The 52,190-nt window shown below is 41.9% G+C and carries 44 protein-coding genes; 12 read left to right on the top strand and 32 right to left on the bottom strand.

The window, feature by feature from the left end:
* The first annotated feature begins 179 nt into the window (after positions 1-179).
* From ASN18_RS16275 to ASN18_RS16250, 6 genes are read left to right on the top strand one after another with little or no spacing between them, the layout of a single operon-like run.
* Positions 180-1,943 carry an HD family phosphohydrolase gene (locus ASN18_RS16275; RefSeq protein WP_085053842.1) on the top strand — a complete coding sequence of 588 codons (1,764 nt, stop codon included), beginning with the start codon at positions 180-182 and terminating at the stop codon, positions 1,941-1,943.
* A 30-nt stretch (positions 1,944-1,973) separates the two neighbouring features.
* Complete coding sequence (locus tag ASN18_RS16270) at positions 1,974-2,591, top strand: class I SAM-dependent methyltransferase (RefSeq protein ID WP_085053841.1); 618 nt, start codon at positions 1,974-1,976, stop codon at positions 2,589-2,591.
* 13 nt (positions 2,592-2,604) lie between these two features.
* On the top strand, positions 2,605-3,327 hold the full coding sequence (gene pgeF, locus ASN18_RS16265) for a peptidoglycan editing factor PgeF (protein WP_085053840.1): 723 nt from the start codon (positions 2,605-2,607) through the stop codon (positions 3,325-3,327).
* Entirely contained in the window at positions 3,324-3,770 is a 447-nt protein-coding gene (gene tsaE, locus ASN18_RS16260) for a tRNA (adenosine(37)-N6)-threonylcarbamoyltransferase complex ATPase subunit type 1 TsaE (protein WP_085053839.1), read from the top strand. The genes pgeF and tsaE overlap by 4 nt, the downstream gene beginning before the upstream one ends.
* Positions 3,736-4,602, top strand: a complete 867-nt coding sequence (locus ASN18_RS16255; protein ID WP_085053838.1) for an NAD(+)/NADH kinase — start codon at positions 3,736-3,738, stop codon at positions 4,600-4,602. The genes tsaE and ASN18_RS16255 overlap by 35 nt, the downstream gene beginning before the upstream one ends.
* On the top strand, positions 4,587-5,288 hold the full coding sequence (locus tag ASN18_RS16250; protein ID WP_157073062.1) for a uracil-DNA glycosylase: 702 nt from the start codon (positions 4,587-4,589) through the stop codon (positions 5,286-5,288). Before ASN18_RS16255 ends, ASN18_RS16250 begins: the two co-directional genes overlap by 16 nt.
* A 354-nt stretch (positions 5,289-5,642) precedes the next feature.
* Here the strand turns inward: ASN18_RS16250 and brxL are convergent, their stop codons facing one another.
* From brxL to ASN18_RS16220, 5 genes are read right to left on the bottom strand one after another with little or no spacing between them, the layout of a single operon-like run.
* Positions 5,643-7,085, bottom strand: coding sequence for a BREX system Lon protease-like protein BrxL (brxL, locus tag ASN18_RS16240; RefSeq protein ID WP_085053837.1), 1,443 nt, complete (start codon positions 7,083-7,085; stop codon positions 5,643-5,645).
* Positions 7,086-7,115: 30 nt separating this feature from the next.
* Positions 7,116-9,377: a BREX-4 system phosphatase PglZ gene (gene pglZ, locus ASN18_RS16235; RefSeq protein WP_157073061.1), complete on the bottom strand. Its 2,262-nt coding sequence runs from the start codon at positions 9,375-9,377 to the stop codon at positions 7,116-7,118.
* Positions 9,374-13,531, bottom strand: coding sequence for a hypothetical protein (locus ASN18_RS16230; RefSeq protein ID WP_085053835.1), 4,158 nt, complete (start codon positions 13,529-13,531; stop codon positions 9,374-9,376). Before ASN18_RS16230 ends, pglZ begins: the two co-directional genes overlap by 4 nt.
* Before the next feature lie 20 nt (positions 13,532-13,551).
* Entirely contained in the window at positions 13,552-15,870 is a 2,319-nt protein-coding gene (locus ASN18_RS16225; protein WP_085053834.1) for a phosphoadenosine phosphosulfate reductase domain-containing protein, read from the bottom strand.
* Complete coding sequence (locus ASN18_RS16220; protein WP_085053833.1) at positions 15,863-16,732, bottom strand: polyprenol monophosphomannose synthase; 870 nt, start codon at positions 16,730-16,732, stop codon at positions 15,863-15,865. Before ASN18_RS16220 ends, ASN18_RS16225 begins: the two co-directional genes overlap by 8 nt.
* A 241-nt stretch (positions 16,733-16,973) precedes the next feature.
* On the opposite strand from ASN18_RS16220, the gene ASN18_RS16215 reads away from it, so the two are divergent.
* Complete coding sequence (locus ASN18_RS16215) at positions 16,974-18,875, top strand: glycosyltransferase family protein (protein WP_085053832.1); 1,902 nt, start codon at positions 16,974-16,976, stop codon at positions 18,873-18,875.
* A 591-nt stretch (positions 18,876-19,466) separates the two neighbouring features.
* A complete protein-coding gene (locus tag ASN18_RS16210; RefSeq protein WP_157073060.1) occupies positions 19,467-20,774 on the top strand; it encodes a hypothetical protein in 1,308 nt (435 codons plus the stop codon).
* Positions 20,775-20,794: 20 nt separating this feature from the next.
* Here ASN18_RS16210 and ASN18_RS16205 read toward each other — a convergent pair whose 3' ends face one another.
* The 21 genes from ASN18_RS16205 to ASN18_RS16105 all read right to left on the bottom strand — a co-directional run bounded on the left by ASN18_RS16205 (position 20,795) and on the right by ASN18_RS16105 (position 43,229).
* Positions 20,795-22,894 carry a tetratricopeptide repeat protein gene (locus tag ASN18_RS16205; RefSeq protein WP_085053830.1) on the bottom strand — a complete coding sequence of 700 codons (2,100 nt, stop codon included), beginning with the start codon at positions 22,892-22,894 and terminating at the stop codon, positions 20,795-20,797.
* Between the two features lie 49 nt (positions 22,895-22,943).
* A complete protein-coding gene (locus ASN18_RS16200) occupies positions 22,944-24,350 on the bottom strand; it encodes a hypothetical protein (RefSeq protein WP_085053829.1) in 1,407 nt (468 codons plus the stop codon).
* 14 nt (positions 24,351-24,364) lie between these two features.
* Entirely contained in the window at positions 24,365-24,874 is a 510-nt protein-coding gene (locus tag ASN18_RS16195; RefSeq protein WP_085053828.1) for a PulJ/GspJ family protein, read from the bottom strand.
* Positions 24,875-24,880: 6 nt separating this feature from the next.
* Complete coding sequence (locus ASN18_RS16190; protein WP_157073059.1) at positions 24,881-25,282, bottom strand: hypothetical protein; 402 nt, start codon at positions 25,280-25,282, stop codon at positions 24,881-24,883.
* A 41-nt stretch (positions 25,283-25,323) separates the two neighbouring features.
* Entirely contained in the window at positions 25,324-25,767 is a 444-nt protein-coding gene (locus ASN18_RS16185; protein ID WP_085053826.1) for a pilus assembly FimT family protein, read from the bottom strand.
* A gap of 172 nt (positions 25,768-25,939) precedes the next feature.
* A complete protein-coding gene (locus ASN18_RS16180) occupies positions 25,940-26,413 on the bottom strand; it encodes a type II secretion system protein (protein ID WP_085053825.1) in 474 nt (157 codons plus the stop codon).
* A gap of 104 nt (positions 26,414-26,517) precedes the next feature.
* Positions 26,518-26,961: a type II secretion system protein gene (locus ASN18_RS16175; RefSeq protein WP_157073058.1), complete on the bottom strand. Its 444-nt coding sequence runs from the start codon at positions 26,959-26,961 to the stop codon at positions 26,518-26,520.
* Positions 26,962-26,993: 32 nt separating this feature from the next.
* Positions 26,994-27,263: a hypothetical protein gene (locus tag ASN18_RS16170; RefSeq protein ID WP_085053823.1), complete on the bottom strand. Its 270-nt coding sequence runs from the start codon at positions 27,261-27,263 to the stop codon at positions 26,994-26,996.
* Positions 27,264-27,298: 35 nt separating this feature from the next.
* Complete coding sequence (locus tag ASN18_RS16165) at positions 27,299-28,537, bottom strand: type II secretion system F family protein (RefSeq protein WP_085053822.1); 1,239 nt, start codon at positions 28,535-28,537, stop codon at positions 27,299-27,301.
* 4 nt (positions 28,538-28,541) lie between these two features.
* A complete protein-coding gene (locus tag ASN18_RS16160; RefSeq protein WP_085053821.1) occupies positions 28,542-30,236 on the bottom strand; it encodes a GspE/PulE family protein in 1,695 nt (564 codons plus the stop codon).
* Positions 30,233-31,951 (bottom strand): ExeA family protein, encoded by a 1,719-nt coding sequence (locus ASN18_RS16155; protein WP_085053820.1) that lies wholly within the window; start codon positions 31,949-31,951, stop codon positions 30,233-30,235. The genes ASN18_RS16160 and ASN18_RS16155 overlap by 4 nt, the downstream gene beginning before the upstream one ends.
* Positions 31,952-31,953: 2 nt before the next feature.
* Positions 31,954-33,627: a type IV pilus secretin PilQ gene (pilQ, locus tag ASN18_RS16150; RefSeq protein WP_085053819.1), complete on the bottom strand. Its 1,674-nt coding sequence runs from the start codon at positions 33,625-33,627 to the stop codon at positions 31,954-31,956.
* Positions 33,628-33,633: 6 nt separating this feature from the next.
* Positions 33,634-34,170, bottom strand: coding sequence for a hypothetical protein (locus tag ASN18_RS16145; protein ID WP_085053818.1), 537 nt, complete (start codon positions 34,168-34,170; stop codon positions 33,634-33,636).
* A 3-nt stretch (positions 34,171-34,173) separates the two neighbouring features.
* Positions 34,174-34,713 carry a type 4a pilus biogenesis protein PilO gene (locus ASN18_RS16140; RefSeq protein WP_085053817.1) on the bottom strand — a complete coding sequence of 180 codons (540 nt, stop codon included), beginning with the start codon at positions 34,711-34,713 and terminating at the stop codon, positions 34,174-34,176.
* Positions 34,710-36,512, bottom strand: a complete 1,803-nt coding sequence (locus ASN18_RS16135; protein WP_085053816.1) for a PilN domain-containing protein — start codon at positions 36,510-36,512, stop codon at positions 34,710-34,712. Before ASN18_RS16135 ends, ASN18_RS16140 begins: the two co-directional genes overlap by 4 nt.
* A 103-nt stretch (positions 36,513-36,615) precedes the next feature.
* Positions 36,616-36,801, bottom strand: a complete 186-nt coding sequence (locus tag ASN18_RS16130) for a hypothetical protein (RefSeq protein WP_085053815.1) — start codon at positions 36,799-36,801, stop codon at positions 36,616-36,618.
* Complete coding sequence (locus ASN18_RS16125) at positions 36,798-37,097, bottom strand: putative quinol monooxygenase (protein ID WP_085053814.1); 300 nt, start codon at positions 37,095-37,097, stop codon at positions 36,798-36,800. Before ASN18_RS16125 ends, ASN18_RS16130 begins: the two co-directional genes overlap by 4 nt.
* A 110-nt stretch (positions 37,098-37,207) precedes the next feature.
* Positions 37,208-39,676 carry an endonuclease MutS2 gene (locus ASN18_RS16120; RefSeq protein ID WP_085053813.1) on the bottom strand — a complete coding sequence of 823 codons (2,469 nt, stop codon included), beginning with the start codon at positions 39,674-39,676 and terminating at the stop codon, positions 37,208-37,210.
* Complete coding sequence (locus ASN18_RS16115; RefSeq protein WP_085053812.1) at positions 39,673-40,599, bottom strand: J domain-containing protein; 927 nt, start codon at positions 40,597-40,599, stop codon at positions 39,673-39,675. Before ASN18_RS16115 ends, ASN18_RS16120 begins: the two co-directional genes overlap by 4 nt.
* A gap of 66 nt (positions 40,600-40,665) precedes the next feature.
* Positions 40,666-41,055 (bottom strand): response regulator, encoded by a 390-nt coding sequence (locus tag ASN18_RS16110; RefSeq protein ID WP_085053811.1) that lies wholly within the window; start codon positions 41,053-41,055, stop codon positions 40,666-40,668.
* Positions 41,052-43,229, bottom strand: coding sequence for a PAS domain S-box protein (locus ASN18_RS16105; protein WP_085053810.1), 2,178 nt, complete (start codon positions 43,227-43,229; stop codon positions 41,052-41,054). Before ASN18_RS16105 ends, ASN18_RS16110 begins: the two co-directional genes overlap by 4 nt.
* Before the next feature lie 160 nt (positions 43,230-43,389).
* Here ASN18_RS16105 and ASN18_RS16100 point away from each other — a divergent pair, with 160 nt between their 5' ends.
* Complete coding sequence (locus tag ASN18_RS16100) at positions 43,390-44,802, top strand: mechanosensitive ion channel family protein (protein WP_236861836.1); 1,413 nt, start codon at positions 43,390-43,392, stop codon at positions 44,800-44,802.
* On the opposite strand, the gene aspS is transcribed toward ASN18_RS16100, so the two are convergent.
* Both aspS and ASN18_RS16090 read right to left on the bottom strand, forming a co-directional pair.
* On the bottom strand, positions 44,797-46,608 hold the full coding sequence (aspS, locus tag ASN18_RS16095) for an aspartate--tRNA ligase (RefSeq protein ID WP_085053808.1): 1,812 nt from the start codon (positions 46,606-46,608) through the stop codon (positions 44,797-44,799). The two genes, ASN18_RS16100 and aspS, sit on opposite strands and share 6 nt — an antisense overlap.
* The gene (locus ASN18_RS16090) at positions 46,586-47,344 is read right to left on the bottom strand and encodes a pseudouridine synthase (protein WP_085053807.1); all 759 of its coding nucleotides are present in this window, start codon (positions 47,342-47,344) and stop codon (positions 46,586-46,588) included. Before ASN18_RS16090 ends, aspS begins: the two co-directional genes overlap by 23 nt.
* A 142-nt stretch (positions 47,345-47,486) precedes the next feature.
* On the opposite strand from ASN18_RS16090, the gene ASN18_RS16085 reads away from it, so the two are divergent.
* Genes ASN18_RS16085 through ASN18_RS16075 form a run of 3 tightly spaced genes read left to right on the top strand, consistent with a single transcriptional unit; the run spans position 47,487 to position 50,805 of the window.
* A complete protein-coding gene (locus ASN18_RS16085; RefSeq protein WP_236861835.1) occupies positions 47,487-49,136 on the top strand; it encodes a B12-binding domain-containing radical SAM protein in 1,650 nt (549 codons plus the stop codon).
* Positions 49,137-49,186: 50 nt separating this feature from the next.
* On the top strand, positions 49,187-49,918 hold the full coding sequence (locus ASN18_RS16080; RefSeq protein WP_085053805.1) for an RNA methyltransferase: 732 nt from the start codon (positions 49,187-49,189) through the stop codon (positions 49,916-49,918).
* Positions 49,915-50,805 carry a L,D-transpeptidase family protein gene (locus ASN18_RS16075; RefSeq protein WP_085053804.1) on the top strand — a complete coding sequence of 297 codons (891 nt, stop codon included), beginning with the start codon at positions 49,915-49,917 and terminating at the stop codon, positions 50,803-50,805. Before ASN18_RS16080 ends, ASN18_RS16075 begins: the two co-directional genes overlap by 4 nt.
* Positions 50,806-50,834: 29 nt before the next feature.
* Here the strand turns inward: ASN18_RS16075 and ASN18_RS16070 are convergent, their stop codons facing one another.
* The 4 genes from ASN18_RS16070 to ASN18_RS17660 all read right to left on the bottom strand — a co-directional run.
* The gene (locus tag ASN18_RS16070) at positions 50,835-51,194 is read right to left on the bottom strand and encodes a hypothetical protein (RefSeq protein ID WP_085053803.1); all 360 of its coding nucleotides are present in this window, start codon (positions 51,192-51,194) and stop codon (positions 50,835-50,837) included.
* Positions 51,195-51,370: 176 nt separating this feature from the next.
* Positions 51,371-51,634, bottom strand: coding sequence for a ParE family toxin-like protein (locus ASN18_RS16065; RefSeq protein ID WP_085053802.1), 264 nt, complete (start codon positions 51,632-51,634; stop codon positions 51,371-51,373).
* Entirely contained in the window at positions 51,631-51,897 is a 267-nt protein-coding gene (locus ASN18_RS16060; RefSeq protein WP_085053801.1) for a hypothetical protein, read from the bottom strand. Before ASN18_RS16060 ends, ASN18_RS16065 begins: the two co-directional genes overlap by 4 nt.
* A 49-nt stretch (positions 51,898-51,946) precedes the next feature.
* The coding region (locus ASN18_RS17660) for a hypothetical protein (protein ID WP_236861834.1) at positions 51,947-52,190 on the bottom strand (244 nt) is incomplete at its 5' end.

Raw genomic sequence — 52,190 nt, 5'->3', positions numbered from 1 at the left:
AATCATGGGTTGATAATACTATAAATGACAAATAATGCTCTCAAAAACCCTTTATAGCGATAGGTGCAAATTCCTATGTCGGAGCTTGGGGGAAAAGTTTGACTTGCAGACAGGGGGCATATTATGTTACTATCACATATCAAACGTGTGTGCAGAGGGTGTCAAGAGGGTGTCAAATTATGGATTATTCAAAGGCTACTGAGTTTGAAGATTTTAACATTATACTCAAAGGTATAATAAACTATCTCAAAGAACAATGCGGCGGCGATGCGGCATTGGATGATGACCAGGAGGCCCTAATCTCCGAGGTGGTGAGCTATGTTGACTTACAGGCACGGCTCAAAAGAAAACTCCTGCAAATCGGCATCGCCCTATCGGCGGAGAGAAATATCGATGCCCTGCTTGAGATGATCGTGACTGAGGCGATGAACTTCACTAGCGCCGACGGCGGAACGCTTTATATTACGTCACCTGACGCCAAAAGTCTGACATTTAAGATAATCCACAATAATTCATTAAATGTAAAAAAAGGCGGCATAAGCGGCGAGCCTCTCAAATTTCCACCGGTGCCGCTCTTCAAGGATGACGGCACAAAAAACATGCACAATGTCTCCACGTATGTGGCCTTAACCGGTGAAACAATCAACTTTCCAGACGTATATGAAATAGAAGGGTTTGACTTTAAGGGGACAAAGGAATACGACAAAAAAAACAACTACCGCTCCCGTTCAATGCTTGTTACCCCCATGAAAAATCACGAAGGCGAGATAATCGGCGTCTTGCAACTGATTAATGCCGGTGATGGTACCGGCACTGTGATACAGTTCTCCCCTGACTATCAATTTTTAATCGAGTCTCTGGCCTCACAAGCGGCCATTGCCATTACAAACACAACACTTATAAGAGAGTTAAAAGAGCTGTTGGATTCCTTTGTCAAGGTAATAGCGTCCGCAATTGACGAAAAATCCCCATATACGGGTGGACATATAAGACGTGTCGCAGAGCTGACGATGGATATTGCCACCGAACTTGGCAAATCGCAAGAGGACAGATGGAAGAATTTTACACTTACCCCGGAAGAGCAGATGGAGCTAAAAACAGCAGCGTTGATGCACGACGTTGGAAAAATCACCACGCCTGAATACGTAGTGGATAAGTCCACGAAACTAGAGACTATTACTGATCGTATAGAGACTGTAATTATGGGGATTGAGGTATTAAAAAGGGACATTGAAATCAGATATTTAAAGAAGAAGTCCGAACTTGAGGCCGAACATGGCGGAAACGGTCAGAGTGCCCTGCAAAGACTCGCTGAGGATTTCACGCAGCGAATTGCAGAGCTTGATGACGACATAGAGTTTCTGAAGAAGGCAAACATAGGAGGGGAGTTTATCTCTGACGCCCATATCGAAAGGATAAACAAGATAGCCTCATATAGTATTACCGTCAAAGGAAAGGCAGAGCCAATCTTGTGTGATGATGAGCTAGCAAATCTGTGCATTCGCAGAGGAACGCTCAACGACGAGGAACGTAAAGTAATAATGAATCACGTCACGATGTCAATTAAGATGTTAAGCCAGTTACCCTGGCCTAAAAGCATGAAAAATGTACCCATTTACGCAGGGCAGCACCACGAAAAACTTGACGGCACAGGGTACCCCTACGGTCTCTCAGCAGATAAGCTCTCAACTAAGTCAAGGATAATGGCAATAGCAGATATATTTGAAGCCCTGACAGCAGCAGACAGGCCATACAGACCGGGTAAAAAGCTCTCCGAGTGTGTTAGAATACTAGGTTTCATGGTAAAAGATAAGCATGTCGATAAGGAACTGGTCGATTTCCTTATAACCTCAGGGATAATAGTTAATTATGCGAAAAAGGAAATGAAGGATTACCAGTTAGATAATTTCACCTATGACGGCAAAGAATACAAGGTCATGTAATCATATGCCGCAAATATTCAGGAGGTACTAATGAAAAATGTAGTTAAGCTCTTGTCATTTAATACGTTCATACCAGTATTTTATCCTGCTCTGATGCTGCCAATAAAGCCATGGCGCACGAAGGCAATAAAAATGCTGGATTTTCACACCGGAGACCGTGTGATTGTCCCCGGCGTGGGAAGCGGTCACGACCTTTCCTCCCTGCCTAACGATGTCCATGTCGATGGTGTTGACATAAGCGACGTTATGCTAGGGTTAGGAAGATTAAAACTCAAGCTCTTCGGCAGGGAAAAGCACGTAACCCTTAACAAGATGGACGCTGAAAAACTGTTTTTCGACGATAATACGTTTGACAAGGCGATATTAAGCCTGTTTCTTACTGTTGTGTTCGACGCGAAAAAGGCATTTAAAGAGATCGTCAGGGTGGTAAAACCCGGTGGGCAGATACTCATATTTGACCATCTGTTTAGAAAAGGGGATGTCCCCACAGTGCTTGCCAAACCGATTGACGCGGTCTTAAGCTACGGCTTTGCGAGTGTAGCCAGGGTGCTTGATGACATAATTGAAGGACATCCTGTCACGGTGGAAAAAATTGTAAAAGGCGATCCGGTAGGGTTCATTAAAGGGTTCTTACTGGTCAAACACTAAGCCCCCTACCCTCTTGAACAACGCACTGATATATCCTGAGATATTTAACAGCTCAGGGATTACCGCATTTTTTACGGGCAGGACAGTGGGAATTGATAAGACAAAATTCCCGCTTCCTCAAAACCCGGAGCCAATGCTCTACATGCCCGTTCAAAGACACACAAATACTGTGATAATTATCAGGAAAGGCTCTAACCTTGCGGAGTTAGATTTAGGGCGCATAGGCGATGCCGTTGTCACAGACAGAGCAGATGTTGTAGCCGGTGTACGTACTGCGGACTGCGTTCCAATATTACTATACGACAGTGTGATGGCTGTGGCCGGGGCGGTTCACGCTGGGTGGCGCGGTACAGGTAAGGGCATATTGAAGGCCGTGATTAATATATTTATTGAAGACTTCGGCACTAAGCCAAAAGATATATTGATTGCCTTCGGGCCGTCCATACGCGGGTGCTGTTACGTCGTAGGGGAAGAGGTAGTGGAGGCCGTCACATTAGAAAGCGGGAAAGGGGATTATATCACAGAAAAAGACGGTCGTCCATACGTTGACCTCGTTGGGGCAAATACTGCCCAGGCGTTATCGTTAGGTGTAAGACGGGAAAATATCTGGACATCCGGCAGTTGTACTTTTTGTGATTCAGAATATTTTTTTTCATTCCGTAAAGAGGGCACTCTAAGGGGAAGCCAGGGGGCATTCATATCTGCGTCACCCCATAAACGAGAATACAAGGAATGACCATCATCAGCCATTCCCCCCAGGAGACAATAGAAATAGGCAGGCACATCGGCAGACACCTAATCAAGGGACTGAGCGCATTCATGTACGGTGAGCTTGGGGCAGGGAAGACAATGCTTATTAAAGGCGTCGGCTCTGTATTTGGGATACCGGAGCGCGACATCACAAGCGCCACTTATACAATAATTGCCGAATACGAGGGGGCTGTTCCATTCTACCACATAGACCTCTACCGGCTTGATGATATTAAGTCAATAGAGGAGGCAGGTGTTTTTGAGTGCATTGGGCATGGGAAGGCTTCGGCAGTTGAATGGGCTGAGAAACTTGACGGCGTTATCAGCGGGGCCATCAGAGTTGATATTTCATACGTCGATAATGACACAAGGCAAATAACAATACAAGGGATAGATGAAAAAGATTGGGATTATAACCAGACCGGGTAAGGGCGAGGCGCTTGAGATATTAACGGGATTGATTCCCTGGCTAAACGGTCATGACTGCGAGGTGTATGTTGATAAAGACACTGCGCGCCAGCTTGGAAATATAAATGTTGATTTCAAGGAATGCCTCCGTAGTGAGATGCCGCTGTATGTGGGGCTGATAATTGCACTTGGCGGGGATGGGACAATGCTTGCCGCCTCAAGGATTGCTGCCCGGAGGGGAATTCCGCTCTTTGGAATTAATCTTGGAGGTCTTGGGTTTATCACCGAGGTAAACAAATCGGAGACCTATGCCGTCATAGAAAAAGTGGTATCGGGGGAATGTGACATAGAAGAAAGATTAATGCTTGACGCCTCTGTGATAAGGGCCGGGAACGTGGCCGCCAGATACACTGTATTAAATGATATAGTGGTAAACAAGGGGGCGCTTGCAAGAATATTTGACATAGAGGTATCCATTGACGGCAGATATGTGACTACATACAAGGCCGATGGGCTGATATTTGCAACACCAACCGGCTCAACAGCATACAACCTGTCTGCCGGGGGCCCAATCCTCTACCCAACGATGCACTGTATCGTGCTGACCCCGATATGTTCCCATACACTTACTAACAGGCCGATAGTAGTCCCGGACGACGCCAGTATCGAGGCCGTAGTTAAGACCGGGACTGAGGATATTTGCCTGACACTTGATGGACAAATGGGCTTTCACCTCAAGCAAAACGACGTAATAGAAGTAAGGAAGTCGGCATACAAGACTAGTCTGGTTATACCATATGAAAGGGACTATTTTCAGATATTAAGGGAAAAGCTCAAATGGGGGCAGAGATAACGACGATGACAGACAAACTAATCAAAGAAAAATTAACTGATTTATTAAAGATATACGATAAGCTGGGTTTTGAGGCCTTGCCTGAAACAGTGCTTACAGTTCCAAAATCTAATCCATCTGAAGCGCTCTTAAAGGCCATAAGAGACGACATAGGAAACTGCACAAGATGCAAACTCCACACTGGCAGAAAGAACATAGTCTTTGGCGAAGGGGACCCGGGCACAAGGCTGATGTTTGTGGGCGAGGGTCCCGGGGCAGATGAGGACGAATCAGGAAGGCCGTTTGTCGGGCGGGCAGGCAAGGTATTAGAAAGCCTGATAAATAAGATGGGCTTCCAGCGTGAGGCAGTATATATTGCAAACATAGTAAAGTGCAGGCCCCCGGGCAACAGAGAACCGGAGGAGGATGAAATAGCCGCTTGCCGTGGATTCGTAGAAAGACAGATAGAGGTAGTAGCCCCTGATGCTATAATGACCCTCGGCAACGTATCGACAAAGACGCTGCTGTCGACAGATAAGACGATAGGTCAGATGAGGGGCGAGTTCCATGATTACAACGGTATCAAGGTGATGCCGACATATCACCCGTCGTATTTTCTAAGAAACCCAAGCAAGAAGATATTTACGTGGAATGACGCGGTAAAGGTGCTGAACTATCTGGGCATTGAAGTAATAAGCTCTAAGTGAGAGACTACAGAGGGTCGATGTCACCTGACTATTCTACTTATTATGGGTCTCAACTTGAAGAATGAGGGCTCTGCCCTCAAACTCCCGGCAGGGAACTTGTCCCCTGCACCCCATCTAACGGGGCTTCGCCCCTTTGAATCTATATTATTATGAGTTAGAATAATTGACATCCCTGCTCTTTAAATTCCTCAATTTTAACCAACAAATCCTCCTCCGTGCAATCCAGGTATACAGCCAAACATTTAATGCAAAATAGATTTTTTGTGCGTCTGCCGAGGAGTTTCCTGTTCAGCGCGAAATGGTCTTTCGGCAGCGCACAATTACACTGAAGACATACTGGTTTCATATTCGTCATCAGCCGCTTTTCAGCACTATATCTGGAATATCCCTGCCGCGATATTCCGTGTCTATAATCCCAAGCTGAGTCTTTATAATCCTTCTCATCGATTTCGCCGGCTCAAGACAGTATTGACTAAACTGCTGCGAATCAATATCCTCAGATTTTCTGATATGAGGAAACAGTAATTTCATAAAACCTGTACAAATCTTTTTTATCGCCTCAGTGTCTCGTGTATCTGCAGTGGTTGGGACATCAAGGACCTCATCGACAATTACCCTGTAGATTGGCTCATCCCTAAACATATGAAGGATTTCAGAGAAATATTCTACGTTGAGCGCCCATGCGTTGACTTTCAGGTCTTCTTTCATTCGGGGGATTGCCCATCCCTTGATAAACCCGTGGAAGCGGTCGATTAGGGCGGATTCGTGGAAGACCTCAGGCAGATTCATAAACATATTGACGTTTACATTCATATGCTGTTCGTCGATATTCCCAAGAAGAATAACGCCTGCGTGCCCTGTACCTCTGTAGTCGCCTACGCGGTACTCGCCGCTTTCCATATAGCCCTTGAGTATGCCCTGCATCTCGTTCTTATCGGGGAATGTTATGCTCTGTACCTCGTCAAGCGCAACATAATCATATCTGGAGGCCAGACCGCCCGCACCCTTACTAATATCGTAGAACATCTTTGCCCGTGAGATACTGCCGCCGCTGATGAGCCATCCATACTTACTGAGCTGTGAAAACAGATATGACTTACCGGTACCCTTTGGCGCAAGTTCAATAAGATTCAGACGTTTTTCGATAAAAGGCAATAACCGGCTGAGCATAGTGAGTTTTTGAGAGCTGCCGCTGTATCCTGCTGGATTGTAATCTATTGCGCTGAGTATTATATCTATCCACTCTGCCAGCGTAAACTCGGCTCTTGCCCCGATGTAGTAGTCCATATCTATGGTATAGGGACAAAATGGTTTGAAATCCACCATCTTTATTACGGTTTCCTCGCGTGTGCCATGATTCGTACAGACCAGCTCCACCACACCCCAGACCTCATTCGGTGAAAATAGATAATCCTTGTTCAACTCAACAGTGTCCCAGTCGGCAATGGCCTCTCCTTTTCTCTTTGGCACGGCAAAATCAGGCAGACTAAAAAATGCTGTACGACTTGATATATCTATCTCAACCTTTACCTTTGCAAGAAACCTGACGGACTGATAATTTCTTGCCATCTCAAATTTCAGATGTTCCCATTGTTCCTTTTTCGGGATGACCTTCCTGACGTAAGCAGAGACCTCTTCTTTGTCTATAACGCCGTTTTCATCGGCGAACTTCATAAGAATCCAGTCTCTCATAAAAGAAGGCAGGCTCAATACAGAAAAAAACTTCCCCTGATCGGGAGACTTATAAACCAGCATATCTGAAAAATATTTTTTTAACTTATCCTGTTCAGCCGCCATGTATTATCCTCTCACATATTATACATCAAGTTATATATCAAGCGTCGATGTTATGCCCTTTTGTATTTTATATTGAATACTCCCTAATAGCCTGCCCTCATGTAAAATTTTGGCCTTGTAATTATCTATTTTTCTGTCCACATCAGGCTCAAAATACCAGCAGTCAATGTCTCTGGCGCAGTCATATCTTTTGCTTTGAACCTCTGCATATAACTTATCGAAATCCCTGTCAATCTGAAATTTAACGACAGCTTTTTGCCCTGCCCGCAGCCGGATTTCAGGCGTGACAACGGTAATAGTCACCGCCGCATCAAACGGCCGTTTCGACAATTCTATAACGGGAACCAGCACCTCCTCCAGGGTCGCCCCGCCGTGTATTTCTCCGGTAATATTCCCTTGTATGCTAAATCTGTCATAACCTGCAAACACATGATATTTGTCTTTATCCACACATCCGGCAATTTCGCCTTCGTAGTTATTGCTGCTGTCTTCGCAGTAGCGCCCGTGTCTTTTAACCGCCGCACCTTCTTTTGCCTTGTGTGCGTGCGCCTGTGCAATTACGGCCAACCTGCTTGCACCGTGGTCGGCGGTAATAATAACTTTTTCATATTCTGATAACTTTTCAACTGCCTGCCTTAACGCCTTCTCAATCAGAGTGAATTCTTGTACTATATATTCGGGATATTCCCCTTTGTGTTTCAGTTCGTCTAATTCGCGAAACTTAATTGGATTTCGCCCCTGTAAAAAATCATTATTTAATTCCGTGATGGTTGGAATATTCGCGTAACCGATTTCGATTTTATAATAAACGCCATGGTGATGCTCCCTAAGCAGGTAAACAATAAGGCTTAAATACTCAACGCCAAGCGCGTCTATCCAGAAGATAAGGGTGCCGTTACCTTTACCATATGCGTCGTCAAAGAGCTTATTCCGTGAGCTTAACTCCCACCAGAGACCCTTCGACGCATATTCACTGACTTTATCAATAAATTCGGTGTTTACCGTATTCGTAATCTTTTGCCGCTTATACTGCCCAAAGTACTCAGTAAATTTTTCGCTCTTAAAGACATACGGCTCAATATATGCCCTCAGCACTGGGTCGGCAGTCTCTAATAAGCACATAATTTTTTCTGTTAATCCCTCGCTCTCTATCGTCCTGAGTATTTCACATCTTTCTTTTGATGTGTAATCGGTGAGATAATGCAGCCTTTGCGTGGGTTTCTTTTTATTGATCTCATCCCAAAAAGACTGCGTCAATGTTTCAATTGACAGACATTTCAGGTATTCCTTCCGTTCACGATAAAAGCCATCATACTGGTTATGCTTAAAATCTATCTTACAAATTAACTCAATTATGTTATCTCTAATGTTATCTCTATATGTGTCGCAGCCCTGAGTATCTAATGCCATGCGCAGATACCCGTCTGCAGACTCCAGCTTTGACCATAACCATATAGCCCATTTCTCAAATTCGGTACACCCGCCCCATTTCTCAAACAAATATTTGGCATTATATCCTGGAATGTTAAATATACGGGCAAAGACCCCGCCTAATGTCCTGTCAGAGTTCATTCGGTTAAGAAGTTCGCTCCAGTGCAAATTAGTACCCATCGATTCGCTTATTGCATTGATATTGCAATGATACTTTAATACATCAAATGCTGTTATCAATACCGTTACTTTATCAGCGCTGATGATATCTTTATAGAACAGTATATCACTTACGCGCAGCACTATAGGCTTATCTGGATTTTCCTCCCAATAACTATAATACCTTTTGATTCCTGTTATGTTATAGCCCGTCAAATCAACATTATTCAGGTCGCTTGGGAGTATGATAAGTGAGTAGTCGTCATCTTCTGTAGTTTCAAGGAATAATATATTTTTCTCATATCGAATATCCCTTTTGATAAATTCAGAAAGAACGTTTTTCATTCGATACAGCGGGATAAAAATGGCGATCTGTTCGTTGTTAAATCCAAGGTTAATGATTCTGGACAAGATATCGTTAGTCTTGTCATTGTTTATACGCAGGTATTCAGATAGGGGGATTAACAATGTGCGTACTCTTGTTTTTCTTAATTCATTAATCATCCTGTTGATATTAGGGGTTAAATCATTCTCTGCGCAGAAGTCTGACAGCCGCAGTGATTTCTGGCAAATATCAGTAAGCCATGATTTCACAGTAATCCACATATTGAGACTCTCCACATTGATAAAACAAATCGGTACAGTCAGCTCTAAATCGCTGACTACATGGCCTTTAAGTTCATCTAATGTCGCGAAGTTCATGTTTTTGTCTTAGTTGATTTCATTATTCGAATTCCGACAAGCGGGTCGTTTTTTATAAGTTCCTTTAAATAATCTTTGGCGTTGACTGGCGTGAGGCGGTCTATTTCATCAAATACTGTTTTATAATAACCGCCATTATATTTTTCATTTCCAAATTTCTTAATCTTATCTGCAAATTTATCTCTGTCATGATACCAGTTGTAGATATTAGGCGATTCAGATTGCAGGATATTTTTTAATTCACCGAGATCTGCCTCTGTAAATATTATTTCATATTCACCGGAGATAAACTCCTTAAATGTCTTATTACATAGGTCAATATCGTTTAGTGCGGCGATATTCCGGCTCTGTTTCAGGAATTTAATCGCGTTTTCTATAACTTTTCTGTCTGTGGTAGTCAATTCCTTGTTGATTATACCAAATACGCGCATTGCCTCTTGTATTTCGCTGCCAAATAAGCACAATACCGGTATCTTTCTGCTTTCTGACCACTTCTTTGGCGTCTCTGTTGCCGTCAACTCTTTCCATTTTTCAAGCAATGCATTAAAGCTTTTATTTTTTTGATGCTCATAATGGCATTGTTTTAATTCCTGAAGATATTGCTCCAGTGATTTTAAAATAGAATCAGATTCCATTTTTTTATAGATATGTGCGCACTCATCGTCCGAGAGCGGTTCGTTTAGGATATCCGGCAGCATGTCGATGAATATTTTATATTGATCACTATAAAATTTATTAAACATGTCTGAATTTTGTTCTAATTCCGTGATAAGCGCTGCGGCGTTTGTGTTTCTTAAGCTGTCTGTCTTATAAATATCGATTAAATAAAAGAACAGTTGGTTAATTGGTTTACAGGTGTCTTTAAAGAAATCAAAGGGCATTTTAAAAGCGCCTATTTTTGCCTTAATTTTATGTGCTGCAACGCCCAAATCAGAGGCGGGGCTGGCCAAAATCCTGTTTATAGCGTCGATTAGTCTATAATCCTCATAGACCTCTTCAATCTTATTATCTATGTCGCTTTTGTCCCAGAGCCACGATGCGTCGGCAGATAATTTCTCTTTAAGAGCAAGTATATACCCCATATTGCCAATGCCTAATTTGTCAGCAATCGCTTTAATCTCCGGTTTTTGCCGTCCGATATAAATATCCATGCCAATCTTCATATTCTCCTGGGTCGCTGCCTTTATCAGATTGTCCTTAATCCCCGCTTGATAAAGCCGCGCAATTTCCTCTGCGATTTTCGTATGATCACGACCTTCACTTCTTTTTGATGAGACAAACTCACAAAGCAGATCGACTATTTCTATTATCGTGTCTTTTAATCCCGAAGTGTCACTGTCTGTCACATAGTCTCTTATCGCCCACAGGGGGAAATTTATTTTAGATATATGAGTATTTAAGCCATGCAGTATGTCCTGGATAGAGTTTTTCGGGTTTATCGTAAAGATATCGGCCGTAACGCTGCAAAATAGTTCATGTTCCGGGGTCATTCTAACAATACGTAAGTTCTTGTTCATTGATGTTTTTTTGACAATGGTATAAATCATATCTGCCAAACCGTCATGAGTCAGTGGAACTGTGTTTGTCCCATCATGTCTGTAATACTTGCTGTCAGCATATTCTTTTAGTAGAAAGCCCAAAAGAAACACTGACCCAACGCAGTTCATTAATCCAAATGGTTTTAGTTGCAGAGTTTGCCAAATATCTGTTATCTCTATATAATTGTTTTTATCAAATTCTGCCTTAATTAACGACTCAATGGCTGTTTTCATTTTAGATACCGAATGAGATGGATTTATTTTCTCGTAGTCGTGGCTCTTCCACAGGCTTGCCTTTATAAGTTGATTCCTGATAGCGTCAAGGTATTTATAAGTTGAAGAAATATCCTTCTTGTCCATACCCATTACGGCCGTAATTTCACTATATCCATCCCCTTTAAATAATGTATCCATGTCAGCTGCTGTCTCAAGCCCATTAGGATATAATTTATTATTGATCTCTTTAATCTTCTCTCTAAAATTAGCTGGACCTCTTAACTGAACCGGCGGCTCACCTTTAGTATATAGTGAAACGATGGTTACATCTAATTTTTGTATCCACTCGGTGATGATGCCCTTAGCATTTGTGTCATAAAATTTCACCTGTTGATGGTCTGTTTTAGAAAAATATTCTGCCCTCGCTTTTTGGTCAATGTAATTATCATAACTGTGCTGACCAAGCGGCTGTGACGACATATCGGCGATAATGATGTCGTATTTATACTCTTGCAAAATTTTTGTGATTATATCGTGATTTTTTGAGGCGTCCTCATCATTTTTAGCATATAAGAAAACAATAATGATTTTGTTTAGCAGCAATTTTCCAGCAGTCTCGTTAAGTCTGTTTCTAATATCAACATTTGTGGCAGACTCAACATAGCAGCGTGTTTTTAAGTATCCTGATAAATCATAGCGGCTATTTATGCCACAATCCTTAACAATTCTTTCAAACGTGAGGGAGCCCTTCTTGTTATTTATTATGTCGCGAAGCCTCTCTTCATCTATTGTGCGTACCTGCGTAACGTATAAAATATCGTTACCATCAGGGATACTTCCCAAAACACCCTTCTTGACTAACTTGTCCATGACAGTACGCACCTTATCATTTATGTGTGTACCCTCAAAGGCCGCCGATATATTTAAAAGCGTAGGTCTAATGCCTCCACGCATCGCACTCAGGAGGAGAGTTGTCTTAAGCACCCTTTTATCATCTTCATCATCGCATTGATTTTCAAAGGTCATATAATGGCTTATTGTATTTCTGTTTGCCTCGTCGAAGTCGGGATTGTCGGGAGTAAAAAAATAATCCCAGAGATAATCAGTGGTTAGATAACACCAATCATCTATTGAGTGATTCTCGATGTACCAGCGGAAGTTACGCTTGCTCTGTGCACCCTGCAATATCTCACCGCACAGGAATTGAAACATTGTGCGCTGGTTAGAGCTGATGACTGCAGAGATTACCTTTAACATATATGCGGCATACGGGTGAATCGGTAATATTGCCCTTAATTCCTCCCTTTTAATCTCTTCTTTTTTGGTTGTGGAGGCAAATCTCTGCACTCCACTCCATAAATACCGAGAGATTTCTCCCCACTCTTCTTTAAGCTCAGGAAGCTCAGGGTTTGATTGTATCACATTTTTCATAAGCATAAAAGCCGTCGTATCGGGCATTTCTATTGTCTGCAGTTTAAAGCGCGCCTCTATTTTTTTCCTTGAGTCAGCCGCAGGGATAACCTGCGAATGCGTTAAATGTGTTATCAGCAAAAAGTAAAATGGTACAGTAAACGACGCCTGCGCCAACTCCTGAAGGCCAGTCAGGGCGTTTTGATTATTCTTAAAAAACTCGGTAAACTCATCCCAAATAAACACAATAGTGTAGAGATTGTTTCCTTCAATGATGTCTTTAATCCAGGCGATGACGTCATCAGGGTCTTGCGAAAAATTAAAGCCTGACCTGTCGGCAACCTCAATTATTCGCTGTAATAAGTCAAGAGAACCGTCGATATCCAGCTCTTGGAGGTCCTTTATAACATCAGATGGAGCCGCGTATTCGGTGAACTTTTCTCTGTACTGGTTAAACACACCTGAAAAATTAAACGGGGAATCGGGGTTTGTAAGTTTATCTACTATATTGCTGTAAAGACTCTTGCCTCCCCAATATTGATAGCCCTTACCCTTCAGCGCTTGTTTTATGGATTCCTGTATGGCGCCGAACAGCTTGTTATCACCGGTAATGCCCGCTGTTGAGGACCTGTGAACGACTAATATATTGCCTTTTTGCTTTATGCTTTTAAGCCGGTTCGAGATAGTTTGACCAATCCCCTGTTTTTGAAAATAGTCGGTTACATCCCCGATATCGTCCTCTAAAATATGCTTTACTGCAAATGATGCATAGGTCTTACCGGTGCCGTAAGCGCCAGAAATCCATAGAGAACGTCTGCTTTGAGTTGATGCCATCTCAAGAGAACCGGCCAGGTCATCCAGTATACGTTTAAATGTGTCGTGCGGTACAAATGCCTTCCAATGCTCTGGATACTCAGCGTCCAGATTCTTGCTGAACACGGGGAAGAAATGCTTATTCACTGAAATATAATCTTTGTATAACCTTGCCATTTACAGTATATCCCCCCGCGTTATAGTAATTTTAAGACATCGGGCAGCGTCTTTTCTTTTCTCAGGTTTATGTTATCAAGGTCTTTATTGAAGGCCGCCCCAATGAAGTCAGGATAATCGATAGCGAGGCCCTGAACGATTTGTTTTAACTGATCTTTTCCTATGCCAAAAATCCGGGCGGGACTAATCCCCGCGCGCTGCCTGTTATCGTTTATAAGCTCCGTTAATGTAAAACTGTAGTAACCATCGCCTGCCTCAGCAAATTTATACAGGCTGTATAAAATAACGACTGGGTCAGGCTCTCTCCAAGCGGTGCGTGTAACTGCCATAATCGCCTTTCCCTTCAATTCATAGACGCCCACTCCAAGTTCAATCCCGATTGGTGAGGTCTTAAAGGTCTCTTTTAATGACATAACGGCATTTTCCCTCGTCGAGATCGAATGGTTGTCACCAAGCATTGTTATAATATCAATGATTTTATATTCAATACCAAAATCGATGCTTTGAACATACCATCTAACTATTGTCGAGCTATAGACAAGATTATTAAAAATAATCGCCCAACCCCGAATATCATTTGCCCCAAGACGAACAATTTCAGTACCTAAGGGAGTTATCGAATTGCTGGAAGTAATTCCAGACTCTTTCAACCACACCTTGAATCCATCAAACTGATATTTCCCTAACTTGCCGCAGCTCCAAAATTTATCGTTTCCAAGATCAATAAAATACTCCAGCCACTCTTTGCGAAAACCAAAGTGCCTATATCTATCAATTCCTTTTAGGCTCATATTCCCACGTCCCTCAGATACATGTAACGACTTTGCCGCCAAACATCCCTTTTTTTTATCAAGACAACTCTCACAATGTTTACAAGTATCATGTACAGAAACTCTATCACTATCGATATTTAACGCCCCATGCTTGCATTCAACCATACAAACCTTACAGCGCACACAATAAGCAGCCTTATTATAAACATTTTTGAATAAATAAATAAAGCGAATAGAATCTTTCGTAATTAAATAGTTTTCAATTGATACCTTCAGTACATTATTTACCTCTTCAACGTTAAATATATAAACATAATTTTTATATTTTATAGAATAGTTATTATTACCTTCTGAAACGACATCTCCTATTGTTTTTATCCATTCCCTCCAGTCAGCGTGTTTTCCAAGAATGTACATTGTCAACATTTTACCGTCGTACTGTTCGATCACCCCATTATCTCCAATGTTTAAATACCTACCTGCTACCCGCCCTTTCCATCCGCCTGTGTTTAAGTATTTTATTCTATCGGCAGTTACTGAAAACTTCTGTTTAGCGTTGTTGTCTATAATATCAACGAAAGAATGCGTACACTCATGGTAAACACTGTTTGCAATGTATTCCCACCAGGACGAGGCCATCGGACACATCGAACACCCAACCCTGATTGCCCCATATCTGTAGGCATTATTCAATAATAGATCGTTTTCTAAGATATACAGGTATAATTCAGCGGTATTCCAATCCAACAATGTGTGGCAGTTTACCTGTGTCACGTGTTTATCACCATCTGACACTAAGGAGTAACCAGAACGGGAATCGCTTTCCTCAGCACGCACGCCGTCAAACACAAGTGCCTTTAAGTCGGCCTTGCCAACAAGCTGCCGTAGCAGCAGTATCGCGGGGGCTGATTTATGTACGCCGCAGCACCAGCGCTGGGTCCTGCTTGGAGGGCCGAACAGCTCCCACGTTTCCTTGGCATCCATGTGTGATTTTGACGTATGAAACTCCAGCGTTGGCCACCGCTTTTTAGCCAACTCGACGGCCACATAAGTATCAGGCACCTCCATCGTCGTGTCACTAAATACTACTTTAAACTCATTGTGCGGCAGCGCCCTTTGCACCAAATCAAGCAGCACGAGGGAATCCTTGCCACCGCTGAAGGCAACATAAAATACGTCTATTTTTTTCGCCTTATACTCTTTGAAAATCCTGTATATAGTTTCAAGCGTACTCTGTACAACGCCATCATGCAGGGGCTTATTTTTAGCTATCATCGCGGTAACGTCAACAGGTTGAAGCTCCAAATCATTCTCATGCACTTTAACATCGGGCGATGTGTATAATCCTCCGCTATTTACCTCTGCAACAAGTCGTCCTTTATAGATATACCGCCTTGTCTGCGCCCACAACAGCGGCTTGTCTGTCTTTGTATAGCGCCAGTATTTATTAAACCCTAAAAGCTCCAATTCTTCATAGAACACAGGACGCAGCTGCCTCGTAATCCCAGACATTATAGTTGTAAGCACATACCCACCCGTCTCTGAGTCCCATTCATAGTTATACATCTATTATTTCCCTATCAGCTGCTGCCGTGAAGGACAAACCACATAAAAGGCAATGCCAGGCACAAGAATTCATTCTATCTCCCTGCCCAATCAAATATGGACTAGCACATAAGGGACATGTTCTGTATATGGGGGTAATTTCTTTAATGTGAGAAATACGTTTATTTGCAAAAAGACGAAATAAGGTGTATATTCCTCTCAATATTTCATATTTTGGTATCTTTGATTCACCGAGTGTTCTATCATTGAAAACGATTGGTACTTCAGCTATGCTAAAGCCTTGCTGGTAAAGCCGAAACAGACTTTCCATAAAAAAGGCATACCCCTGTGACTTAATAGAGGCAAGACTAAGTTTCTCAAGTTTTGACACTCTAAACACACGAAATGATGTTGTAAACTCGTGCAGAGGTATCTTTAAGAGCAATTTTGCCAAAAGATTTGCACAACGGCTCAAATACTTGCGGTACCCGGAATAGCTACAGTTGCCGCCCTTTACATACCTTGAGCCTATTACAAAATCATAACCTTCCATCTGCTTTAGCAATCTGGGAATATCATCAGGATTATGTGAGTAGTCTGCATCCATGGTAACTACATATCTGTATTTATTTATGACAGCATAGAGGATACCAAGTTTATGGGCACTGCCCAATCCTAGTTTTCTTGGGCGATGGATAACCTTCAGTCTGCTGTTATCTTCCCTAAGTTTATCAAGTAACTCACCAGTGCCGTCGGGTGAGTTATCATCAACAACAAGAATATCATAATCCGGTGATACACTATATATTTGTTCACATAATGCCTTTATATTGTATTTTTCATTATAAGTTGCTGTAAAGATTAAAACTTCGTTTTTTTCCATACTATTTAATTATCTCTTTTCATTTTTGCTTATTATGGCGATCACTTTTTTCTCCCTGATTTAGCGGCAATCGGTTTAAAGTTCTGGTAGAGTACAAATCTCGTAATCAGAGTATCTTCTGTCAAATTCATTTGTCTTCATTTTTTCAAGTTGCTTTCTGTAATATACATGGTATATCATATGATTGTCAAGAACATTTAATCTGAGAAGACTGTGCAGACAGCGGCGCTAAGGAGGGATAGTGAGCATAAACAGCATTATTGATAATCCAAAAAAATACCGATATATTTATTATCTTTCAATAGTGCTTTGTTTTTTGTATCTTCTAAATTTAAGTTGGTTGAAATGGGGAGATATTCTTATAGACACTTTTGACACTTTATTCTACGTGCCAATACAGATATTAAACGGAGCAGTCTTATATAAGGACATATATGCACATTATGGATTCTTTGGTAGTTATTTACTTGCTTTTGCGTTTAAATTGCTCGGGGTAAATAATTATACTGTAATTTATCTTGGCATAATAATTACTTTAACATGTACATTTATGTTATATAAATTAGCCAGATTCTTTTTAAATAGATTCTTTTCTACCTTAATTGCAATTAATTTTCTTATTGTCTTTGCTTTTAGTAACTTTTTATTAAATTTCAGTACTGATGGACTAACTAATTATATTATGCCTTATGCCATTGACGCAACACTCTTTTTTATGTTTATATTGTCTGCTACTTTATTTTACATATTTTTTATATATTCAGATAATTTTAAGTATCTTTTGTATTGGTCACTTAGTTTATGGTGTGCCTTTATGTGCAGACCTGATATTTCAATATCTATATGGATTGGATTTATTTTTTTAGGTTTTTGTCAACTAAAAAGACTTTTTAAGCTTCATCTGGTTTATTTTATATCTCCTATATTTTTAACAATCTTATCGTATGGTTCTTTCCTTTATTTTAATGATGCCTTTTATGGGTTTAAGTTTAGCATTATTGATTATATATTTACGCTTACAAAAATCAAACCTGAGATTACCAAACGCGTAGCTGGTTATGATCAGCCTGTTGGAAATATTTTGTTAATACTAAAAAGCACTATATTACAGATAGCAGCACTTTGTTTACTACTTTTAATAACTGCTAAAATAGCATCTAACTACGATAACAAGCCGACACGTAGCGTTATAATACGTATAATCCCGTATATACTTATATTTATTTATACTATGTTTATAGGATTTTTATTGATACATTTTATTGGATTTAATCAGTATAGGCTTCTTAATTTTGTATTTATTGGTGGAATATTATATTATGCATATATATTAATAAAGAATACGAAATATAATAAAGACGATTTAATGTTGCTTACTGTATTTATGATATCATTTATACTAACAAGCAGGATATTATTGAAATATATTACAATTGGTACATATGGTTTTTATCTACTGCCTATGGGATTGATATGTTATTATGTATTTTATATTAAAATATTTCCTTCTCTTTATAATAAAATATTTCCCTCCGCTGTTTTAAATTTACGTTATTATTATATATCTATAGCAATGTTATTACTACAGCTTTTAGCTCCATACTATTATCAGCTTCACCTATCCTATATTAATAGAAATATTAATGTAAATACAGCAGTTGGAAAGTTTATATTTCGCAGCGATGAAAGGCTGTATAAAACTCTTGATCTTTCGAAATATTTAACTGATGAGACACCGGCGAAATCTACATTAGCAGTATTTCCGGAAGGGATGTCTATCAATATACTTTCCCAGAGATATACTCCCTTACCATATCGTAACTTATTGCCAACGGATGTCACTACAATTGGAGAACAGAACCTGATTAATATTATTGATAAAAAAAAGATTGATTATATTGCAATATTAAATACTTCAATGGTAGACTTCGGGGCTGATGAGTTTAAATCTTACACTAAAAACCTTTATAAATGGATTCTCGAAAACTATACGCTCAATTATGTTGTGGCTACCCCATTAGAGAATAAGGAATTAGAAAATATTACATTACATACATTCAATGACGTTGAATCTTTAGATAGAGCTCTGCAAAATAATTATAAACATAAAAAATTAATAATTTTACTGTTTAAACGCAGATAATCACAGAGGTGCTGATTGATGATAAATAATAGCAGTACAGATACGATAGCTACACGGTATTTATATTACCTGTCAATAATACTATCTTTCATATATCTGCTAAATATGAGTTGGTTAAAGTGGGGTGATATTCTTGTCGATACCTTTACTTGGACCTTCTTCGTCCCATTGAAATTAGCAAACGGTGCTGTATTATATAAGGATATATACAATAATGTCGGTATTCTGCCGCCATACTTATGCGCTTTTTTATTCAAGGCGCTTGGCAAAAATAACTATACTATAATATATCTCAGTTCAATTATCACATTAACTGGCAGTTTTATGTTATACAAGTTATCAAGATTCTTTTTAAACAGGTTATTTTCAACTTTACTTTCTATAAATTTCCTCTTTATATTTGCATTTAACAATCTGTTTCAATCAGGAATAGCTAATTTCATTATGCCTTACCGCATAAGCGCAACACTATTTTTTCTATTTGTTTTAGCGTCAACCCTGTTCTTCATGTTTTTTTTATACTCAGATAAGGCTAAGTACATCATATACTGGTCTCTTGCTTTATGGTGTGCATTTTTATGCAGAGTAGAAATGGCAGTCACCGTTTGGGGTGCTTTCCTATTTATAGGTATTTGCCTTTTATACAAAAAAAGAATAACTGCCAGTTATTTACTATATTTTATCATGCCTATATTATTAACAATATTATCTTATGGCTCTTTTCTATATTTTAACAACGCATTTGCAGGCTTTAAAACTGGTATTATAGATTTTGTTATAAATAGTATGTACAGCAATACTGCGTATGCAAAATGGGTATCTGGCTATGACAAACCCTGGAAGAATATTTTTGAGATACTAATCAGCACACTATCCCAAGTAACTGCACTAGGCATTGTGATTGCCATAAGCGATAGGCTCTCGAAATATTATGAGAAGATTAAAGATAACAGCCTAAAACGAAAACTGCTATTTATATCTGTAACTATATATACTATACTCATCGGACAGTTATTAACAATTGCTGCTGCTCCTATACGCTACAAGATTCTTAATGTCATATTTATCTGCACAATATTAACATACTTATATAAACTATTGAAAACCCCTTCATATAATAATAAACAGTTAATGCTGCTTTCAATATTTATTGTGTCATTTACTCTGACAATCAGAATATTTTTAGACTATACGCCGCTTAAACACGGATTTTTCCTGTTACCTATGAGCTTGATATGTTATTATATATTTTATATAAAGATATTTCCATCTCTGTATAATAAAACATTTGGTACAACAGATTTACGTTACTATTACATCTCCGCAGCAATTCTGATTGTACAGCTATCACTTCCATCTTATTTCGTTAGTTATTTAAACTATACTAACAGAGAAATCACAGTAAATACTATCGTTGGCCAATTTAATTTTATTAACAATGATAGAACACACAAGGTTATGCAGGCAGCTAGATATTTAGTCGATAAGACGCCAAAGAATTCTACCTTGGTTGTTTTTCCAGAGGGTATCAGCATAAATGTCTTAGCCCAAAGAGATAACCCATTGCCATATACTTCTTTTCTACCATTAGATGTAGAGACGATTGGCGAAGATAAACTTATTAAGAGCATAGCAGATAAAAAAATTGATTATATTGCTGTATTAAATTCTTCAACAGAAGAATGCGGCTATGACAGATTTCAATCCTATGCAAAAGATTTATACAGATGGATAATAGAAAACTACACCCTTGATTATGTAGCCGCTACACCATTAAAGAATAATAATGTTCAGGATATAACAACATATAATTACACCTATTCCGGCTCGGTAGATATAGCTGTGCGGCAAAATTATAAAGTTACTGATCTTACCGTATTGGTGTTTAAGCGCAAGTAACCTTTGACTCGTGTACCGCACTATTTCTTTATAGCATTTAATGCTGTCTCTATTTTTACCTTTAAATCATCTCTTTCTGGGGGCAGCTTTAACAGCGCAATATTAAAAAGGGTTACAGGGTCAGAAGGTTTACCATACATTATAGACAGAGCGGCCAAATTATATATATCCTCATATGATGACTTCGGAGAATACACATCCACAGACTTTTTTAGCGCATCATAGGCCTTTTTATTGTCTCCCAGATTAAAGTAACATATGTATAATTGGTGGTATATTCCCTTTTTTTCTATATCGTTTGCTTTATCAAGGGCAGCTTCCAATATTTTAGCAGCCTCTCCATATTTACGCAGTCCGCTCAGTATCTCTGCCTTTATAGTATAGGCGCCAGTGACTTCGGGATAGTTTTTGATAGTAATGTCTGTATATGGCAGCGCACGCTCATATTGTCCTTTTAAATTGTATATTTGTACCAATGCCTGAGTGACGAGCATATTAGGATAGACGTCGAATATCCTGTTTAATTCCGTAGTATAATTGTCATTTTTGTCAAACTTAATCTGCTCCATTAGCTCAACACCAAGCGCAAATGGATCAATCTCTTTAAGTTCATATTGATTGGCAATTTTGGGATAACTACGATTATTTACAAATAATACCTCAATATCGTCAAAAAATATGGCCTTATAGTTTGGATATCTTTTTATGAGCTTAGTAAACCCTCTATAACCAATTGGTACTGATAAAAAGGCCGGATCATATTTTTCAAGAGTCTTCTTCAAAACTATATCCTCAAGGAATACATTTACTGAAACATACATATCAATATCCGTAAATAGGTGCGGAACTTCCATATCCATAAATATTTTATATTTTGGATACAGCATCCATTGCGTATACCCGCCACAGTTGGGGACAGTCAGCAGATTTCCACCGGCATCTAATCCAGCAAGAAACTGAGTAACCCCGCGTGGAATTGGGGTCAGCCCTCTTTTTAATTCTGACAAAACATTATTTGACATAAAAAATGTCATCAATAAAAAAGCAGTATTGAGCATTAAATAAGATATCTTGCCCTTAATTTCATCAGACTTAGAACTCCCAAATAAATTGGCCGAAGCTATAACAGGCAAGGCAAGCAAAACAAATTCATTGGTAAAGCGTACCCCTCTTAATAATAAAAATGTCCCTCCTATAAACAACATCGCATGATGTATTTTTATACTTCTCTGTAACAGCCCCTTAAGAAATGACAGGAATGCCATAATCAATATAATACTGCTAAACATTGTTAAGTTTGGATTAAGCGGTGACAGTGACAGCGAAAATAGGCCCTTAATTGAAGGCTGCCTGAGTTCGGCAATATATTGGGATGCAAAATCTGTTGAGATAAAAGGCACCTCAAGCAGGCCAAGCCCGTTTGGGGTCACATATATCATCGCCATTGATATAACAAGCGGCAGTGTAAATATCGAACTGCTTTCACTTTTTTCTGACTTTCTCAGGGCAGTCCGTATTCTCAATATAATTGGCTCAACATAGTATGATACCAATATTAACAACATAACTGGAAATTCAATGCCATGTACATTAACCCAAAGCAGTGCCAAAGCTGGCAAAATAATTGTTTTTTTCGGGTAAAACTCAAGTATGCATATAAATGCCGCTATCAGCGCATAGCTAAACACGTGCGGTCTCAGGACAGCATATCTGGGCATCAGCACAACGGCATAGACAATGATTATAAATGTAATATAATTAATATTTTCCTTTTGCCGTTTATAAAGAAAAAAAAGAATGAGCAGTAACATTACCATAAACGACAGCGTCCGAAATGCAATAAGCCCCCGTTCGCCTGTAAATGAATATATCTTATAGACTATTACCTGAAACAGCCAATAGTAGTTACTGCGGAGCCTCTCCGGTTGTATGAATGAAAAATAGCTGTTGTACGCCGGGCTTCCATGTGTTGAAAAATACCTTCCACCGCTTAAATGGTACCAGATATCTGTGTCTCCTACTTGCAGCGGCAGGGACATGAACACATAGGCTATAGACAACAACAATAGCAGTATGAGGACAGCATAGTAATAGTTCGTGATTTTTGATTTAAGATTCATTGTTTTTTCGCAGCCCTATGTTTACCTGCCCTGTCATCATGAGCGGCGCTTAATAGTACGCAATCACGTTTTGTGACGACCCGCCTGGAAAGCGCATCGCATAGTCGGCAAAGTACTGATAGGTTGTAGCACTGGTGTTATAGTAGGAGTGAAGACCAATCTCAGGCGGTAATATTGCAGCGAAATTCTCAGTAGTAATAGCCGGAGGCGTATATGTGGAACTATCAATAATATATGGTTGGCTCGCTAAAGCTGTAAAATTATAGGCATAGGATGACCACGTCCCCGAAGATGTTACATAAGAAGGATTTATCGTATCCCACACAACCCCTTTAAAGTAATGAGTCCAGTTTATTGTGCCGCCGGTGTACATAGTGAGCGCAGGGATTACAATTGATGTAGATGACCCGGTGTATACATAAATATGATTCTCTCTATTGGCTCCATTGAATTTTTCGAGAACCGTTACAAGGATTGTTGACCAGGGGTTAAGTGTCGCCCCGCTGCTGTTGCTTGATACAAGTCCATCGGCAGTCGTTAATCTTTTATAAGCAAGTAAATAATAAGTGCCTTGTATCTCCTTCCACAACACAATGTACACATAATCGTTAGTCAGCGCAGTAAAATCAGCCGCGGTTACCCAGCCCGGACACCCTGAGGTACAGTTCTTTCTGTAAAAAGACACACCATAAGTGGTGTCGTAAGTGTTGTCGCCTGCCTTATGGTTGTCCTCGCCAAGCCTGAAGGACAGCCCTGCCATGTGATCCTGTGCAGTTTCGCTGTCAATATAAACTTTGCACTGCAGCTCATAGCTCAACAGTTGCCCCCCGATATACCATTGGCTGAGCAGGTCTGGTACGCTTGACAGAGGGTTGTTGTTCCAATTCATAGTGGCTTGACTTTGGGTCTGACTGCCTCCAATAGTGCCAAGCTGAAGCACATTGCTGCCTGAGGGCATTTGACCTGTTGGGTCAGAAACAACTGCCGCATCTGTGCCGCTCCAATTATTTTTATTGTCAAAATTATCAATAATCGGTTTGTTCAGCCTAAACGTTACAAGCCTTTGGGCAGTAAAAATAGAGTTCTTGTTCACTGTGCTGGTTGATTTAAGATACAAGTAGGCCTTTTGGGTATTGTCAACTTCCAGCAGGTAGGAGGCATTGCCCAACGGGAATGTTTGATTATCAAGAGCGTAAATATTTGTAGTCACACCAGTGTCAATATCGGAAGCAAGCCGGGGAACGGCATAATTACCGCCTGCCTCAGCAACATAGAGCGCCTTCGTGTGGTAAGTCTTATATGCAGCATTATAGGTCGAGCCTGTAGCAATATACGCAATCCCAGTGCCTATGACCGACATACCAAGCAGTACACCAATCAACCATATAAACGACATACCGTGCTGATTTCTGTGATAGTTATTCGTCAGCCTTACTGTTGCTGCATTATTCTTCATCAGTTTCTCCCATTTTATAAACCACGCGGCACAACTCTATTGGTAAATGATGTAGTATTCCCGTTTTTATCCTTTAATGATATGGTGTATTGAATGACTTTGCTGGTCGAAGTCCACGTTTGTGAGGGCGATGCATCGTCGTAAGTATTTAAATACGACAGGGTAAAACTATCGACAAGGTCAACCAGAGTATCACCGTCAAGAGTAATAGTTGTTCCCAAGATCGCCAATATATGTGACGTTGATGTTGCACTTTGCTTGTATGAAGTATAGGTTATTGATGTGGGTGATGAGGAAGTAGTCGTAACAGACGACAGAATTATCAGCTCCCTTTCTATCCTGTTCATTGCCAACAGCGCCTTTTGCTGTGTCTCTGCGTTGACTTTTGCATACACATATCCCGATGTCACCTGAGTAATGCCGTAACCTGCGAATACGGACACAATGCCCATGATTACAATTGTTACAACAATCTCTATCAGTGTGAAGGCTTTCTCATCGGCTATATATGTTTTATTTTTCATAACCGGTCATTTATACCTTGAAAATATCGTGGTCAAGCTATTGCCGTCATCATCCGCAATTGTCACTTTAAGGGCAGCCCCTATTGTCACAGAGGAAAGGTTTTGACTCGTGTCTATTGTCTCCACACTACCGACGTATTTGATGAAATGTTTATCTTTCAAAATATAGCTGCCGTAAACGTTCGCCTGAACAACAGATATACCCTCTACACCTATGTCATTATCAAACTGATACCAATCGCTGTTATTTTTATAGTTTTTCTTGTAATCTGCAATTATATTTTCCATCACAACCTCCAGCTTAAAGGCATTGCTTGTTTTCCTGTTGACATCAGCGGCGTTTGTGAATGGTGAATTTGCGATTGTAAACATCATTGTCCCGGCAACCGCTACAAGCGTAATTATCAATATGCTCTCTAAAAGTGTAAATCCTCTCTGCCCTAAATGCCTCATGATATGAATCCAGTATTTTTTATTACTGTAATGGACTGTGAATACCCGCCCTTAGTTAAGGTAACTGTTATATCCACAGTTCCGGGGCTGCCCCAGTCGTCAAAGGTTATTGTCGTTGTCGTTGCTGTGACCCCGGATGGGAATGTATGTGTCGCAGTGGTATCCCCGGGAAGCGGAATGGATGATGCAGCCCCATTGTTATAGAGTTGGTAGGATGAGCCGCCCACACTTATGCCCCATGTAGTGCCGTTTAAATGACTCATAGCCTTCAACTGTGCATACCGCAGATGTGTCCTTAAGGTCTCCAACTCAGAATCAACTTGATATGTCTCCGGCGTCGATGAGTAGGATATTACTACCGCTGCAAGCACCCCCACTACCACCAAAAGTGCAACCACTTCTATGAGTGTAAAACCTTTCTCATTTGCACGCGCTAACATTTAGTTCCCCTCTAATGTACTGGTGACCACCTGACTATTACTGCTAAGTTACATTAATCTGTGAGCTGGACTGGATTATTTTCCACCCATAACCCAGTCACTGCTCAACCATGATATATCTCTCTCAGGGAGATGACATTACAAGCAGTCAGCTACTAAACTACATCCATGATTATTCTTCTGTTGCTGCTGCTCCAGTAGAGGTTGCATTAAAGTTGTATGTCCTCGTTCCCCAGTTTGTACCTATTGTATCGACACAATTAACAGTACTTCCCCATGCAGCCGGCCAATTTACTACAGAAACTACCAGCGCATCTGGATTTCCAGCATAACTAACATTGAAATCACCTACACCAGTTGGCACATTAACACTATTTGCACTTACACTTGTATTTGTCCATGCATTAGATGAAAAGCCATTTGGCGTTATACTGTTAAGAATTAAAAATCTGGAATAAGCAAGCGCCAGGTTTGTTGCACCAGAGGAAATTGCCCCCTGACATGCCTTTGCCTTAGCATCCTGATCCAGATTTTGATACTTCGGCAGCGCTATAGCGGCAAGCACACCAAGCACAACCAACACTGCAATGATTTCAATAAGGGTAAAACCCTCTTGTCCTCGCAACAGCTTCAACTGCTTTCTCATATTAACCTCCAACATATTTGTTTATCTCAATAAGGGTAAAACCCTCTTATCCTCTCAACAGCTTCAACTGCTTTCTCATATTAATCCCCAACATATTTGTTTATTTAGGTTGCATTAAAGTTGTATGTCTTGTTTGTATAGTTTCCACCACCTGTGTCTTGACAATTAATAGAACCCCACGCCTGCGGCCAATTTACAACAGAAACCACAAGTGCATCCGTGCTACCACTATATGAAACATTGAAATCGCCTACCACAGTTGGTACGTTAACTGCCCTATTACTATCTGAAGAATGTTGCCAAGCATTAGCACTAAAACTACTTGGCGTTACACTGTTAAGAATTAAAAACTTTGAATAAGCAAGTGATAAGTTAGTCGCTCCAGCGGAAATTGCCCCCTGACATGCCCTTGCCTTAGCATCCTGATCCAAATTTTGATACTTCGGCAGCGCTATAGCGGCAAGTACACCAAGCACTACCAACACTGCGATGATTTCAATAAGGGTAAAACCCTCTTGTCCCCGCAACAGCTTCAATGACTTTCTCATATTACCCCCAATATTGTAGTTTATTAACTGCATTAAATGCAGCCCTCTGAGCCAATTGCAAAATGCTGTAGTGTGCTGCACCTATAACATCCTGGATTCCCGTTTTCACGGGAATGACAGACAGGGAAAAACGTCTTTCTGCTGTCATTACTGCCTTCCCATGTATTGCCCCATAACCTACGCGGCCTCTTTTGGAAAAAACGTCTTTCTGCTGTCATTACTGCCTTCCCTCTGCTGTCATTCCCGCGAAAGCGGGAATCCATATCTTTAAGGGTATGCAGAAACGGGTCACATTTATTCATTTTATAATTAGCTCCTCTGTTATATCTTAAACTAACTAACTGCGATTTGCAACCTTTGTTAAATCCCACATGGGTAAGAATATCGCAAGCGCAAAAAACAGTACTACCACAGCTAAACATACTATTAAAAACGGGCCAATCAGTTCAGTAAGCCTGCTGATAGTATAACGCACCTCATCGTCATAATGTATAGATATCTCATTGAGCATTTCATCAAGATTTCCAGTTTCTTCACCTATCGAGACCATTGTAACTACCATAGGGGTGAAGTATTTTGCATCTCCCAGAGGGCTTGATATACCCTTACCCTCTTCTATTTTCTCTCTCAAGGCCTTAAAAATTCTGCTTATGGCGGCATTGCCAAATGTTTCTGCCAGTATTGTAAGTGACTCCAGAAGCGGCACCCCGCTTGCGTGTAAAATAGAAAATATGCTCGCAAATCGAGACATAGACGCCTTGACAAACAGTGGGCCAAACACTGGGATGCTAAGCAAAAAGGAATCTCTGACAAATTTGCCATTGTCTGTTTTAAAATATGTATAAAGAAAAAACACCAGGCCAATTGCTGATAAAAGAAAAATCGCCCAATAGTGCGACAAGCCATCATGCATCACTATAGCAATGCGGGTTGGCAGAGGAAGCGTAATTTCATATTTTGCGAATATAGCAACAAACTTCGGAATAACAAAAGTAAGTAAAAATATAAACGCCCCTAATAGCGCTATAACTACAATGATTGGATATGTCATCGCAGATTTTATCTCTGATTTTACCTTAGTTTCGTGGCTGATTATATATATTAATCTATCCATAACCTCTGGCACATTGCCGCTTGCCTCACCTGCCTTAATCATAGAGCAGTACAGTGGGAGAAACACAGAAGGGTACTTACCCATCGCTTCTGACAGTGCCAGACCATCGCTTATATCAGCCATCATATTGCCTGAGATATCCTTAAGCGCCCTGTTTTCGGTCTGGGTCTTCATAATTTCCAGCAGCCGCATAAGAGGTATACCTGCCCTGTACATCGTCCTGAACTGTTTAAGAAACATGATAAGATCAGGAGGACTTACACGACCAACCTGCCGTGTAGAAGTCTTAAAAGAAAACGCCGAAAAACCCCTCACAGAAAATCCCTTGGGCTGATAAACTTTTAAGGGAATCAAACCACTGGAATAGAGCATGTCCTCAGCTATATCAAGTGCGGCAGCATCTATAGTGCCAGCAACTGTGGCGCCCAAACTGTCAACTGCCTTATAATTAAATATTGGCATAGTTTTATGTAAATATTGTGGTCTCTGCTTCTTCGAACGTTGTTAACCCCTGCACAATTTTTCGCGCAGCATCCATTTTTAGCGTCTTTAGTCTGCCAGCCTCAACCAGTGTATTCGTAATCTGCCTTGAGGTGTTTTTATAAAGTATCATATCCTGAACAATATCCTCATCGTTGAGTAATATCTCAAAGATACCTGTTCTGCCCTTATAGCCTGTGTTAAAGCACTGGTAACAGCCTTTTCTGCGGAAATATTTCCCGTCAGACACCCCCAAGCCCCATTCTTGTAACAGCTTCGGTGAAGGGCTATATTGTTCCTTGCAAAACGGACATAGTGTCCTTACCAAACGCTGTGCAAAGGATACAAGAAGCACAGAGGAAACCAGAAATGGCTCGATTTGCATATCCATAAGCCTGCTGATGCTTCCTGCCGCATCATTTGTGTGAATTGTACTGAGCAGCCTGTGACCGGTCTGCGCCGCACGTATGGCAACAGCCGCCGTTTCAGAGTCACGTACCTCACCAAGCATTATAACATCAGGGTCCTGACGAAGTATCGCGCGCAGCCCCGTAGCAAACGTCATACCGGCACGCGTGTTTAACTGCACCTGCCTGATGCCGTTCATGCGGTATTCCACTGGATCCTCAAGTGTGATAACGTGTATATCAGGTTTGCTTATCTCATTGAGGATTGCGTAGAGACTAGTGCTTTTCCCGCTTCCCGTTGGGCCTGTGCTGAGAATCATGCCATAGGGTTTATAAATTACAGAGCGCAGCTTTGCTATGTCATCATCAGACATCCCAAGGCGCTCAAGCGTGTATATCCCTGTGGATGTATCCAAAAGCCTCAAAACTATGTTTTCACCATGTAATGTAGGAATAGAGGATACCCTGACGTTGATTTCCTTATTTTCATGCCTTATCGTAAACCTGCCGTCCTGCGGCATTCGTGACACTGTAATATCCATACGGGAGATCAACTTTAACCTTGTTATAACAGGCAAAAACATCACCTTTGGCGGCGGCGGCATATCTACAAGTTTGCCGTCAACGCGAAATCTGATTTGTATATTGTTTTTCTGCGGGCTTATATGCACGTCACTAGCGCGTTCTTTAATTGCAGTAGACAGGATGGAATTTACGAGGCGTATCACAGGGAGGTCCTCTGTGCGCGTTTCTGTCTTCTGAATATTTAAGTCCATTGTATCAACTTCGCCGCCCATATCAAGCCCGTCGCTGTCTTCAAAGCTGTCCATTACCACTGCCAGCCCTGACTGCGCAGGATATAAGTTGCTGATGATATTATTGAACTCGTTCTCTGTACACACTACCGGCTCAATCTCATGATTCGTTATAGATTCAACGGCGTCCATCGCGTTGATGTCCAAAGGATCAAGCATAGCAACAGTTAAAAGACGCCCCTTCTTTGCCAATGGTACAACCTTATATCTATCGGCTATTTCATATGGCAGTACAGACTCTAAGACCAGGGAAATAGGATATTTCTCAGGATGGTATTTCTTTAATTTCAACTGATTGCAGACAACCTGTATTATCTGCTCCTCGGCGATGATTCCGCTTCTGACAAGGAACTGGCCTAGCCTCACCCCTGCCTTTTTGTGCTCTTTGAGAGCCGAATCCATTTGCTCTTTGGTCAGGAGCTTACTTTCTAAAAGCATTTCTCCTAATTTTTTCTTCATGCGCCTTCCCCAATCTTGCGAAAAAATACGGTATTTTTATCCCATTTATCTATCAGCTTCGTGTTTGCTGCCACAGAGGCAGGGATCGTTTTCAGGGATGTCTGCGCCGCATTCACATCCGCGAAACTGCTTTTTAGTAAAAGTGCGAAGACCAGGCCTTCCGTCTTGTTCCATGTGGGAACTATGCTGACTGGCGGCTGATCCTTAGGGTAACTACTGTACATCTTATATACCTGATCTATACTTTTCGTAGAGGCAATCTGCACAAATATCTTCCCATGATGTTCCGGCAGTTTATTCATCTGTTTAACGGCAGGGAACAAAACCCTCTGCCCCATAGCAATTACATTTGCATCTTTTACGCCAGGATTTATTTTCATAAAGGCATCTATCATGGCATTGTTATAGTACCCATAGACATTATACAGCAAATTAATAACCGTATCTCCCGCAGGTACTGTCAGGACACCCAGTACGTCAGGTATCTTATCTGTTGATACTGGTGCATCAGACACGGCTGATACATTAGTTTCTGGTGTTTTCGGTGATTCAGGCTTATCAGCTACAGATGGCACAGACGGCTCTGAACTTTGAATATCATTTGCAACCACTACAGTTTCAAGCCTTTCATTCGCTACCGCTGTGGACATCACATTAGCAGTATTTGGGACAGTACTTAGGGCAGTATTTTGTGGTTCCTTCTTACTGTTATCAATGACCGGAGCAGATACAGCAGCAACCTCACCTAAAAGTCCTGGATTACCTATATATTTTCTCAAATTAACAATATCATACGTAACAACAGATACCACAAGAATGATAAGTAAGCTGGTCAGCGCCAGCATCCTTCCTTTATGATTGCCTTTATGATTGACCGATGACTTGCCAGGCAAATTCATCTCTGCACAGAAACGCACCATGCCCCAGCCAGCCTTTTTCTTATTTTTCACAATAAGCCCTACCAATACGTGATGACAGAGCATGTTTATCGTGCGGGGATAGCCCTTTGTCTCCAGATATACTGCATACATGCCCGGAATGCTAAAGAGCGATTTTCTATTTCGGTCATTGCTTGCATTTTCAATGCGATATTTGATCAGTTGATATGTTTCAACAAAACTGAGCGGTCTTAACTGATAGCACAGATTGACACGGTTTTGCAAATTCTTCTGCCCTTGCAGCATTTCATTAAACTCATTCTGGGCAAAAATCACTATTTGCAGGAGCTTATGTTTGCCTGTTTCATAATTCAAAAACTCCCTCAAAATTTCAAGACAGAAGGCGGGGATTTTTTGCCCCTCATCAATAACAAGCACAACAATCTTACCCTCGTCTACACCCTTTGCATACAGATACCGCTTAACCTCTTCCTTATAATGCAACTCGCTCTTCGGCTCACCTGTATATATACCGAATATCCTTTCAATAGCAATCAAAAACTCCTCTGCATTCTTAAAGGATGGGTCCATAATGAGGTGAATCTCGGTTGTGCTTTTGTCTTGTTCACCGTCAAAACGCATTATTAACTGCCTGCAAAGCGTGGTCTTGCCTGTGCCTACATCGCCGAGGATGACATTTAAACCACGTTTAAATCTAAGCGCCATCTCTAACTTTTGCAGACACTCCACATGCATCTGGGTAGGATAGAAAAACTCCAGGTCTGGTGAGTTAGAAAACGGCTCCTTCTTAAGATTTAACAGCTTAAAGTAGTCCACATTTATTCCTTTGCACGTGCCGCATTAGAGTCATAATTCTGGCTGTTTGCCGCCATGTCCATTGGTCTGGCTGGAAGAATGTGCGGAGTAATAAAGATAAGCACCTCTTCATAGTTATTATCAAGATTATCGCTCTTAAATAGATAGCCCAACAGAGGTATATCTTTCAGTCCTGGAATCCCTGTATCTGACTTTTGACGTTTTTCTTTTGTCAACCCAGAGATAACTATTGTCTCGCCATCCTGAACAATCAGGGTTGTTGAGGTCTCCTTTTTTACAATGTATGGATTCCCCTGTACTGACCTTGTGCTGTCAACCTCGTCCTTCTTTACAAGAATGATCAACTTCATCGTATCGTTGTCTATCACATGCGGCGTAATCTCAAGACGCAGTACGGCGTCTATGAAGTTTACATTTGAGGTCATCGCCCCGCCTGATGTGGATGTAGACACGTAAGGGACCTTCTCACCGCTTTCTGTGTATGCCTTTAAATTATCCAGCGTTGTTATAGACGGGCTTGAGATTATGTTCAGCTTTGAGTCCTTCTGCAGCGCTTGCAACTGCATCTCGAGGAGGTCTCCACCCAATATGCCATAAGCAAACCCTAGTGACCCGATGCCGCCCGCCGCTGCCCTAACCGCTTCGGAAACAGGGAAATCGACGCCGTACCCATGCATACCTATCCCGGGATTAGAAAATGCAGGCTGGTACACACCAACATTTGTCGGATTCGTAGTGAATGCAGTAGCTGTTCCCGTTGTGCCGCCTGGTGTTATGTACATCGAGTTTCCCCTGGATACCTGCTTGCTGTACATGCCGCCCCACTGAATACCCAGATTCCTCGCAACCTCTTTTGAGGTCTCTACTATATTTGCCTTTATCCAGATTTGAGGGGTAGGCTTGTCTATGACCTCTATAGTTCTCATTATCTTTTCCATATCATCGTGTATGGCGTCAATGATTAGCGAATTGGTATGCTCATCGACTTTTACAGCACCGCGTGACTTGAGCGTTTTATCCTTTGTCAGCAGCTCAACCAGATTTTCTCTTACGTTCTTAGCCGATGTATAGTTTAGTTTCACCACATATGACTCCAGAGGGTCAACCAGCCTGACTTCCTGAGCAGCAGCTTTGTTTTTCTCTTCCTGTTCTATGTCCTCCTGCTTCATTACCCGTATGATATTATCTTCCCAAATATACGCCAGCCCATATGACCTGAGGATTGACTTAAATACCTTGTCCCACCTTGTATTTGAAAAATCGACTGTAATAGTACCAACAACATTGTCTTTAACAAGCAGGTTTATACCTTCTGAGGAGGCAATTGCCCTTAGTACAGCCCTGAGTTCGGCCTTTCTTACCTTCAGATTAATCGGGGTTGAAGGCAGCTCTCTCATGGGTTTAGATGGTTCGCCAATACCAGGGGCGTCTTTGTCCTTGACTATAGCCGTAGCTGTTGTCTCTTTAGTGTACGAGGGTTTCTTTGACGGCGTGTACCCTCTTGAGGAGTCTGCCAGCTTTGACCATTTCTCCATTTCAGCGTCTCTCTTTACTTCTGTTTGACATCCGAACACGGCAAACACAAGTAAAAGAATCATAACCTTTGATAGCTTAAATACATTTAATCCCTCTAATCCCTCTAATACTGGGCACAGCCTGAGTTTATCGTTATCCATTTTGATTCACTCCCCTTTATCGGTAAATAATATTTCTGTATCTGTCTTCGATGCCTTATGCGCTATGACAACACTGCCAGATGTAATCTTCCTCAATACATACCCAGGGGTCTCAAGCTGATCACCCACCTTGTACTCATTGTCATTAATAACGGCTACTTTACGCTTATTTGTCTCGATGTAGGCCGAGTAAACGAAATTTACCTTAGCTGCCGCCGGAGATTTCTTATCCACAGACTTTTGAGCCGGCTCCTTTTGCCTGGACATCTCCTTTTGTATTGCCGGGTCTACACCAAAGGGATTATAGTCCCATTTGGTCTCTATCTTCTGCACTATGTATTTATCATCCTGGTGTTTTGCGCCTATATTTGTGACCGCTTGCAGCCGTGTCTCGATGTCTTTCACTGTGTTTTTCACAGATTGCCTGAAATCACCTACACCGGCCACACTCATCCGTAAACGCGACGAAATCACTGTCACATACAGCCCGTAAATCAACGCTATTACTGCTAATGCCACTATAATAGTCTTTCGTTTTTCCATAACTTATTTCCCCGCCAGTACATCAACTCTCATATCAAACAACAGTTCCTTCGAGAAGTTTTCATTGTTTATGGTGATACCGCTGACACCGTCCACATACGGCAGTTTTGCAGTATTTAACAAGAACGTCCGCAGATTATCGTACTCGCCCGCTATTTTTACTATAAGCACAAATGTACGCGAATCCTTCTTTATGGAATTTATATCCGGTATGACCGACTTAACCTTTAAGCCCGAGGCGGTGGCAGTTTCTTTAAATATCTTAATAACCGATTCCATTTGATCCCTTGCTATAGGTTTCCTCTCAGGCATTGGGAGCGTCATCTGCTGCTTTTTCACAGCGCTTACTTGCTGGTAGGTCGGTAAGAGGGCATTTCTCTCCTCAATTTTTCCTTGTACAGTGTTCATTATGCTGTCCAACTGCAGCATCTTATTAGTATTAGGCAATATGCCTAACAACAAAACTATCATGATACCAATAACATACAGAAGTACGTGCATCGCTAACTGCCTGGTGAATATGTAGTCGTATTTTTTTATCATCTTATCTGTTTTGCCAACCCCACTTCTATTAGAAATTTCTGAATAGGCACCTGTTCTACTGAGTCAAGCGATGTCTTTTTAACACTTACGCCGGAAAACAACGGCGAATCAGACAATCTGGCTACAAAACTAGCCAGCGCTGAGTTATAGGATTCGCTGCTGCCTGTGATCATGCCGTCAAGCGTTAGACTGCTCTCACCAGGCTTACCTCCTGGCGCAGCGCTTGCCGCTGAAGGGGTAATACTTAAATTGCAGCTCGTTAGATATACGCTCTGAGGAATCAGAGCCGATATCTCGTTAATAACCGCAACCCCTAAATACCTCCTTATGTAATCCGAATAAAGCTGCTTATCTTTCTTGACATTGTCTATCATTCCTATTAATGACTGCTTATCAAAACTCTTATCTGTTTGCTGCAACTGCTGTGTCAACCCCTCTATAACGCCTTGCTTTTTCTTTATATCATACTGCTGCTTCCCGTAGTAGCCAAAAGAAAAGATTATAATGACCATGAAACAGGCAAATACTATTTTTTCTACTAACTGCCTCTTCACCTCTAATTCTTTATCTTTCCTGACTAGTAGAAGGTTTGGTGTGTATTCGTTGTTTGACAAGGCTACAGCTACGACAGGGAGTAAATCATCACGCTCTTTAAAACCCTTATCGCCCAGAATTTTAGCAAGTGGATCAAATATCTCACATTTTATGAAAAGATATCTCGACAGCTCCTCAGATAAATACTTTTCTATGTGCAGCACACTAGAAAAATATATCAACGATACCTTCTCATTTTCCATTAAAGCGCTAAAGTGTTCAAATGTCCTCTCTATCTGCATCGCCAGCCGTGATACCGCAGGCCCTGCGGCTTCCTTTAGTTCTTCCCTTTCTATCTGCACCCCTGCCCTGCTTTTCGAAAAGGCAGCGTTATCAGCATCTACATTGGATAAAATATCACGCACAAGCCTATTAGTAACAGTATGGTCATCTTCGGTCATACCGCTCTTAATATGGTCTACCAATATCTCTATTATGCTTGAAACACCGGTCTTTATATCTCTGGTCAATACCAGCCTTGAATCTTTAAATATGTCTATCCTTGAGTATTCGTTGCCGACAAATATGTTCGCAATGTTCTGCCCTTCGGTTGAATACCACCCTGTCTTAAAAAAGTTCTGAATCGCAAAAGGGGCTATCGTTATGCCATAAAGCGGATACCCGCACCTTCTGAATACAGAGCTTATGGATTCTACTTCTTTCCTTTTAGCGGTGTAGAACATCACAGACAATTTCTTCTTCCCTTGTTCTATTACCTCACCACTTACATCATAATCGAATATGTAGTCCTTCTCATCGAACGTAACTTCCCTTTTTGCCATAGCATAAACTACCTGCTCAATCTGGGCATCAGGGACTTTCGGTATCCTTATAAAATACACATCTACATTGGCCGCTGACATGAGAAACCATATCTTTTTATTCTTTATAGAGCCACAAAACGCATTAATCTCCGCCCTTAAGAAGTTAATAAACTCACTTGAATCGATATCAACGCCATTGCGAATAGGAACCACCTTAGAACTAAGCGCAGACGAGGAATCTGCAAGTTTTACTAAGCGCAGGGAACCATGACCAAAATCAACCCCTATAACTGTGGACTTAAACAACCCCCCTACTTTGAGAGATGATGCAATATCAGCAACTACCGGATTCCCGCCTTTATTAACGCCCTGATAACCCCCCTTACGCTTACCCCTCATCAGCTCAAGCAGCTTCTCTGTCGAATCAATATCGTTCTTCATCGTTCGCGCCCTCCCTCTAATACCCTGCCAACCTTTTGCCACCCCTATCATCAGCATTTAATGCCTAACTACCTTTATTACATAGCCTATTAGACTACTTAACCTACCACATTACTTTAACTATGTCGGTACTATACAACATAAACTTTAGTTTGTCAAGTAGTTTTTTACGTTTGTAACCTTTTTTGTTAGACAACAGTTGAAGTTGTTCTTTTATTCCAAACGCCTGTCCTTTTAAGATGGTCACGTTCGTCATTTTACAACAGCTTATATCTACAGCAGAATTCAACTTTCTTTCCTCCAGAGAGTTACCTGTATTGGGTCGGCAAATATCTCTGTCGATTTTTCTATTAATCTCTGTATATAGGGCATTGCCATGTGTTTGTCGAGGGCCTCATTATTTACCCATGTCTCGTAGAACATAAAATAGCTGGTGATTTCTGTTGATTGATGAAGGTCATAGGAGAGACAGCCGCTTTCCTTGCGCGTGTGTTCAACCAGGGAGAGAAGTTCCTGCTTTACGATATCCTCCATCCCCTCTTTCGCTTTTATCAGCGCCATAACTGTTATAGTACCGCTTTCCATATTCAGTGTTCCCGTTATGTTTATAGCATTCTATTAGAATAATTGTCAAGAGTTTTTTTATTGTTATAATATTTTCTTGCATTATTATTTCTTATTTTGGCGTCAGCCCTTTATGTGTTTAAAGTAACGAGTGTCACAGCCTCGCCGCCCGTGTCTTTGTCCCCCTTTTTATATGCCTTTACGAGCGGGTGGGCATCTAAATGTTCCCTTACGGCCTTTGCCAGTGTGCCAGTGCCAATACCGTGAATTATCCTTATGTCTTTGTGCTGCGCTATTGCTGCATCGTTGAGGTATCGCTCAAGACCTGATATAGCAGGGTCAACGCGCTGCCCGACAAGGTTTATTTCATATGGAATCTCTGAGGACAGACCCTTCAGGTCAACGTCGGAGACCTGCCTGCCAAGTGTCTGACCCTGAAGAGGGTTTTTTAGGGGCTGCCCGCCTGAATACTGAAGCTCACAGACAGGGACTTCAACTTCACGACCTCTTACAAGCACAACGGCACGTCTCTTTTTAATGTTTACTGAGACGACCGTGCCGCTGGTGTCAAGTCCTTTTATGTTTACAGTGACTCCGGGCGCAAGGTTTTCTATCTCCGGTGCATCAGCATTTTGAAGCGCTTGTTTTTCCCGTCTAAGCCTGGCAAGTTTTTTGTCAATATTAATGACCAGTTCTTTTGCCCTCAGGGTGTCGGCCTGTGTAAGGTCATTGAGGATTCCTACGGCCTCTGCCCTGAGGCCGGAGACTATCTTATCAGCCTCGTCATTAGCCTTAAGAAGCATTGTCGTTTTTTGCCTTTGTATTGAGCCAAGCTCATATTTTAAGGCATCTTTGGCAGCGGCAGCCTCATCATGGAGTGCTTGCAGTCTCAGTGAATCCAGCTCGTATTGTTGTATTTTTTCCCTTAACCCGGACATCAGGGTCTCCATTTGTATCTCAGCACCGGACATAAAACCCCTTGCATCGCTGATAATATCATCGTGAAGGCCGAAGTGTGCCGCTATCTCAAAGGCATATGAAGTGCCCAATTCACCGGGGGAGAGTTTATATGTCGGCTTAAATACCCTTACATTCTTAGTGCCGCCATTATTCATGTCAAATGTCTCCGGGGTTATTTCCATAATCATTGCCCCGGCGGTGATGCGCTTCGCAGTTGCTGCAAACACCTTGAGCAGTCTCAAGTGGGTGGTGACCACAGTGAGCGCTCCAAGCCCTGTGAGCCGCTTCAACACCGCGCACCCCAGCGCCCCACCCTCCTCCGGGTCAGTGCCTGAGCCAAGCTCATCAAGCAGCACAAGGGTGTCGCTGCCGCTTTGCTCAAGTATTTGGGCGATGCGGCTTACGCGGGCAGAAAATGTTGACAGATTGTCCTCAATTGACTGCTCATCCCCGATGTCTGCAAATATATGCCTCACAAATGCAACGCTTGAGCCGGAGAGCGCCGGTATGTGCATACCTGACAGCGCCATCAGATGAAGCACTCCAATGGTCTTAAGAACCACGGTCTTTCCACCGGCATTGGAGCCGGTGATGACGATTGAATTATGAAGCTCGCCCAATGTGAAATCAAGCGGGACCAGCTCATCTGCCTTATTGTGCCTTGCAAGTGTCTTTAACAGCAGGGGATGGCGGCCTTTGATAATATTTATGCGCCTGTGGTCGTCTATCAGCGGGGCAGACATTTTAAGGGCATCGGCGAATTTCGCCTTAGCCATTACACTATCAAGTTTTACTACCAGATGGTAGTCCTTTTCTATGTTGTTCAGGTTGTCATGTATCATGCCGGAGAGTCTTTTCAGAACCTTGAATTCCTCGATTTTCTCTTCTGATCTCAGAGAGTCTATCTCATTCCCTGCGTGCTGGGTTTCATAAGGCTCGGTGAAGAGTGTCTCGCCGGTTTTTGAAATATCGTGGACTACGCCGGGGATTTGTCCGCGCGAGTCCCTTCGCACGGGGATGACCCAGCGTCCGTTCCTTATGGTTATAAAATTATCCTGTATATGGGGGTCGAGGTCGTGTCTTCTGAGGAGTTTCTCAAGGATATGCCTCACCCTTTGTTCGTGCGAGGCAAGTTTTTTTCGGACAGATGATAACTCCGGCGACGCCTCATCGGTAATTCTGCCGTCAGCGTCAATGGATTTCACGAGTGCCCGTTTTATCGAGGCGTGACCAGTGATTTCAGAGACGGCTCTAACGATATTAGGGCAGTTTTTTTCAACGCTCAGGCGTTTAAGGCTCAAAGCCGATTCAAAAAGCCAAATGAATTCCCGCAACTCAAGCGGCTCAAGGATTGAACCCTCCGGGCGGAGTTCGGCAAACAACGGCATCATATCGTTAAACGACTCGATGACGAGGTGTTTATTCTCAGAAAAGAGCGCACGCCACTCAGAGACATGGCTTACTTCGCGCCTGATTTCACCTATGTCTCCGTAGGGCGCAGCACTGGCAATAAGCGACTTGGCGCCGCCGGTTACGGCATATGACATGACCATATCCAATATCTTATGAAATTCGAGACTTCTTAATGTATTACCGGCTGTCACCTGAGTGTCAACGCTTGAGGGTTGAACTAAACTCACACACAATTTGTAATTCCGGCAGTATCAATGCACGACATTGCATCATTCTTCCACTTACCAATGTACTTCCTTCCATCGGGGAATATTAAAGTCCCTTGCCCGTTCTTTTTATCGTCAATCCACTGACCAATGTATGTTGTCCCATCCGGGTATGTAAAAGTCCCATCCCCGTGCTGCATATCATCTTTCCACTGTCCAACATACTTCGTTCCATCGGGATATATCAATGTTCCCTGACCATTTTTTGCATCATACTCCCATTGCCCGGCATATGCCGCTGCATTAGGATAAGTTAAGGCGCCTTGTCCATGTTTTGTATTATCCTGCCACTGGCCGGTGTATGTTGTTCCATTTGGGTGAGTCAGTGTTCCATAGCCGTCCTTTTTCCCATCCTTCCACTGGCCCTGATATGTTGTTCCATTAGGGTAATGTAAGGTTCCATCTCCGTGTGGCATACCACTGCGAAACTCCCCCGCGTATTTCCACCCGCTGTAGTAACTTAAAACACCCTGACCGTCTGGCACACCGTCCTTAACCTCTCCAACATATGTCGTTCCATCCGTGTAATTTAAAATCCCTTGACCGTTTGGTCTATCAGCTTTAAACTCACCTGAGTATGTTGTACCATCAGCCCAGGTGAAGGTGCGCAGTGTAAATTCATTATTTTTCTGAGTATCCTGTTGTTCGCTGTCCTGAGTGTCATAGGGATTGGGCTGGATTTTCAGGGATTCAAGGATTTTACTATATGCAAGGTTGATTTCTGTTGTCTTACCTTCAGCCTTCTTTCTAAAGCGTTCATCCTCGTGGGAGAACCTGTCAGGATGCCATACTTTAATTGCATCCCGATATGCCTGTTTGATTTCCTCTAAGGGTGCTCCTGGCTCTACGCCAATTATATCATAAGATTTCTCTATGCCAACCATGTCTTGTTATACCATTTTCACGAGAGTTATCACCAGTATTGAACTACTGCCTGCCCTTCCTTTCGATTATGTTTCAGCTTCAGTCTTCCTCCTCAGGCAGGAGATAATGCTTTCAACCAATTCATCATTGTCAATGGGCTTTATGATGTTCCTGCAAACCTTACCGCTTGTATGATGTTCATCGTTATAGCCGGTAGTTATTATAATTGGCTGGTTTCCATCTATTTTATGTATCTCCTCTATCATTTTCATCCCACTCATAACAGGCATTTGGATATCTGTTATCACTATATCTGCTTTGTTGGAGATATAAATATCTAAGCCTTCCCTGCCATTAACAGCTTCATAGACTTTAGCTACCCTCCTTTTCAAAAAACGGGCAACCATTGTCCTAATATAATCATCATCTTCGACATAAAGCACAGTTAATGTTTTTAATACAGATACATCCATCATATTTCTATCCTCAGTTCACACCATCCGTCAATGTTTCTAATAGATATGCTGCCATGCATATTCTTCTCAATAATCACTTTCGCCATATACAACCCCATTCCGGTTCCTCTTGATTTGTCCTTAGTGGTAAAATATGGATCGAACACTTTATTTATAATATCATCAGGGACCCCGCCGCCGCTATCCGCAATAGTTATAACCTTCCTGTCTGTTGCCGTGTCCCTGTATAGTCTTATTTTTATTGTACCACATGTAAGGTTACTTTTCTCAAATTTGTCCTTGGCGTTGGTTAGAATATTTAAAACAACCTGGGCAAACTCATTTTGATATCCCTGGGTTGTCAAGCTCTTATCTAAATCTTTTTCAACAATAATGTCTTTCTCTTTAACATACCCTGAGATAAGTCTTTCGGCTTTGTTTATCTCACCTGCTATATTGAATTCCATTTGTTCTTTTGTCTGGATATAGAAATTCCTAAAGTTATCTATTGTATCAGACAATGACTTTAACTCTGACATGGCAAGTCCTACAGTTTTCTTAATATATGCCCCATCCAGCTCATCATGCATATATGCGTCTTTTATATCCTGAATAGTAAGCCCTATTGAACATAACGGCTGTCTCCAGTGGTGAGATATATTTATCAGCAGCTCACCCAATGAAATATGCCTTGAGTGTTCGTACATAAGCTGGTCCTTGTTGCGGTTATTTTCAACCTCTGAATCTACCCTTTTTTGTAAGTTAAGATTGATTATCCTGATTTCTTCTTCCAGTCGTTTACGTTCTGTTATATCATGAACCATTGCACAGATAATCACCTTCTCATTTATCCTGATAGGACTTGCATAGATTTCTACATCTCTGATTTCACCTGATGACAGGCGGTGGCGTGTTACTACGTTTTCATGTTTATTATTTTTTACATCTACAATTATTGCTCTTAGTTGTTCATCTGAAAGGGTGTGTATGTCTGGTATCTTCTTTTTTGTAAACTCTCCCTTTTTGTATCCATAAAAAGAACATGCCCTGTCATTTGCCTCCAGTATTTCTTGTGTATCAGGGTTGAATATCAAAATTGGCGTTTGCGTATCGTTAAAAATCCCCCTATACTTCTCTTCGCTTTCCTGCATTGCTATAACTGCCTTTGAAAGCTCATTTGTACGTATCTGGACCAGAAGTTCCAGATTATCTTTTGCCCTGCGTATCTGCTCTTGCGAGTTTTTACGTTCAGTTATATCTCTTATAATCCCTGTGTAGTAAGTATCTTCTTTCACCTTCCACATAGCAAGAGATATTTCTACAGGGAATTCCTCACCGTTTTTCCTTAGTCCTGATATCTCAAACGTTTTACCAAACAATTTTGACTGCCCAGTTTGGGATACTCTTTTTGCCCCTTCTTTGTGCCTCTGTTTATATCTCTCCGGGATAATTATTGATATGTCCTTGTTCAATGCCTCAGACACAGCATAGTTGAAGAGCTTCTCTGATGCTTTATTCCAATAGATTACCTTTTGATTGCTGTCTATCGTTATAATGGCGTCACCGGCAGTATCCACTACTGAGCGTAGTTTTTTCTCATTGATTTCAAGTAACTCCTTGGACCTGCTATTAAGTAATGATATTGCAGCATATTCACCAAAGGCTGAAGCCAGTTTTGCATCCCTATCGGTAAACCCTCCGGGCTTATTTGCCAGTCCTATTAAGCCAACCCCCTTACCATCCAGTTTCAGTGGAGAAAACATAACATTATCAAGCTGCACATGGCCTTCAGGCATATAATCCATCCATGTACTTGTATGAAAATTATTATCATACACCACCTCACCAGTTCTATAAGCTACCTCACGCAATCCCCTTATTGGCATTGGCAAAGATGGGTCAACAGTACAGGGCAGTCCACCTGCTTCTAAAAAAAGCACTTCATTTTCACTGCCGTCAGAGGTTAAGAGTGCAACGTACCCGGCAGCAGCCCCTATTATATCTTTACAGGTATCGAATATTGTTCTTGCTGATATCTTAAAGTCCTGATACTCAAGAACTGCACGGGTACCCTTTAGCAGCGCCTCTGTCTCAGATTCTGATTGCTGCCTCTCTGATTTCTCTCTTATTAACTCTTCGTTTACTTTGCTTAATTGCTCTAAGAGTTCGTCTATTTTCTTATCACATGGTTCCATTGCTGCCTCTCATATCTAATAGTATCACAAAGTCAGCCCAAGCATCAACTTTTTTTGACACATATCATGCGCCAAACGCTTCCTTGACAGCGGCGCTTCGATAATGTTATTTTTTTGTGCGCGGGCGGGTTATTAAATCGCAGCGCCTAATTCAATGGATATGGAAGATAAAATAAGACCCAGACACTCATCATCTTTGATTTACTATGTGCTGCTTGTTCTTACTGCCGCCGCTGTCGGCATATATGTGTTTGTCAAAAAGCCGCCTATTGATATTCAGGTAGTGAATGCCGTAGTTTATGCTTTTATTTTTTACGGTCTTTTTAAAATAGCAGATTATTTTTTCAACACGCTGTATATCGAAAAGGCGAAGATCGCGGTTCCTAAGCTCATCCATGACATAGTCACGGCAATAATTTACTCAGTAGCCCTGTTTGCAATATTAAAAATACAGTTTGGCATTGATTTGACCCCTATAATAACGACTTCTGCGGTATTTTCTATGGTCATAGGTCTCGCGCTGCAAGATACACTGACTAATCTTATCGCCGGCGTTGTGCTGCATATAGAAAATCCCTTTAGAATCAACGACTGGGTACGCATAAAGGACACGGACGGCAAGGTCGTAGAAATAAACTGGCGTACAACCAAGCTCCTCACACGCGAGAACGATTATCTGGTCATCCCCAATGGCAATATCATAAAAGATACGATTCTAAGCGTAAATTATCCCTCAACAGAACAGATCATGAGCCTCTTCGTAGGCGTTGATTATGATACCCCTCCTAATAAGGTAAAACAGGTAATCGAATCAGTCTGCCTGAAGACTTATACAGAGAAAATGCCCCCTCCAGAGGTACGGCTGGTTAAGTATAACGACTCATCCATCGAATACGAGATCAGGGTATGGATTAACGACTATGGTCTCAAACACCATATTGCCAACATTATTATGACAAAACTCTGGTACGCATTCAAAAGAGAAAACATAAGGATTCCATTCCCCATCAGAGACGTTTACTGCCATCCCGTTAACACCGTTGACTCTAATGGTGAGTTTGAACAGAAATATTCAGCCATAAAGCGAATCGAGTTTTTCTCCGTCTTCACCGAAGATGTACAAAGAGAAATCGCCTCGCTGCTAGCTCAAAAACACTATGGAAGAGGTGAAAGCATCTTTGAAGAAGGCGACGAGGGCGACTCATTCTATGTCATCAGAAGAGGCCGCGTTTCGGTAACGGTAGCTGGCAACGAAGTAGCTGTCCTGAAAAGGGGGGATTTTTTCGGTGAGATTTCTCTTTTTACCGGCGGTATCAGAACTGCCAGCGTGACGGCAAAAGAAGACGCGTTAATCCTGGTACTCAACAAGGAGGGATTTTCCAAGGTAATAATGGACAATCCAAGTGCCGTTGAATCAATCAGCTCTATTATCACACGCAGGGAAATCGAAAACGAACAACTAGCACAGAAAATAAGCGCACAGGCACTCTCAGAAGAACAGCTCAACGCTCAGTTTGCAAGTAAAAAATCCAAGATGTTTAATAAAATCAAGGCATTCTTTAACCTATCATAATTCCGGTGCAGGCTCTGGTACATTAAGACGAATATACAGCTCCCTAAGCTGCTTCTTATCAACATGAGACGGCGCTCCGCTCAGAGGACAAGACGCCTTCTGGGTCTTTGGAAATGCAATCACATCGCGTATCGACTGCGCCCCGGTCATAAGCATTACAAGGCGGTCAAGCCCGATGGCAAGCCCCCCGTGTGGCGGCGCACCGTACTTTAGCGCATCAAGCAGAAAACCAAACCGTTCTTCGGCCTCCGCCTCTGCCATGCCTATCAGCTTAAATATCTCCTTTTGCAGCTCCGGGCGATGGATACGAATACTTCCGCCGCCTATCTCACTGCCGTTTAACACGAGGTCATAGGCCTTTGATTTCAGCTTCGAAAGATCAACATCACCGCCTCCCATGATAAGTCTTATGTCCTCATCTGTTGGGGATGTAAAGGGATGGTGAATTGCCTGAAATCTGCCGTCCTCCTCATTCCACTCAAACAGGGGAAACTCTGTTATCCAGACGAACTTATCCCCGGAGGGAATCAGATTCTGTTTTTTTGCAATATCGAGGCGCATACGGCTTAAGACATCATTAACCACAGGTTCTTTGTCTGCCACAAAGAGCATCATATCGCCGGGGGCAGCTTGCAGTCTGTCGGCCATTTGACGCACTACATCCTCAGGGAAGAATTTTAATATTGGTGAGTCAAACCCGTCTTTTACCTTAATCCATGCAAGACCTTTTGCACCAAGTGACTGTGCCTCGGCTGTCAGCAGATCAGTTTCACGTCGTGAATAGCCTGCCATACCCTTGCCAAGCAGACCCTTAACACGTCCACCAGACGAAAGCGCATCGAGAAATACCTTAAACGAACTATTAGATGCCAAATCTGCCATATCCTTAAGCTCAAGCTCAAACCTCATATCGGGCTTATCGTTGCCAAAGCGCTCCATCGCCTCTGAGTATGCAAGTCTTTCTATTGGAGTAACCAGCTCTTCGTTTCTTATCTCTTTAAATATCTTCTTTACGAGGCCCTCGACCATATTTATTATGTCATTGACGCCGACAAAGGACATCTCCATATCGATTTGCGTAAACTCCGGCTGCCTGTCTGCCCGCAAGTCCTCGTCACGAAAACACCGCACTATCTGATAATACCTCTCCATGCCGGCTACCATCAGCAGCTGCTTAAATATCTGAGGTGACTGCGGCAGGGCATAAAAACACCCGGGCGCCATACGGCTTGGCACAAGATAGTCGCGCGCCCCCTCCGGCGTTGATTTTGTCAGCACGGGGGTTTCTATATCTAAAAACCCGAGGCCGTCCAGATAGTCCCTGACGGTCTTGCATATCTTATGGCGCGTGATAATGTTTTTGAGCATCTCAGGTCTGCGAAGGTCAAGGTAACGGTATCTCAGACGGTTGCCCTCGGCTATCTCAATGTCCTGGTCAAGCTGAAAAGGCAGGGGTTCCGCCCTGTTTAATATCTCAAGGGCCTTTACATAGACCTCGACGCTGCCGGTTAGAATGTCCGGGTTTTCAGTGCCTTCCGGCCTTAGACATACATCACCGGTAATCTTGATTACGTACTCCGCCCTCAGTTGATGTGCGGTCTTATGAATCGCCTCGCCGTAATCGGGGCTGAAGACAATCTGAGACACACCTGTTCTATCTCTCAAATCGCAAAAAATCAGTCCGCCGTGGTCGCGGCTCCTAAATACCCACCCGCTCATCGTTACTTCTTTCCCTGCGTATGTTGAATCTATCTGCCCACAGCCCGTGCTGCGGTACTCACTATTATTGTGCATATGGTCTTTCATTGGGTTTTACGCCAACCTCCTTGAATATTGTATGCAGTTCTTCCTGCGTCAGATAAACCCACTGGCCCGGCTTGAGGTTTCCTAAGGTGATACCATTTATTGCTACACGCTTTAGTTTTGCAACAGGGTGTTTTACATAAGTAAACATTCGGCGAATCTGGCGTTTTCTCCCTTCATATATGGTGGTCTCAAGCCATGTGTTGGACACAGTGTCTTTACTTTTCAATCTTTTAATTTCGGCAGGCAAGGTTACGCCGTCCTCAAGCCTGACGCCGCGGCGCAGCTTATCCAAGTCTGCCTCAGTGATGTCTCCTTTGACCTTTACCTGATACGTCTTCGGGATTTTTTTCGCTGGATGGAGGATATGATAGGCGAGGTCGCCGTCGTTTGTCAGCAGCAGCAGCCCCTCTGTATGATAGTCAAGCCTGCCCACAGGATATACACGCTGCCCTACGCCGGTGATATAATCGGCCACAGTTGCCCTGCCCTCCGGGTCTGTCAGTGTGGTTACGACATCGTCGGGTTTGTTGAACTTGATATAGACGCGCCGCTGACCAATTTTTGGATTCAGGAGTTTGCCGTCTAATTTTATGTGGTCTCTTTCAACATCGGCCTTCATCCCGATAACGGCTGTCTTGCCGTTTACAGTAACACGCCCCTCCATAATTATCTCCTCGGCCTTCCGCCTTGAGGTAATCCCTGATGAGGCAATTATCTTTTGAAGTCTCTCTTCCATGAACTTGAGATTGTAACATAATTTGGATTTTTTTATTCATTATATTTATCACTCACTGCCTGAAAGGAGATAACGGGCGGCGATAACCCTAAATTTGACAGACTAAAGGGCAATAATGTAACCTACTCCCATGTCAGGCCATGTGCAAAACGGGAAGCTCAAGTGTTTGCTTGTCGGCATAGGAGGGGGATATCATTATAATATCCGACTGCTGCACAGTATTGTAAAACAAAAAAGTGACTGCGATATACTATTTTTGCAGTTTTCAAGTAACAAGCAGCTCATTGGGAGTGATTTAAGGGTACACTTCAATAAGGATATAAACGATTTTAATAAGACATTTGCATTTTTAACGCAATGGCTGCAAGGAAGGCAATATGATTTAATAGGCGTAAGTCTAATGTCCCACAACTGGAGTTTATTTGTAAGCCTAACTCGTTCAATCAGGGAATCTCTACCGGAGTGTAAAATTATAGCAGGGGGTGTTCACCCCTGGCACGTGGCTACTTTAGAAACCCTGAAACACTGTGATTATGTATGCGCCTCAGAAGGAGAGGAGTTACTTGCTTCATTAATAGGCAGATTATCAGCCGGAATTATTGACGCCCCGCTGAGGATTCCCGGACTTGTAGAGAAATTCAACAATGAAGTAATAACTACGTCTGCCGGGGCATCTGTAGAAATTGAAGATATGCCTGTGCCTACTTATGGTGGAGATAATATTTACTATTTGCATTCAGTAGAGGACAACCCTGTACTTACAAACTACGACTACATGCTTGACAGCGGGAATATATTTGTTCATATTGGCAGAGGATGCCCCTATAAATGTTCCTACTGTATAAATAGTGTCTTTACAGAAAAGAAAATGAGGATGCGCACAGTTGACAAGCTGATAAGTGAGATTAAAGCAATTTTAAGTGTATGCCGCAAGGTTGAAAATATCTTTTTTATGGATGAGATATTCCCTATGCGGAATAATTACCTGCAAGAGTTTGTTGAGAAATATAGGGACAATATAGGCTTGCCTTTTCAGGTCACTCTTTATCCAGGAATGTTGACTGAGGAGAAACTTGTTTTACTAAAACATGCTGGCCTTAAAGAGATTACTATGGGTGTCCAAAGTGGTTCAGAATCTACGATTAAAAACATCTTCACCAGAACTTACACCAAAGAATTGATAATTAAAGAAAATGAAATAGTCGCAAAACACAAAATTATGATTTATTACGACTTTATTATACGAAACCCATTTGAAACTGTGAAAGACTATAAAGAAACATTAGAGCTGATTACAAGATTGAAAAGACAGTACTACCTTAAGTTCTACACGTTAGCATTCTTCCCTGAACATCCAATTACAAAGAAAGCCTTAGAAGCAGGATATATCAGGGAGGCTGACATTGACCCATCAATCAGCTATCTTGATGTTACAACACCACACAAAAAGGCCATAGCAGAGCATTACTATGTGGAAGAAGGGCTTGTACAGTGGAACCGTGTAATCTTAAATAACGTTAAAGCAAACTCTACCGAAGATGCCTACTACCTTATAATGTCATACTACGGCTATTGGTTTATACCAAAGAGGATTGTAGATTATTTCCAGAAGCAGCTAATAAAAGGGGATTTATCTAAGATAGTCCATTTTGGGGCTGTAATAAATACAATATTATCGATTAGAAATAGTATTGTTATCAAAAGATTGAGGTATCTTGTTAATGTTATGAAAAAAGAAGGTATTATTAATGTATTTAAAGTAGTTTATAGAAAGATAACCACTGGCGTATAGAAATACTTCTGACAATATGGTGGAAGTCCCGCGTATGGGAAACAACAGGGATGTCAAAAAGTAATGTTTATTTTATACTGGTTGAGCCAAAAGAAGGCGGCAATGTTGGAGCCTCAGCAAGGGCAATAAAAAACATGGGCTTTGGGAATCTCGTCCTCGTAAGGCCGTGCGGCTATATGACAGAGGAGAGTTGCCGCTTTGCACACGGCGCCCTGGATGTGCTGGAGGGGTGTGCCGTATATGATGACTTTAATGATGCCATAAGAGATAAATCCATCGTAATAGGCATATCGAGGCGCTTTGGCAGCAAAAGGGGGGTGCGGCAGCCTGTAGCTGAGGGCGCTAAATATGCCTTCGGGATGGCTGAGTTAAACAAAGTTGCCGTTGTCTTCGGACGTGAAGACAACGGTCTCACAAACGAGGAGATAAAGTCGTGCGGCTTGTTGTTGTACATACCGTCGTCCGAGGCCCAGCCATCTCTTAATCTCGCACAGGCAGTCATGGTTACGGCATACGAAATTGCCCGCCAATATAATGACAGCAGCGCCAGCCCAGCATCGCACAAGCTCATAACCGGCGAGGGATTAGAGTACCTGTATAAGCGAATCTCTAAGCTGCTGCCGCTCTTAGGATATGGCAGCAGAGGCTCTGAGAACCTCGCCGGGGGGATTATGCGAAACATCAGGCGGCTGGTTGGGCGTGCTGGGCTGACGCAGTGGGAACTAAACATGCTCTACGGCATTTGTACTCAAATCGAGGGGAAAATAAAAGGAGAACTGTGAAAGACATATCAATAGTATTATACGCCTTATTTGTCTGCCTGTGTGTGTCTACTGCCGAGGGTGCCAGTACATATTCTGTAAATGACCCGTCAAGGACCATGATAGGAGTGCCGCAGACTTATAAGATAACCGGTGAAGACACCCTGCTGGACGTAGCCCGGGTCTTCGGCATAGGATATAATGCCATAACAGAGGCTAATCCGAAGGTTGACCCGTGGGTACCTGCCGAGGGGATTACAATAAACATTCCAACTCAGTGGATAATCCCTGAAATTCTCGAAAACGCAATACTGATAAACCTTGCTGAGATGAGGTTATATAGTTTCTTCACATTTAACGGTCACAGATTCGTAAAGTCATACCCCATAGGCATAGGAAGAGAAGGGTTTAATACGCCGGAGGGACTATTTCGTATAACACACAAAGTTGAAAACCCTGTGTGGCGGCCAACCAAACGAATGCTGGATGAGACCCCTGACCTGGACCCAATAGTCCCACCCGGGCCGGACAATCCGCTTGGGGATTACTGGCTTCAGCTTTCCATTCCGACATATGGGATTCACGGCACAAATAAACCGTACAGTGTTGGCAGGAGGATAAGTTCTGGCTGCATCAGGCTCTACCCTGAAGACATTGATGACCTATACCATTACGTTAAAATCAAAACCCCAGTAAAGATAATAAACGAACCCGTTAAGGCAGCAGTACATGAAAACGCGGTTTACATTGAGGTACATGCTAACGGACTGAACGCGGATGAACTGATGGGAAAGGCACTCGATCTGTTGAGAGGGAAAGACCTGTACAGGTATGTCGATCCAAAACTGCTTAAGTCCGCAATCGACGGAGCAACAGGCCTTCCCACTATAATTTCAAGAGCGAGATAAAAAAAGCCTTTACTCGGCCTTTTACACTCTTACTCCTGGGCTTTAGCTTTTTTGGCCTTTTTAGCCTTTTTGTGAGTCATGTGCTTGTGGCTGCTGCTGGTCTTCTCTAAAGATTTTTCGAATGCCTTCGCACATACCGATGCGGCCTTTTCTGCTTTTTTAGCTGCGTCTTCTGCTCTGTCAGCGGCTGAACTTGCCTTAGCTGCTGCGTCTGCTGCCTTCATGGCTGAGTCCTTAGCGCTTGATGCGGCCTTCTCACATGACGCCTTTGCGTCTTCTGCTGCCTTTAAAGCGTTTTGTAAGAGTGCCTTATCCTCCTGCTTAAGCTCGGCAGTACACCCAAACGCAATCAGCGATAGGGCCAAAAACAATACGGCAAATACCCTCATGTCTAAACCTCCTTAGTGTTTATTAAATTCCGTTTTGATAAAACGGTTTCCACGCCTCATTTCACGCCTTTACACTCATTCAGGTCTCTAAATATACCCTCATAGCCTTCATACTATATTACAAAAGCCGCCTGCAAATCAAGTTATTTATTTTTGTTTAAGGGCAGCCTGAATTGTCATTTGATTAACTTAGAATATTTCTCGTGAGAGCCTATCCAAAACCAATACATATCATCTCCATGTTTTACCCCCAACGCACGCCAGTAAAGACCTATTCTTATCGAATATACCTCTTTGTTTTCATACAGCTTTTTAAATCTCAATTTTTCATCGAAAGGATTATTTAGCCATGATTTATATGTCTCTTTCGCATTCTGCTTAACTTTACCCGGGAGAGCATCGTAATATTTCCAAAAACTTTTTAACACATAGGATTTCACATCTTATCCAAATCCATCGGTTCCGCACTGCCTGCCTCAACCTCTGCTAATGCCTCCTCAGCCAACATGGAAAGGGCATCCTGAGAGTTGCTAAAGGCCATGTCCCACTTGATTTCGTCAATAAGCTCGTCAATAATTTTCAGAGCACCGCCTTTATCGTTCTTTAGTATATCGGCTAACTGCCTTATCCTATCTATTACTTCTATTGGCAAGCCTTCTAATTCAATAACTTTCATAAGCCCCCAGCCTGATTCCTTATCCATAGATTATACTCCATTACCAGCTTTTATTTACAGCAATATTTTACAATTTTTACAACAAACCAGCGCGTTTCAATATATCTTTTATTTCCAGGTATTTAACATTTAATTCTTTCAACGTCCGTTCTATGTTATCTCCCCTTTCTTCGAGTTCCTTGTTTTTTCTGATAGCCGGGGCAAGGGCAGTACGTCTGTCCCATATGACAGTTGTCATCAAAATGCCTATTCCACCAAAAAGTATACCAAAGCCCCACAGCATGAATGTCATCATCTGTTCAAATTTCTTGTCCATGTCA

It is taken from the genome of Candidatus Magnetominusculus xianensis, from assembly GCA_001541255.1.
Taxonomy (GTDB): Bacteria; Nitrospirota; Thermodesulfovibrionia; order Thermodesulfovibrionales; family Magnetobacteriaceae; genus Magnetominusculus; species Magnetominusculus xianensis.
The sequence above is the reverse complement of the archived record's forward strand: the minus strand, read 5'-3'. Positions and strand labels throughout refer to the sequence as shown.

Bases quoted from the DNA above. Each gene is read 5' to 3' on its own strand.
- ASN18_RS16275 (WP_085053842.1), top strand. From the start codon at position 180: ATGGATTATTCAAAGGCTACTGAGTTTGAAGATTTTAACATTATACTC.
- ASN18_RS16270 (WP_085053841.1), top strand. From the start codon at position 1,974: ATGAAAAATGTAGTTAAGCTCTTGTCATTTAATACGTTCATACCAGTA.
- tsaE (WP_085053839.1), top strand. From the start codon at position 3,324: ATGACCATCATCAGCCATTCCCCCCAGGAGACAATAGAAATAGGCAGG.
- ASN18_RS16255 (WP_085053838.1), top strand. From the start codon at position 3,736: ATGAAAAAGATTGGGATTATAACCAGACCGGGTAAGGGCGAGGCGCTT.
- ASN18_RS16250 (WP_157073062.1), top strand. From the start codon at position 4,587: ATGGGGGCAGAGATAACGACGATGACAGACAAACTAATCAAAGAAAAA.
- brxL (WP_085053837.1), bottom strand. From the start codon at position 7,085: ATGGCGGCTGAACAGGATAAGTTAAAAAAATATTTTTCAGATATGCTG.
- pglZ (WP_157073061.1), bottom strand. From the start codon at position 9,377: ATGAACTTCGCGACATTAGATGAACTTAAAGGCCATGTAGTCAGCGAT.
- ASN18_RS16230 (WP_085053835.1), bottom strand. From the start codon at position 13,531: ATGGCAAGGTTATACAAAGATTATATTTCAGTGAATAAGCATTTCTTC.
- ASN18_RS16225 (WP_085053834.1), bottom strand. From the start codon at position 15,870: ATGTATAACTATGAATGGGACTCAGAGACGGGTGGGTATGTGCTTACA.
- ASN18_RS16220 (WP_085053833.1), bottom strand. From the start codon at position 16,732: ATGGAAAAAAACGAAGTTTTAATCTTTACAGCAACTTATAATGAAAAA.
- ASN18_RS16210 (WP_157073060.1), top strand. From the start codon at position 19,467: ATGGCAGTCACCGTTTGGGGTGCTTTCCTATTTATAGGTATTTGCCTT.
- ASN18_RS16205 (WP_085053830.1), bottom strand. From the start codon at position 22,894: ATGAATCTTAAATCAAAAATCACGAACTATTACTATGCTGTCCTCATA.
- ASN18_RS16200 (WP_085053829.1), bottom strand. From the start codon at position 24,350: ATGAAGAATAATGCAGCAACAGTAAGGCTGACGAATAACTATCACAGA.
- ASN18_RS16195 (WP_085053828.1), bottom strand. From the start codon at position 24,874: ATGAAAAATAAAACATATATAGCCGATGAGAAAGCCTTCACACTGATA.
- ASN18_RS16185 (WP_085053826.1), bottom strand. From the start codon at position 25,767: ATGTTAGCGCGTGCAAATGAGAAAGGTTTTACACTCATAGAAGTGGTT.
- ASN18_RS16180 (WP_085053825.1), bottom strand. From the start codon at position 26,413: ATGAGAAAGCAGTTGAAGCTGTTGCGAGGACAAGAGGGTTTTACCCTT.
- ASN18_RS16175 (WP_157073058.1), bottom strand. From the start codon at position 26,961: ATGAGAAAGTCATTGAAGCTGTTGCGGGGACAAGAGGGTTTTACCCTT.
- ASN18_RS16170 (WP_085053823.1), bottom strand. From the start codon at position 27,263: ATGAATAAATGTGACCCGTTTCTGCATACCCTTAAAGATATGGATTCC.
- ASN18_RS16165 (WP_085053822.1), bottom strand. From the start codon at position 28,537: ATGCCAATATTTAATTATAAGGCAGTTGACAGTTTGGGCGCCACAGTT.
- ASN18_RS16160 (WP_085053821.1), bottom strand. From the start codon at position 30,236: ATGAAGAAAAAATTAGGAGAAATGCTTTTAGAAAGTAAGCTCCTGACC.
- pilQ (WP_085053819.1), bottom strand. From the start codon at position 33,627: ATGGATAACGATAAACTCAGGCTGTGCCCAGTATTAGAGGGATTAGAG.
- ASN18_RS16145 (WP_085053818.1), bottom strand. From the start codon at position 34,170: ATGGAAAAACGAAAGACTATTATAGTGGCATTAGCAGTAATAGCGTTG.
- ASN18_RS16140 (WP_085053817.1), bottom strand. From the start codon at position 34,713: ATGATAAAAAAATACGACTACATATTCACCAGGCAGTTAGCGATGCAC.
- ASN18_RS16135 (WP_085053816.1), bottom strand. From the start codon at position 36,512: ATGAAGAACGATATTGATTCGACAGAGAAGCTGCTTGAGCTGATGAGG.
- ASN18_RS16125 (WP_085053814.1), bottom strand. From the start codon at position 37,097: ATGGAAAGCGGTACTATAACAGTTATGGCGCTGATAAAAGCGAAAGAG.
- ASN18_RS16115 (WP_085053812.1), bottom strand. From the start codon at position 40,599: ATGGTTGGCATAGAGAAATCTTATGATATAATTGGCGTAGAGCCAGGA.
- ASN18_RS16110 (WP_085053811.1), bottom strand. From the start codon at position 41,055: ATGATGGATGTATCTGTATTAAAAACATTAACTGTGCTTTATGTCGAA.
- ASN18_RS16105 (WP_085053810.1), bottom strand. From the start codon at position 43,229: ATGGAACCATGTGATAAGAAAATAGACGAACTCTTAGAGCAATTAAGC.
- ASN18_RS16100 (WP_236861836.1), top strand. From the start codon at position 43,390: ATGGAAGATAAAATAAGACCCAGACACTCATCATCTTTGATTTACTAT.
- aspS (WP_085053808.1), bottom strand. From the start codon at position 46,608: ATGAAAGACCATATGCACAATAATAGTGAGTACCGCAGCACGGGCTGT.
- ASN18_RS16090 (WP_085053807.1), bottom strand. From the start codon at position 47,344: ATGGAAGAGAGACTTCAAAAGATAATTGCCTCATCAGGGATTACCTCA.
- ASN18_RS16080 (WP_085053805.1), top strand. From the start codon at position 49,187: ATGTCAAAAAGTAATGTTTATTTTATACTGGTTGAGCCAAAAGAAGGC.
- ASN18_RS16070 (WP_085053803.1), bottom strand. From the start codon at position 51,194: ATGAGGGTATTTGCCGTATTGTTTTTGGCCCTATCGCTGATTGCGTTT.
- ASN18_RS16060 (WP_085053801.1), bottom strand. From the start codon at position 51,897: ATGGATAAGGAATCAGGCTGGGGGCTTATGAAAGTTATTGAATTAGAA.